Consider the following 56,822-nt stretch of genomic DNA (forward strand, 5'->3'; position numbering starts at 1 on the left):
AGGGTTTGGCGTTTTCGCGGCAGCGTGGCAGAAGGCGTTCTGGAACTGTCCGGTCGCCTTATCGTTCCTCGATGGGTACGTAGCGTCGTTTTGGTGGGCCCATGTAGACCTGACGCGGCCGATGGATCTTCTGGCCGGACCGTGATTCCTCGTACCAGTGGGCGATCCAGCCGGGCATGCGGCCAATGGCGAACATGACCGGGAACATGTTCACGGGAATCCCCAAGGTACGCAGGATGATGCCCGAGTAGAAGTCCACGTTGGGGTAGAGCTTGCGCTCGATGAAGAAATCGTCGGACAGGGCGGCCGCTTCCAATTCCTGGGCGATCTCGATGAGCGGGTCGCCGGTCATGTCCTGGTCGTGCAAAAGCTTGTGCGCCGCCTTCTTGAGGATCTTGGCGCGTGGGTCGAAGCTTTTGTAGACGCGGTGGCCAAAGCCCATGAGCCGCATCTCGCGACGCTTCACCTTTTCCAGGTAGTCTTTCACGGTCATGCGGCCCGCGCTGATGTTCTCCAGCATCTCGATGACCGCTGCGTTGGCCCCGCCGTGCAGGCGGCCCCACAGGGCGCAGATGCCTGCCGCGATGGAGGCGAAGAGGTTGGCCTGCGAGGAGCCGACCATGCGCACCGTGGAGCAGGAGCAGTTCTGCTCGTGGTCGGCGTGCACGATGAGCACCAGCGAGAGAGCCTTGATCTGGGCGCGCGTGGGCTCGAACTCCTTGTAGGGCACGGAGAACATCATGTGCAGAAAGTTGGAGCAGTAGCTGCGGTTGGGGTCGGGATACATGAACGGCCTGCCGAGCGATTTGCGGTAGGCGAAGGCCGAGATGGTGCGCACCTTGGAGATGATCTTGGCCACGGCCAGCCGGAACTCTTCCTCGGTCTGGATGTCGAGCAAGTCCGGGTGGTAGCTGGCGAAGGAGTTGATGACCGCCGAAAGGATGGACATGGGCTGGCCGTATGGCGGGAAGCCCTCGAAATGGTGCAGCAGGTCTTCATGCAGCAGTTCTTGCGAGGAGAGCATTTCGCGGAAGGCCGCTCGCTCGGTCTGGCTCGGCAAGTGACCGAAGATGAGCAGCATGGCCGTTTCGATGAAGGAGCTGTGCTCGGCCAGTTCCTCGATCGGATACCCGCGATAGCGCAGGATGCCGTTCTCGCCGTCCACGAAGGTGATTTCGCTCTTGCAAGAGCCGGTGTTGGCGTAACCGGGGTCGAAGGTGATGAGCCCTGTTTCCTGGCGCAGCTTGCTGATGTCCAGGGCGCGTTCGCCTTCCGAGCCTTCGATGAGGGGCAGTTCGATGGTCTTGCCGTCGATGGTAAGGATGGCCTTTTTCTGCTCCATATGTAAGAAAACCTCGTCGTGTGTCCGGATTGTTCGCCGTGTGCCAGGCCTTGTGGGACAAGGCTTCCCGATCTTGGCCCAGACGGTGCGAATCAATTTCTCTAAACGATATTCGCCTCGAAGTCCATGCAGAGAAGTTCGCTCGCCCTCGCCCCTGCTTGCGCCGCCGCGCTCCTTGGGGTAGCAGGGAAGCGGCGCGGGGCATGGGGGGCGGGCCGTAAAGAGGTTGTTCGTGGCCGAGAAGCCGGATGTCAACGCGGTACGCTGCGGCGACTCCTACCGGGAGATCGTCGAGGGGCAAAGTGAGCCTATCTGTCGTTTCGAGACGCGCGGGCTTTTTTGCTTCGTCAACCAGGCGTTCATACAAACCTTCGCCGAGGGCGAGACGCGGCCCGCCAATTTCTTCGACCTCGCTCCGGAGCAGGAACGCCTGCGCATCCGCGCCTCCCTGGCGAGCCTGAACGAGCGCTCTCCCACCGGGAGTTTCGAACACCGCGTCATCGACCGCGACGGCCGCATCCGCTGGTTCCAGTGGAACATCCGGGCATTCTTCGGCGCTGGTGGAGAGGCGCGCGCCTATCAGGCCGTGGGCCGCGACATCACCACGCGCAAGATCGCCGAAGAGGCGCTCTTGCAGGTCAGTTCGGAAAAAGAGAGCCTGCGCCTCAATCTCGAAGCGGTCTTTCAGAGCATCCCGGACGGCATCCTGACCATCGACCAGAATTTCTCGGTCGTGCGGGCGAACAAGGCGGCCGGAACGATCCTCGGCGTGGGCGCGGCCGAGCCGGGCTGCTCGCTCGCGAGCGGCGACGAGCCCTGGCGCGCGGCGCTACGCGAAGTCGTGGACCAGACCATCCGCACCCGCCAAGGGGTGCGCGAGTTTCGCATCGATTTTCGGCAGGAGGGGCTCGCTCGTGTGCTGGTCGCCAACTCCTCACCACTTTTGGACCATCACGGCGCGTTTTCCGGGACCGTTCTTGTGGTGCGCGACATTACCCGCCTGGTCGATCTGGAACGCAAACTCTCCGAACGCCACCGCCATCAGAACATCATCGGCAAGAGCCCAGGCATGCTCGCGATCTACGAGCTTCTGGAGCAGCTTGCGGCCGTGGACACCACTGTGCTGGTGCTCGGCGAATCCGGCACAGGCAAGGAACTGGTGGTGGACGCCCTGCATTTCGGCGGCCCGCGCGCCAAGGGGCCGCTGGTAAAGGTCAACTGTTCGGCGCTTTCCGAGAACCTTTTAGAGAGCGAGCTGTTCGGCCACGTCAAGGGCGCCTTCACCGGCGCGGTGCAGGATTCGGTGGGGCGTTTCCAGGCGGCCGAGGGGGGAACGATATTCCTCGACGAGATCGGTGACATATCGCCGCGCATCCAGCTCAAGCTCCTGCGCGGCCTGGAGCGCAAGGAGTTCGAGCGCGTTGGCGACAACCGCACCTACCGCGCGGACGTGCGCGTAGTCGCCGCGACCAACGTGGATCTCTTGGAGAAGGTCCGGCAGGGCCTGTTCCGAGAGGATCTGTACTACCGCCTGAAGGTGGTGGCCGTACGGCTGCCCGCGCTGCGCGACCGCAAAGAGGACATTCCGTTGCTCACGGATCACTTCCTGCGCCATTTCTGCCAAGCCTTCGGCAAGAACGTAACGGGCCTTGAAGCCGACGCTCTGGCGGTCTTCATGCGCTACGACTGGCCCGGCAACGTGCGCGAGCTCAAGCACGCCATGGAGCATGCCTGCCTGTTATGCCGGGGGGAACGCATTTCGGTGCGCGACCTGCCCTCCGAACTGATCGACTTCTCTCTCCGTGGCCGTGCCCGTCCCTTGGCCGACGGGGCGCCTGAATCCTCGGCGCAAAGTTTGTCCTCGGTTCCCCGGAACACACGGCCGCGTGATCTGACCAGGGACGAAGTGCTCGACGCGCTCTCGCGCTGCAGCGGTAACAAGGCAAAGGCGGCGCGTCTGCTCGGCATGTCCCGCCGCACGCTCTACCGCAAACTCGACGATCTGGGAATCAGTGCTTCGTAGCGCCCACATGTGCCGCAATGTGTCATGATACATGTGTCATATGTGCCAAATGTGGCTTATGGCACATTCTCCAGCGCAGGTCGGCTATTCGCCGAAATCTTTATAAACATTTGTAATAAAAGGATTTGTATTCGCCGACGGGCGTCCTTCGCGCATTGGTACGGGCCTTGCTCATTGCCTGGATGAGAGGGGGAACGTTTCATGCCCGATGTACTGAGGGGATTGGACATCGGCGCACGCTCCCTCGGACAGGCGACCCCGGTCCTGGTCGCCTGTCTGGGGAGCAAGGCGCAAGCCAAGGCGCAACTCGACGCGGTCGGCGATGTCGCCAGGCGCTTCGGTCCGAGCCTTCAGGTCTACGCCGTGGACGAAGAGGAACTGCCTGGCATGAGGGGAAGGCTGGGACTTCACGGCACGCCGACCTTCCTGCTGTTCTGGGGGGGCAGGGAGCGGGATCGCTTCGTGGGGGAAGCGGAGTCCATGGCGCTTGAGCGCTTCGTGCGCCATGCGCTCGGCAAGGACGCATCATAAGGGATTACGCGTCTGCGGCGGGGTTGTCTGCCACAGGACGCATGCCATACGCCACCAGGACGGCCGCACGTAGCATGAAGCGCCATTCGAACCGGCGCGAGGCGAAGGGATTCGGACAGGACGAACCGTTCGACGCATGATGGCGAGGGGGATGGCCGATCCTGGGGCGTAAAATTTGATCACGAGACGCGGGCCGTCGCCCATGCGCATCGGGGGGAGGCGCATGGGCGACGGCTCTGCCTTTTTGCACAGTCTGGTCTGGCGGGCGTGCCCCGCTTTTCACAGACTTTCCACATTTTTTGCTTGCGAACCTGAAAAAATGCGTTTTCCGCTGGCGTTTTCCATGGACCTGGGGTAGACAGCAAGTACCCCCTCCTGTCATGCGTCATCTGTTGGCGCATCGCAGTTCCTTCGCCCGGCCGCCCGGTCGGCCGGGCGAAGGTTTTTTTGAGGTGTTGACCAGCAAAAGGCCGGGGCCGCGCAACCGCACGGCCCCGGCCTTTTGCTGGCGGAATGGCAGGGCGGCTCTCGCCGAATTATTCGGTGATCGTCACTGTCAGGGAGGCGTAGACCTCGTCCGTGGGGCGCTTGTCCGGGCCCATGCGCCGTATTTCCACCACGGCTTCGCCCGCGTCGAGGCAGACGAAGGAATACACGAACCTGCCGCTTTGGCCCTTGCTTTTCTCGTAGCCTGAGGGGGGCAGAAAGCGGAAGCCGGCGAAGTGCATGAAGCGCGGATTGTATTCGGGCTCATCCGATACCGGGGTGTCGGCCGTGAGGATGACCGTCAGCGAGAGGTAGTCGCCCGCCGGGATGCTGATGGCGGTCGTCTCACCCTGTTCGAGGGTCAGGTTGTGGTCATCGGGCGACCACAATGGTCCGCCGCGCGAGGCGATGCCGCAGGCTGAAAGGCTCAAGGCGAGGCACGCCAGGACGGCGAGCCGCATGGCGATGTTGATGGTGTGCGGGATGCGGGGCATGGCTATTCCTCCTCGTGTGTCGTCCGGGAAGGCGTCAGTCCCGTTTGCGAAGTGTCGGACAGTCGCCGAACAGGACCAGTTCCACCCAGTCCATGGCGAAATCGAGCGCGGCCTCTTCGTCGGCGAAGACCGTTTCCTGACGGGGGGCATCGCATTCGAGTCTCGCAAACAACTTCATGTCGGCTGCGAAGCGCTGGAAATTGTCCACCTGGAAAAGCGCCATCAGAACCATGGTGGCCTTCCGCGCGTCGATGGCGTCGCCGGTTTTTTTCTGCCTGGCGAGCAACCGCACGTAGCGGTCGTTGCGCTCGTTATAGGCGATAAGCCCCTGGTCGGAGAGCCAGGCCGGGGTGTCCCATTCCTTGTCCTCGGCAAAACCCTTGCAATGCGGCTCGCGCACCAGAAAGAACTGCTCCGCTATACCGCCGTCTCCGGTCAGGCGGGAGGCGCGGCCGATGGGATAGGTGCGGCAGGCGCCGGGTCGGTTCTCGTAGACCGAGCAGCCGTTTTGGCGCACGAACGGGCAGGGGCGGCCGGGGGCGTCGAGCATGCGCAGGCGCAGCACCGGAAAGCCGGTGTCCGGCGCGGTGCCGATCTCGGCGTGGGCGGCGATGAAGTCGCGGCTGCTTTGCGACAGGCCGCGCCTGAGCCTGAGCACGTCGTAGGGCGTGAGCATCAGGGTCAGGTCGCCGCAGCAGGCGTTGAAACAGGCCACGTCCGGATGGCAGGCGAAGCGGAAACGCTCGCCCGGGCGCACCTCCGGGAGTGTGTCGAGAAAGGCCTGCGTGGCGTCGCGCTCGGTCATGGATTCTCCTTGGCCATCGGGAAAGAGCCGACATACCCGCTCGGCGGATCGAAGGCAAGGTGGGCTACAGCCGCTCCCGCCCTTCGGCCAGGGCCTGCAATCTGTCCTCGTCGTGGATCGATATCTCGTTGCCCTCCACGTCGATGTAGCCCGCCTCGGTCATCTTCTTGAGCACACGCGAGAGCGTCTCGGGGATGGTGCCCAGAAGGCTCGCCAACTGTCCTTTGGGCAGGTCCAGGCGAAGTCGCGCACGGCCCTGGTCCGCGTGCAGGAGCAGAAGATGCGCGGCTAGTCGTTCGGGCACTTCCTTCAGCGACAGCGCCTCGATGGTACGTGCGAAACCCTTGAGGCGGATGGAAAGGATGGCCAGCATGTTCAGCGCCAGATCCGGATCGCCCGCCACCAGGTCGCGAAAGGCCCTGCGCGGGATGAAAACCAGGCGCGAGTCCTCCATGGCCATGGCGCTGGCTGGGTACGCACCGCCCGCGAAGACCGGCACCTCGGCGAAAAGTTCTCCGGGTCCGAGAATGTGCAGTATCTGCTCCTTGCCCAGGGGCGAGAGTTTGAAGACCTTCACCTTGCCCTCGACGATGCCGTAAAGCCCGGCGGCCTCGTCGCCCTCGCGGATGATCTCCGCGCCGCGCTCGGCTTTTTTGGTATTGGCGATGCGGGCAAGGGACTGGGCCTGGCCATCGGGCAGGCCGTTGAAAAAGGATATGGAGCGGATGATGTCCGGTGTCATTTCGTAGCCTCTGAAATTTTTTTTGAAAGAGCAGGCTGTTTGATCTAAGTCAAGGCTTGAATGGGAGGACTTCGCCACATTGGGCTCACCAGACGGCACAAACCTACCTAACAAGGAGAAAGCCATGTTTTGCTACCAGTGTGAACAGACCGCGGCGGGAACCGGATGCACCAAGGTTGGCGTGTGCGGCAAGCAACCCGACGTCGCCGCTCTTCAGGATCTTCTCGTCTACTTCCAGAAAGGCCTGGCCCAGGTGGCCCTAGCCGCCCGCGAAAAGGGCGTTTACGACGCCTCGCTCGGCCACTTCATGGCCAGGGCCATCTTCTCCACCCTGACCAACGTCGATTTCGACGGCGCGCGCCTGATCGAACTGATCCGCGAGACGGTCTCGCGGCGCGACGCCCTGGCCGCCAAGGTCAAGGCTGCGGGCGGAAGCGTTCCCCGGGGACCGGCCACCCTCGCTCCGGCCGCCGACCAAGCGGGCATGATCGCCCAGGGCGAGGAGCACGGTATCGAGAAAGACCCCGAGCTGAACGCGGACATCAAGTCCCTTAAGCAGACCCTGATCTACGGCCTGAAAGGCGTGAGCGCCTATGCCGACCACGCCGCCATCCTCGGCCAGGAGGACGACGAGGTCTACAAGTTCCTGCAAGAGGCCCTGGCCGCCACCGAGCGCCTGGATCTGCCCCTGGACAAATGGGTCGGAATGGTCCTCGAATGCGGCCGCATCAATCTGCGCGCCATGGAACTGCTCGACGCCGGCAACACCGGCACCTACGGCCATCCCGTGCCCACCTCCGTGCCTCTTGGGGCCAAGGCGGGCAAGGCCATCGTGATCTCGGGCCACGACCTGAAGGATTTGCAGATGCTCCTGGAGCAGACTGTGGGAAAGGGCATCAACATCTACACCCACGGTGAGATGATCCCCACCCACGGCTACCCCGAACTGAAGAAGCACCCCCATTTCTTCGGCCATTTCGGCACGGCCTGGCAGAACCAGCAGAAGGAATTCGGAGAGTTCCCCGGCGCGATCCTGATGACCACCAACTGTCTGCAGCGTCCGCGCAATGAGTACATGGACAACATCTTCACCACCGGCCTGGTGGCCTGGCCGGGCGCGCAGCACATCGCCGAGAAGGCCGACGGCAGCAAGGACTTCTCGCCCGTCATCGAGAAGGCCCTGGCCATGCCCGGCTATCCGGCCGACACGGACAAGGGCTCGGTTTTGGTCGGCTTCGGCCGCAACACGGTCATGTCCGTGGCCGACAAGGTCATCGAAGCGGTCAAGGGGGGCGCGATCAAGCACTTCTTCCTCGTGGGCGGCTGCGACGGCGCCAAGCCGGGCCGAAACTACTACACCGAGTTCGTCGAGAAGGCCCCCAAAGACACCGTGATCCTGACCCTGGCTTGCGGCAAGTTCCGTTTCTTCGACAAGCAGCTCGGCGACATCGGCGGCATTCCGCGCCTGCTCGACGTGGGCCAGTGCAACGACGCCTACTCTGCCATCCAGATTGCCGTGGCCCTGTCCAAGGCTTTTGATTGCGGGGTCAACGACCTGCCTCTGTCGCTCATCCTCTCCTGGTATGAGCAAAAGGCTGTGGCCATCCTGCTGACGCTTCTGTACCTCGGCATCAAGAACATCCGCATCGGACCTTCGCTGCCGGCGTTCCTGACGCCCAACGTGCTGAACGTCCTGGTGCAGAACTACAACATCATGCCGATCACCACTCCCGACCAAGATCTGAAGGCCATCCTCGGCTAAAAGACCCTCTCCAGCCTTCCTTGCACGCGGGCGGGGCTCTCTCTTCCGAAAACGAAGAGAGAGCCCCGCCCAGAGCGTTGAAAGGGCGTCGTCTGCGGCGTTGCTTCGAGAACGCCGGACCCTCGCGTATATCATTATACGCGTCGGCCCCGGCGTTCTCTCGCGCCTTGCATCCGACACCCTTTGAATGCTCTGGGAAGTTGAAAGGGCGCCGTCTACGGCGTTGCTCTGAGAGCGCAGTGTCTTCCCACCTGTGACGCCTCGCCATGAATGAAAAAAACAGGATGAACGTGAAAAAAATCGCCGAATTGACTTGGATCAATGGTCTTTCCCGCTTGCGGGCCTAGAAGAAGGCTGTACGATGAACGAACAAGCAAGGGAGAAACAAATCATGACCATCACCAACATAGTCCGCAAGATCGTGGAAATCGACGAAGAGAAGTGCGACGGCTGCGGAGCCTGCATCCCATCCTGCGCCGAAGGCGCGTTGGCCATCGTGGATGGCAAAGCCCGCATTGTGAAGGATCTTTACTGCGACGGCCTGGGCGCGTGCCTGGGCGCGTGCCCGCGCGACGCCCTGACGATCATCGAGCGCGAGGCCGAGGAGTTCGACGAGGCCGCCGCCCATGCCCACGTCGCCCGCATGAAGGCCGAGGAAGAAGCCGCCAGGGCCAGACCCGTGACGCTTGGCTGCGGTTGTCCCGGCTCGGCCATGATCGAGATGAAGCGCGAGCCCGCGAAAAAGGCCAAACCCACGAGTCCCTGCGCCTGCTTCGGGGATTTCGGCGAGCCCGAAGAGAAGGCCGCGAAGCCTGAATCGACGCTCTCGCACTGGCCGGTCAAGATCAAGCTCGTTCCTCCGCATGCGCCCTTCCTGCGCGGCGCGGACCTGATCGTGGCCGCCGATTGCGCGCCCGTGGCCCTGGCCGGGTTCAACCCCAATGTGCTGGCGGGCAAGGTCGTCATGATCGGCTGCCCCAAATTCGACGACGCGCAGGAATACCTGGCCAAGTTCAAAGCCATCCTCACCCAGTCGGGCGTGGCCAGCGTCACCGTGCTGCGTATGGAGGTTCCCTGCTGCACCGGGCTGTCACATCTCGTGCACCGCGCAGCCGAGGAAACCGGGTCGAGGGTGCCGCTCAAGGATATTGTCATCACCAGAAATGGTGATATGGTGGAGTCCATGCTCTGAAAACGGCTTCGCCTCGGTCAGACCTGCCCGCCGAAGGGCGGGTCGAGGCTTGGCTAGCGTTTGACAGGGAAAGGTGTTTTTGTCTCACCCCTGTTGCAAAAAGGACATGAACGTGCTTTTTGCATCTGGTGGAAGAGAACCAGTGCACAACCCACGTCCGCCTTGCGGCGGCACAAAACGGAGGAAGACCATGGGCAAGAATGTCGTGATTGACGAGGACGCCTGCATTGGCTGCGAAACCTGCGTGGAACTGGCTCCGAACACCTTCGCCTTCAACGAGTCCGTGGGCAAGGCCTATGTGACCAACCCCGACGGCAACTCCGAGGACGAAATCCAGGAGGCCATCGATACCTGTCCCGCCCAGTGCATTTCCTGGGAATAAGGGGCTGACAACAAAAAAATCAGCGGCCGGGAGGGGGAACCTCTCCCGGCCGCTCAAGTTGCTGACGCACGTTGTTCCGCAGAGCGCGCAAAAACACCATCTGCGGCGTTGCCGCGAAAAATCCAGTCCCTCGCGTATTCTCTGATACGCGTCGGGCCTGGATTTTCCTAGCGCCTTGCATCTGGCGCTTTTGCGCGCTCTGCCGTTCAAGATAAATAGCGTAAAGCAAGCGCCTCATAGAAGCGCGCGGCCGTGTCGATCTGGTCCACCGGGCAGGACTCATCGGTCGAGTGACAGGCCTCGGGCTCTCCCGGACCGAAGAGCGTCACCCCCGCGCCGGGATAGGCCCTGGCCAGCACCGAGCCGTCCGTGAAATAGGTGGCCGCCGCAGGGGGATGGTCGCGGCCCGTGATCTCGCGCGCGACCTCGGCTGCCAGCCGCGCGAAGGCATTGTCCGGCTCGGTCCACACGGGCGGGTAGCCGTCTCGAAGCGTAACCTCGCAAAGCCCCTGGCAGCGATTTGAAAGCTGCGACACGACCGCGGCCCTGCCCTGGCCCGGCACGATGCGCACGTCCATCTCGATCTCGGCCAGGTCTGGCACCACGTTGACCTTGTGCCCCGCGTGCATGATGTTGACCGAGATGCTCGGCCTGCCCATGATGACATGACCCGGATGGCCGTCGAACGTCCCGCGCAACTTGAGCGCGGCCTCGCAGGCCTTGTAGAGCGCGTTTTCCCCCTTTTCGGGCATGGAGCCGTGGGCCGCGCGACCTTTCGCTTCCCCTGTCACCCAGAGCACGCCCTTGTGACCGAGCAGCAGGTCGCAACCCGTGGGCTCGCAGACGACCACGGCCTTGGCCCCCCCCAGCACTCCGGGCAAATTCTCTAGATATTTTGCACCTTCCAGGCCGTTTTCTTCTCCGGCGCTCAAAACTACGCGAAGCCCCTTTACGAACGGACCGCGCGTGGCCGCGCGCAAGGCCGCCACGACCAGCGCGGCCACGCCCGACTTCATGTCGGCCGAACCGCGTCCCCACAGCCGCCCGTGCGCCACCTCGCCGCACAGGGGAGGCCTCGCCCAGGTGTCGGGGCCGATGGGCACGGTGTCCAGATGGCCCGAGAGGCACAGGCAGCTTTCCATGTCCGGAGCTGCCAACTCGGCCACCACGCTCACGCGGCCAGGGGCGAAGGCATGGCGGGCGACGGTGAATCCGGCCGATTCGAGAAGATTCGCGCACAGATCGGCCGCCTCCTCCTCGCGCCCGGGCGGATTGCAGGTGTCCAGGCGCACGAGGGCTTGCGCCAGTTCGAGTGGGTCGGGGATTCGGGCCATGTTCCTTCCGGGGTTGGAGTTTCGAACGACCAGAATCCTAAGTCCTCGCGGCGTATTCCTCAACCCTGGGGCGGAGGCTTTTCGTCGTGCACCGCACTATCTGTCCGCCGGGCTCAGGCGCAGGAGCATGTCGCCGCCCGTGCGGCCCGGTCCGTAGGCGTCCGTGGAGGACGTGAGCACGTACAGCGCGCCGTCCGGGCCGCCGGACACGTCGCGCAGCCGTCCGAACTTGCCTTCGAGCAGGAACTCCTGCTCCACGGGCGTCTCGCCGTCGAACTTCACGCGCACGAGTTTTTCGCCGCGCAGGCAGGCGAAGAAGAAGTCGTGCCGCCAGCCGGGAAAGAGGTCGCCCGTGAGGAACGCGGCCCCTGCCGGGGCGATGGCGGGCGTGTATTCGAGCAGCGGCGGGATCATGCCCGGCGAGGTCTGGCGATGGTGGATTACTGGCCAGCCGTAGTTGAGACCGGGCTTGATGATGTTCACCTCGTCGCCGCCACCCGGCGCGTCGTTCCAGGTCGGACCGTGCTCGGTTTGCACGATCATGCCGGTTTCGGGATGCACTGCCATGCCCTGGGAATTGCGGTTGCCGTAGGTGAATATCTCGGGCCGGGCGTTCTCCACGCCGACAAAAGGGTTGTCCTGCGGAATGGAGCCGTCGTCTTTCAATCGCAGGGTCTTGCCATTGAGGTCCATGAGGTCCTGGGCTCGCCGTCCTTCGCCGCGCTCTCCCAGGGTGACGTAGAGCATGCCGTCGCGGCCGAAGGCGATGCGGCTGCCGAAGTGCTTGCTGTTCTTGCCGCCAGGAAACCCGGGGAAGACGATCTCGGCTTGCGAAAGCCCTTTGGGGCCGAGGACGTGGCGCGAGACGCAGGTCATCTCGCCTTCTGGAGTGTCCACGGTGTAGGCGAGGTAGATCAGCGAGTTGCGCGCGAAGCCCGGATGCAGGGCGATGTCCAAAAGGCCTCCCTGGCCTGCGCGTCCACGGTAGCTGACCTCGGGAACGCCGGGCAGGGGATCGGGCAGGAGCACGCCGTTTGCAACGACGCGCAGCCGTCCTGGCCGCTCCGTGACCAGAATTCGGCCGTCGGGTAGGAAGACCATGCCCCAGGGGCTTTCGAGTCCTTCCACCACCACGTCCACACGCAGACCGCCGTTGCTCGCCTCGACGAGGGGCGTGGAGTGGTCGGCGGACAGGGCGCGCAGCCAGCCCCAGACGTCGTAAGCCTGGGCGTCGCGTGTGAACGTTGCAGGGAAGAGGCAGGCAAGGACGAACAGGCAGGAAATGAGTGTTCTTCTGGTCATGGGCGTGCCTCCGGATCGGCCACGAGTCGCACGGCAATGCCGACCTGATCGTGGACGAGATGATAGCCAAGATAACGGTATAATTTTCCCGAGCCGTAGTCCGCGCCCCACAGGGTGCGGTCCAACTCGAAACTGGCCTGGGCCGCAAGCCGGCCATCGTCGAGTCGTTCGACCGTGGCCGGGAAGGCCAAGGGCAGGCGCACGCCCCGCAGATTGAGCGTCCCCTGCACCAGGCGGTTGGCGGTGCCTGGCGTCGCGCCGGGCAGAGACTGGCCCGATGTGATCGTCATCACGGCCGTGGGGAATCTGGCTGTGGCGAAAAAGTCTTCGGAGAGGAGATGGGTCACGAGCGTTTTGTTCAACTCGGGATCGGTCAGGTCCAGGTTACTGATCGAGCCGACGTCGATGTGGATCTCGCCCAGCACGTCCGTATCGTCCAGGCGGATGCGGCCGCCGCGAATCTCAACAAGCCCGTGGTGGCGGTTGTTTTTGTTGGTTCCGGTCCATTCCAGGGTACACTGGGCCGCATCCAGCACGTAGGTCCCTGGCGCGGGCGGCAGCACGGCGATATCCACCAGCGGTTCGTTCGCGGCCTCTCCTTCCAGTGGCAGCCCCGCCGCTTCCCAGGCATCGAGCCCCCCGGCCAGAATGGCGACGTCGGCGTAGCCCAAGGCGGAGAGCCGACCGGCCGCGACCTCTGCCTCGCGCGATGCGCCCGCGCCGTACACGACCACGGGGCGGGACTTGTCCAGCACGGCTTGGCGCATCGTTTGGGGGAAGACGACTTCGTATATGCAGGCGCAGATGCTGCCGGGCAGCCGTTTTCGTGCATGCGTCTCGGGTGTCAGAACGCACACCACCGTCATGGTGGGGGACTTCTCCAGGCGAAAGGCGAGCTCACGAGGAGACAGGGTCGGTATTTTTATGGGCATGCGGGCCTCCAAAAAAGACTTCACCAGTAGCTCAAAATACCAGATGATGGCGACCGCGCAAGGGAAATCGGGCAACCGTCTCCTCGCGCGAGCCCCAGGCGATCGACAGGTGGCGGCCAAGGCCGCATGGATTCACGCAGAGCATGGAGGATGAGGGATGGACGTCATGCGGACCAGGATCGTGGCCACGCTCGGCCCGGCATCCACGGACACGAAGATCATGAAGGCCATGGCCGAGAACGGCGTGCGCATATTTCGGCTCAACTTCTCCCACGCCTCGGCGGACAAGTTCATCCCCGTGGTGCAGATGATCCGTCAGGTCGAGGACGAACTCGGCATTCCCCTGACCATCATGGGCGACCTGTGCGGCCCCAAGATCCGCATCGGCGAGGTCGAGGGATCGCCGCGCACCATCGAGAAGAGTTGCCTGGTTGAACTCGGCCTCACGGGGCGCGTGCCTTCGCCCGAGGGCTGCGTGGCCATTGGTGTGGACCTGCCGCAGGTGCTGCACGGGCTGGACGTGGGCATGCCGGTGACGCTTTCCGACGGCATGCTGCAATTCAGCGTGGAGAAAGTGCTGGAGAAGGATCGCCGCTTCCTCTTGCGGGCGCACAATTCAGGCATCCTGACCTCCAACAAGGGCATCACTTTTCCCGGCAAGTCGCATCCGCTGCCCGCGCTCACGGACAAGGACAAGGTCGACCTGCATGAAGGGCTTGCCATCGGCATCGACGCCTTTGCCATCTCCTTCGTGCAGACCCGTCAGGACGTCGAGGACGCCAAGGAGGAAATCAAGCGCCATGGTCTGTGGGCGCCCGTGGTGGCCAAGATCGAGCGCGAGAACGCCGTGCGCAACATCGAGTCCATTCTTGAAGCGGCCGACGCGGTGATGGTGGCGCGCGGCGATCTGGGGCTCGAATGTCCCCTGGCCGAGGTGCCGGTGATCCAGAAGCGGATCATCCGGGCCTGCCGCCATGCCCAGAAGGCCTGTATCGTGGCCACCCAGATGATGCTCTCCATGGTCAACAACCCCGTGCCCACCCGGGCCGAGGCCACGGACGTGGCTGGGGCGGTGATGGACGGCGCGGATTGCGTCATGCTCTCCGAGGAGACCGCCGTGGGGCGCTATCCCGTGGAGGCCACGGCCTACATCCGCGAGATCGCCAAAAACGCCGAGGAGTACTTTCTTGAGCGGGTGCAAGGGCCTTACGCCCCCAAAAAAGAGAAGAATTTGGTAAAGTACATGGCCTACAGCGCCTGCATCCTGGCCGAGACCGCGGAGAGCGCAGCCCTGGTGGCCCACACCACGAGCGGCGCCACGGCTCGTTTGCTCTCCAGCCGGCGCCCGGCGCATCCCATCTACGCCCTGACCACGAGCAAGCCGGTGCAGCGCTACCTGAACTACTTCTGGGGCGTGCGGCCAAGGCTCGCGGACATGAACGTCGAGAACCACCTGGACCGGGCGCAGTCCTTCGTGCAGAAAAGTTCGCTCTTCAAGCCCGGCGAGAACGTGATCATCACCTCGGGCCAGCCTACCCCGGGTCAGCCTCGTATCCATACCAACGAGCTCAAGGTCTACTATAAGTAGCGCCTTTTCCTGTCGGCCGCCGGGGAATCCCCGGCGGCCGACCGAACTGCCGCCGAACGCGGTTGACAGCCAAGCGCGTTCGCGTCACCTGTTCCCGAACGTATGGCCACACCGCACACCATCTTGCGCGGTCGATTCGCGCCAAGTCCCACGGGCCGCATGCACCTGGGCAACTCCTGGGCTTCACTGCTGGCCTGGCTTGCGGCCAAGAGCCGTGGCGGCTCCATGATTCTGCGCATCGAGGACATCGATCCCCAGCGCTCCCGTCCCGAGTACATCGACGGACTTCGCCGCGACCTCGAATGGCTCGGCCTGACCTGGGACGAGGGCCCGGACAAGGGGGGGCCGCACGCGCCCTATCTGCAAAGCGAGCGCACGCATCTGTACCAGCGGGCCGTGGACGCTCTCGGCGAACGCGGTCTGATCTACCCCTGTTTTTGCACCCGCAAAGAGTTGCGCTCCCTTGCCTCGGCTCCGCATGCGGGCGAGGCGGGGCCAGCCTATCCCGGCTTGTGCGCCAGGCTCTCCAGGGAAGAGTGCGCGGCCCGGCTGGCCAAGGGGCGCTCGCCCGCCTTGCGGCTGCGCTGCGCCAATGACGAAGTGACGTTCGTGGACCTTGTGCGGGGGCGGCTGTGCCTTTCGCCCGCCAGCGCCGGGGACGTGGCCGTGCGCCGCTCCGACGGCGTGTGGGCCTACCAACTCGCCGTGGTCGTGGACGACATCGCCATGGGCGTGACCCAGGTGGTGCGGGGCGAGGATCTGCTCGACTCCACTCCCTCGCAGGCCATGCTCTTTTCCCTGCTCGGCGGGCAGGTTCCCGAGTTCTGGCATGTGCCGCTGCTCGTGGATCACGAAGGCGAGCGCCTGGCCAAGCGCCATCGCTCCCTGGAGATAGCGGCTTTGCGCGAGATGGGCGTCGCACCTGGAGCGGTGATCGGCTGGCTGGCGGCCAGGGCCGGACTGTTGCAGCGCGAGCGGCCCACCATGCCCGATGAGTTGCTGTCCGGCTTTTCCACGGACCGCGTTCCGCACGGGCCGGTGGTCGTCCCCGCCGATCTGCCCGCGCGCCTTTGCGCGCTCTCCTGAGGCGGTTGAGAGGCTGTTGAAAAATCTGGTTTCGCAGACCGTTTGAAACGGCTCCAGATGCACGGCCGCACGGAAAAATTCAAGGCCCCTTGTCGCGCGAATGTGCGGCAAGGGGCCTTGGTTTTATAACCGCCGAACTTCAGGTCCGGCACGGTCCGGAGTTTGTCAGTTCTCTGCTAGTGTCCTTCCTTGGCCTCCGGGGTGCCTTCCACGCGCTTGTTCAGGTTCCAGACCAGATCGGCCTCGGGGAACTTGGGCAGGTAGCTCAGCCACTTGTGCGACTGCAAGTGCTCGGCGCTTTGCTGCAGCTTGCGGCTGTGTTCCAGGATGGGCGGCACGATCTGCTTGATGTCGCCCGCGAGCGTGGGGCCGATGCCGAACATGGTGGCCTGCATGGCGTAGTCCACGGCCTCCTGGCTGTAGCGGCGCGAGTTGGCCAGGGCTTCCAGGGCCTTGGCCGGGTTGTGGAAGCCCACACTGTTCTCAGCCGAGACCATGTCCCACAGCCACTGGCCCTTGCGGCAGCGCTCACGCGCCTGGGCCATCAGAGCGTCGAAGTCGGCGGCCTTCTCGCCCTGCCATTCGCTGGCCTGGCGGATGGCCTCGTGCGCCTTCACGGAAACCTCTTGAGCCAGGATGAGCTGGTCGAAGACCCGGCGCTGCGTGGTCACGACGCGATCCTTCAGGTACTCGGGAGACTTGTCCGTGTGGCAGGTGCGGCAGGCCGCGGCGATGCCCTCGGGCGACTTGAGCGGCGATGTCCAGTGGTGATTGGATATCTTCTTCTTGCCGTCCAGCCGGGTGTAGGACATGTGGCAGTCGGCGCAGGACACGCCGGCCGCGCCATGCGTGCCGTCGATGAACATCTCGTATTCGGGGTGTTGGGCCTTGAGCATGGGCGTCTTGGACACGGCGTGCGTCCAGTCCGCGAACCAGCCCTCCATGCCCGGCGCGGTCACGGAGCCAAAGTCCTTGTAATATTCGTACATTTCTTCGAAGTCGAAACCGCGCGTCCAGGGGAAGACAGGTTTGGCCGCGGGGCCGTGCTTGGGATCGGTGAAGTAGTATTCCACGTGGCACTGGGCGCAGACCAGCGAACGCATCTCGTTGCGCGAGAGGGTCTTGGGATCCTTGCCCTCCTTGGCCAGGTAATCGTTCAGCGGCACCGAGGTGATGCGCAGATCCATGGTCTTGGGGTCGTGGCAGTTGGCGCAGCCGATGCTGTGGTCCTTCAAGTCCAACTCGGTACGGAAGCCGTGGAACTCCATGGCCCAGAAGTCGTCGCCGTACTTCCCGACCCATTCGACCATCTTGGGGGTCTTGCAGTTGTAGCAGGTGGAAGGCAGGCCCGCCTTGTCCGAGTAGCGGTTGATGCGGTCGATCTCCAGGACGTCCGTCAGTGCGTAGGTGTGGCCGCGCGTTTCGTTGTATTCGTAGCTGAAGGGATAGCCCATCCACAGATTTTTCAGGTAGGGCTGGGCGTGCTTGTAGCCCTTGGGAAGCTGATTGACGTCGTCGTTTTTTCGGAAGGGAACCGAGCCCTTGTACTCGGTCATGATCGTGTCTTCGTCGTTGCGCAGGTACGTCTTGTACTGCAACGGGAAGGGCTTCTCGAAAGGTTTGTTGGTGACCGTTGTTTCGGGCAGATCGGTCTTGTAGCTCGGCGCCTTGGGCTCGGGGATCTCCGCGCAGCCGAAGAACAAGGCCGCGAGGGCGCACAAGGCGGCGGTCAGAAGACAGTTTTTCCTACTCATTGGCGGCGCTCCTCTTGGAAATGGGGAGTTTGTTCATATGGGGCACGCTGCGGTGGCAGTCGGTGCAATAAGGCTTCACGTCCATGGCCACGTTGAGGACCGTGATGTCGTGACAACGCTTACAGTTGTCGTTGACCACTTCCTTGGTGTCCAACCCGGCGTGGATGACGTCGGGCACGGTGCCGAATGCGGTCACGTAAGAATCGTGCGCGCCGCTCTTGGCCTTGAAGACGTAGCGTTCGACGCCCGAGGCGGGGATGTGGCATTCGTTGCAGGCCTGCTTGGCATGACCCGACATCTGGTGGGTACGCACGTATTCGTACATGGTGTGGCAGTTGCCGCAGAACTGCGCCTGATCCGTGGACTTCATGGAAAACGCGAACCCGCCGTACAGCACGACGCCGAGGAGCAGCCCGAGCACGACGATCTTGAGGCCGGTCTTCGAACGGTTTTCCGTCATGGCCGCACCTCCGGGGGTGGGGAGACGATAGGGGGAATGCGCATGCCTCTACCTCCTTGTCCAGCTTCCTGATTGCCAAGCCGCGTGATCCGCCTCGAATCACGCGTTTTTCCACACATATGGAACGCTACTGGAATCTTACCGGCCGGGGTAGAAAAAAATCAGTCGATACGTTTTGGCACCAGGGAACACAGCGCCTCGGCCAGAAGCGGATACAGCGGCGTGTCGCGGTGATTGAACCGGAATTCGATCTCCTTGAGGTAAGCGAACGAGTTCTCGGGCGAAAGACAGTGATACTGACTGAACCAGGCCTCGGCGAAGGCCATGAAGTCTGTGGCGTCCAGGCGCAGGGGGTCGCGGGTGAATTTCGCCTGGAAGAGGGTCCGCGCGGTGCGGCAGCAGCAGAAGATCAGGGCGTCGAATTCCTGGAAGGTCTCCGTGTAGACTAGGCTGCGCCAGGTTTTGAGCCTGAGTGGCATGGCGAAGACGCCTTGGGCGTTGAGCTTGTTGAAAAGACTCAGGCGCACGCCCCGCTCGTTTTCGCGGATGCCCATGACGGGCGAGGCGCAAGTCAGGCATAGGGGACGGTCCTCGTCCTCATTTTCGATTTCGGGGCAGAAGCGAACCGGCTCGCCCTTGCCGTCGAGAAGAGCGTGGCCGTCGCCGGAGGTGGCGGCGATGGCCAGCCGGATGGTGGCGTAGGCCTTGAAGACTGTGGCATAGGTCAGGGCGAGGCGGGATGCGGCCTCGTGCGGCGGCAGGCCGCCGATGAAATAGTGCAGGATGGCGTGCCAGTATTCCGGGGGCAGGCTGCCCCGGTTGATGAAGCGGCGCGAGAAGCGATGGAAGGTGTAGCCGCACTGCGGACAGCGCAAACGGCCGCTTTTCAGGACGTAGGCGTCCTCGCGGCCGCAACGCGGACACCCGGTGCCGCGGCACAGGGTGGAGAAATAGTCGCTGGCCGCCTGCGTGGTATGCAGGGGAGGCACGGCGTTTTGGAGCATATCATGTCCGCAGGCCCAGTTTCGCGCGCAGGACTTCGATGCCCTCGCGCTCGACGAAGCGGGCCGTTCGTGTTTTGGCAGGCGCTGATTCAAGATACATATGCAGAATGCGGCGCGAGAGGTCAAGCGAGTCGTCATCCGAAAGGCCGGAAGCAAGCACGTCGGCGGTGCGCGGCGCGATGCCCGCATTGCCTCCGAAAGCCAGCGTCCAGCCGTTCGTGCGGCCGATCAGCCCCAGGTCGCGGACCATGCTCTCGGCGCAGCAGCGGGGGCAGCCCGAGACGCCGATCTTGACCTTGGCGGGAAAGGACAAGTCCGAAAGGTGCGCTTGCAGACGTCGCGCGATGGAGATGGTGTCGCGCAGACCGTTTTTGCAGCCCGCGCTGCCGGGGCAGGCATGCACCGAGAGGGAGCGGGGCGGGGCCACGACGCCAAGCGCCTCGCGCGCGGCCTGGGCCTGCTCCTCGCCAAGGCCCAGGAACAGGAAGCGTTGATCCGCCGTGAGCTTGGCTTCCCCGAGGTCCAGGGTGCGCATGGTCCTCGCCAGGCGCTCGACCTCTTCAAGAGTGATGAAGCCAAGCGTGTCCTTGGGCTTGAAGGCCACGGACCCCATGGCCCGTGGCCTCGCGCCCTGATCGTCGCGATGCGGGTTTTCGTCGCGCATGTCCGGCCTACAGCGTCGGCGCGATGGTCACCACCACGCGCATGCGGGTAGTGGCCCGGATGCCGTGGGGCTCGGCGATGTCCGCGATAAGCACGTCGCCCGTCTTGGCCGGGATGGCCGCGTTGTCCGCGCCCAGGAACTCGCCCTCGCCCTCGACGACCAGGATGGAGAGCTGGCCTTCCACGTCGTGGTTGTGCACGGGCAGTTCCTGGCCCGGCTCGAAGTTGAAGTTCAGGATGCGGAAGTAGGGGGAATCGTGGACCAGGAGCTTGCCGAAGCCCTTGTCCTTGAAAACGCCTTGCTCGAACAGATTGATGGTCTTCATGGTGGTCCTCCGTGTTTTCGTTTCGAGTACACCTAGACGATAGCACCCTGCGGGGAGGTGTCCATTGACCTGGGTCAAATTCTGGCGACTCCGAGAAAAACAGCGTGCAGCGAGACGACCATGACCAGGAACGCGGACCTCGCCGCCTGCCGTGAGAGGCCTGGAAAGAAGTAGCCCGTATGGGAGTGGGGGCAGGCGGGCAGGCAATCGCCGCACAGGGTGCAGGACAGGCCCGGCCGTCCGGCCGCGAGGTCGCGCATTGTCAGCGCGCCGTAGCGGCAGGCGTGCGAGCAGACCCCGCATTGCGTGCAGCCCTTGTCGATGCGCAGCCGCCAGGGCGAGAGGCGGCCGAGCAGATTGCCCACGAGCCCCATGGGACAATACGTGGCGCAGTGGACCATGTAGCCCCGGCGGCGCGAGGCCGCGAGCATGATCCCGACCCCGGCCAGTCCGAAGGCCGCGGCCGCGAGCACTGCCGTGCCGGGAGAGACGCCAAGGGCGCGAAGCGAGAGCGCCGCGCCCACGGTCAGGGCCAGGGCTGCCCCCCGGCCGTACCATAGGAGCTTGCCAGGGGAGCTTTCGGGCGGGCGGCGCGACAGGCGCGAGGCTTGGTCGTCCCAGGCGCCGATGTAGCACAGCCATGAGCACCAGGCCGGGCCCACGAGCAGGACCGAGACCGCGAAGAGGATGGGCATGAAGAAACCCTCGCCCCTAAAAAGCGGCCCGCCCACGATGAGCGCGGGCACGGGCAGGTGAAGGCGGCCGGTCATGAGCATCTCCTGGATTCCGGAGAGTCCCAGGGCGAGTTGGGCGAAGAACACGGCCGAGAAGAAGGCCCAGAGCATGGGGCGCAGGCGGCGGGCGTTCTTTGGGTCGCCGAGCGCGCCTGCGGCCCAGGCCGCGTACAGGGCGAGGAGGAAGATTTCGAGCCAGCCCGAGCCGGGCCAGAAGCGGTTGGCGAGCAGCACGGGCAGCGGCGATTTGGCGCGGGCTATGCCCAGCAGGGCGGCCGTGAGGATGAAGGCGGCCGCCTGGGGCGAGGCGCGCTCGGGGCTTTTGTCGAACCAGTCGCGCAGGCGGCGTGCCGCCAAAAGGAGCGTCAGGCCGAGCGCGGCCAGGGCCATCACGCCGCCCATGATGTACAAAAGCCGTTCCCATGGCATCCCGGCCATGATGCGAAAGGCCAGCAGGTTCTTTGTGGTCTGGGCCCAGAGCACAAGCCCCCAGGCCAGGGCCGCGGCCAGGACCGGCCGCGCGAAGGAGCGGCGCGAAAAGGCCAGGGCGACGAGCAGCACGAAGGCGGCCGTAAGCCCCCATTCGCCCCGGCGCAGGGCATGGGCAGCCAGGAGCAGCAGCGAGAGCAGCACCGGAAGAAGCCGTGCGATCATGAAAAGCCTCCTGGCGGGGACAATTGCACGGCTTGGGAGCACGGTCCTTGATCTAGGTCAAGGACCATGTTTTGTCATGTGACGCGTTTTGGTCGGCGGTTTTTCGTTTCCCTGCCGCCGCCCGGGGGTGTATTACCCGGAGCAGAAAATATGCAATATTTTCGCGCGCCGGGTTATCAGTACGGCCCGCCAAAGGCGGGTCAAAGCGGCGAAGCCGCAGGAGCGCAAAGTAAAAAACTTTGCGCTGAGATTGTTGACAAACCCCTTTTCCCAGGCTGTTCAAAAAGGCCCAGGTGCAAGGCGCAAGAAAAACTCAAGGCCGACGCGTATTTGCAATACGCGAGGATTTGAGATTTTCGCGGCAACGCAGCAAATGGGACTTTTTCAACAGTCTGGCGCTCCGAGTAATGGGAGCGAGGCGGCACGCAAGGAGCGGATCATGGACCTGCACGTCTTTTTCGAACACGAAGTCACGCCCGCGTTGGGCTGCACCGAGCCGGGCGCGGTGGCCTACGCCGCCGCCGTCGCGGCCTCGCGCCTCGAAGGCGCGCCGCGCCACATTCATCTTAGGCTCTCGCAGAACATCTGCAAGAACGGGCAAAGCGTAGGCATTCCGGGGGCTGGCGGACTCACGGGCAACATGCTCGCGGCCGCCCTTGGCGCGCTTGGCGGCAAGCCCGAGCAAGGGCTTTCCGCCCTGACGGGCCTTGATGAGGGCGTGATCCGGGAAGCCGCGTCGATGGTGCGCGAGGAGAAGGTCACCCAGGAAGTGGTGCCCGAGGTGCCCAGCGTCTACGTCGAGGTGGAACTGCTCGGGCGCGGGGAGAGCGTGACCGCGGTGGTGGCCCACCGTCACGACAACCTCGTGGAGATTCGTCAGGGCCGGAAGGTGGTCTTTAGTTCGGGGGAAGGCGAGGTCGGAGCGGCCATTCCCGCTTATCTGCGCGATCTGGGCCGCATGAATTTCGCCGAGATGTGGGAGGCCGCCGAGAGTATCGACGCGGCCTTGCGCAAGAGCATGCTCGACGGCGCGACCATGAACATGGCCGTGGCACGCGAGGGGCTCGCCAAGCCGTGGGGGCTTGGCGTCGGACATCACCTTTCGCGGGTTTACGGCGACGAAAGCTTGGTCCTGAGCGTCAAGGCCCATGCGGCGGCGGCCGCGGACGTGCGTATGGCGGGCGGCGAGATGCCGGTCATGAGCAGCGCGGGCAGCGGCAACCACGGACTCACGGCGATCGTCCCCCCTGTGGTGGCGGCTCGCGCCTGGGGAAAGAGCGACGACGAGTTGGCCGAAGCCCTGGCGCTTTCCCACCTTGTGACCGGGGCAGTGAAGGTCAAGACCGGCAGGCTGACGCCGGTATGCGGCTGCGCCGTGGCCGCTGGATCGGGCGCGGCCGCCGCGCTGACCCGGCTCGCTGGCGGCGATGCCCGGCAGAGCGAGAGTGCTGTGGCGTATGTCCTGGCCGCGCTCATGGGCATGGTCTGCGACGGGGCCAAATTTGCCTGCAGTCTCAAGGTCGCCACGGCCTCGGCCGAGGCCTTCGACGCGGCCATGCTGGCCGTGCACGGCGCGCCGCTTCGCACCCGAGAAGGGCTCGTGGGGCCGGATTTCCTGGACAACGCGCGCGCCGTGGGCGAATTGTGCGGCATGGGGTTTGCGGCCGTGGATGGCGTGATCATGCGCATTCTGGGTGGAACATCTGGCCCTCTGGCCGAAAAATGACTTGAAAGGAGAGGAGCATCATGTCCAAGGCATTGACCTTCGTGCACACGGAAAAGGCCCCGGCCGCGGTCGGACCATACTCCCAGGCCGTTCAGGCGGGCGGTTTCGTCTTCGTCAGCGGCCAGCTCGGCCTCGATCCGGCCTCCATGACCCTGCGTGAGGGCTTCGAGGCCCAGGCGCGTCAGGCCCTGGCCAACATCGGAGCCATTTTGGCCCAGGCCGGGTGCGCGGTCACGGATATCGCCGCCGTGGACGTTTTCTTGCTCGACATGGGCCAGTTCAAGGTTTTCAACGGGATCTACGCGGAGTTCATGGGCGCGCACAAGCCCGCCCGTGCGGCCATTCAGGTGGCGGGGCTGCCGCTCGGCGGCCTGGTGGAGATCAAATGCGTGGCGGTGAAGGCCTGACGTTTTGCCGAGTCGGACGCAAATCGGTCGCATGGTGCGACCGAGACAGGTCGGAAGTGGTAGATTTTGTTGGCCACGAAAAAGGCCGGTGCGGGTTTGATCCGCGCCGGCCATTGATTTCGTGGCTCCCCGGGGGTGACTCGAACACCCAACCTAATGATTAACAGTCATCCGCTCTGCCGATTGAGCTACCGGGGATCGCTCCGCGTACGCGGGAGCAAGCCTTTACCCAAATTATCGCCGCCCCGTCAAGTGCGCGGGGCGGATTTTTTTGAATCGCGCCCAGGTGCGTGCTCCGTATTGACTGCCCGTCCAAATGCGCATACCGATTGCGGGTTCACCGACACCCACTGGAGTTTACGCCTTGAACGACAGCACCGGCACGTCCAAAGCCCCCATCAAGTTGAAGATCAAGTCGCCCACCGTGGAGCGCTTTCAGCCAATGCTCCAGGCTCTGGCCGATAAGGACGAGCTCAACGAAATCCTCAAGAACAGGGTCGAAAAAGCGGTGCTCCTGGCCGACGACGGCGTGGCGCTGTTTCCCAACGACCGCAAGAAAGCCGACGACGTGGCCGACATCTGGGCCGAGCACGGCGATTCGCCGTCCGAGGTGCTGGAAGGACTCTCGCGCGAGTACCTGCTTGCGGGGCGCATCGTCTCCCTGCGCTCGTTCGGCAAGGCGGCCTTCTTCCATTTGCAGGACGCCAGCGGTCGCATCCAGGCCTACGCCCAGCGCGACGACCTGGGGCAGGACGCCTACAACGTCTTTAAAAAGCTGGACGTGGGCGACATCGTCTTCGTGCGCGGCGGACTCTTTCGCACCAAGACCGACGAGTTGACGGTCAAGTCGGCCGAGGTCACGCTGCTTTCCAAGTCCATGCGGCCCCTGCCCGAGAAATACCACGGCCTGACCAACGTGGAGATCAGGTACCGCCAGCGGTACGTCGATCTGATCGTGACCCAGCGCGCCAAGGAAATTTTCCTCGCCCGGACCAAGATCATCTCCGCCATGCGCCGCTTCCTCGACGCCAAGGGCTTCATGGAAGTGGAGACGCCGATCCTGCAGTCAATACCCGGCGGCGCCACGGCCAAGCCCTTCATCACGCACCACAACGCCCTGGACATGCAGCTTTACATGCGCATCGCGCCGGAGCTGTACCTCAAGCGGCTCTTGGTGGGCGGCTTCGAGAAGGTCTACGAGATCGGTCGACAGTTCCGCAACGAGGGCATCTCCACCCAGCACAATCCTGAATTCACCATGTGCGAGTTCTACTGGGCCTACGCCACCTATGAGGATCTCATGGACCTCACGGAGGAGATGTTCTCCCACCTCGCCAGGGAAGTCTGCGGCGACACGAAAGTCACCTACCAGGGGCAGGAGATCGACCTCACCGAAGGAACCTGGCGGCGGCTGTCGTTCCACGAATCGCTCGAGCAGGTGGGCGGGCTTTCTCCGGAATTCTTCAATAATTTCGAGCGTGCCAAGGCCTACGTCAAGGAAAAGGGCGAAAAGGTCTTCGACGGCGACAAGCTCGGCAAAGTTCAGGCCAAGCTCTTCGACATGCACGTGGAGCAAAAGCTCGTGCAGCCGACGTTCATCTACGGCTACCCCACGGACATCTCGCCGCTCTCGCGCCGCAACGAGCAAAATCCCGAGATCACCGACCGCTTCGAACTCTTCATCTGCGGCCGCGAGATATCCAACGCCTTTTCGGAACTGAACGATCCCGTGGACCAGCGCTGCCGGTTCATGGATCAGGTGCGCGAGAAGGAGTCGGGCGACGACGAGGCCCACTACATGGACGACGACTACGTGCGCGCCCTTGAGTACGGCATGCCCCCGGCCGCCGGGCAGGGCATCGGTATCGATCGGCTGGTCATGCTGCTCACGGACTCGGCCTCGATCCGTGAGGTCATCCTCTTTCCGCTGCTCAGGCCGGAGGCGTGAGGCGCCTGCGCGGGGAGGGCCTTTTCCGTGCTGGCCCTTCGCGCTCGACAATGGTAAGGACACGGTCGATGCGCACATCGCACACCACATGCTCCATGCCCTCCGCGTGGCGGGATCAGGCTGCCGAGAAAGCCCCATCCGCCGTGTCGCTGCGAAAATCTCAAACCCGCGTGCATTTGATCTTCGCGTCGATTGTGAACTTTTTGCGCGCCTTGCATCTGGCGCCTTTCGGGCGGCCTGAAAAAAGAGATTTATCGGCAAGCTCGGTTGTTCTTCTCTTCCACGGGGATGCGGCGAGGGGATGAGCACCGAACTCTTCATCGCCCTGCGCTATCTCTTTTCGCTGCGCAGACAGGCCTTCATCTCGCTCATCAGCCTGTTCGCGGTGCTGGGCGTGTGCCTCGGCGTGGCCTCGCTGATCGTGGTCATGGGGGTCATGAACGGCTTTTCGCACGACCTGCGCGAGAAGATTCTCGGCGTCAACGCCCACATCATCGTCAGGAGCTTCGCCAACACCATCCCCGAGTATCGTGAACTGGCCGAGCGTCTGGCCGTGACGCCCGGCGTCAAGACCGTGTCGCCCTTCGTCTATTCCGAGGTCATGCTCTCGTCCGACAGGGGCGTGAAGGGCATTGTGCTGCGCGGGATCGACCCGGCCACGGCGGGCGAGGCGCTAAGCCTCGAACGTGACATGATCGCGGGCTCCCTGGCCGAACTGGATGCCGAGGGGGCCTTGCCCGGCGTGATCGTGGGGCGGCAGTTGGCCGAGAACCTGGGGCTTCACGTGGGCGCGCGGGTGAATCTGCTGTCGCCCATGGGCGAGCGGTCGGCCGCGGGCTTCACGCCCAAGGTCAAGTTTTTCACCGTGGCGGGCATCTTCCGCACGGGCATGTTCGAGTACGACTCCTCGCTCGGCTACGTCTCCATGAATTCGGCTCAGCAGTTGCTGGGCTTCGACGGCGATCTGGCCACCGGCATCGAGGTGCGGCTGCACGATCTGGAGCGCGCCCCGGCCGTCAACGAGGCCATCCGCAAGACGCTCGGCTATCCGTTTTACAGCCACACCTGGATGGAGATGTACGGCAACCTGTTCGCGGCCATGCAGCTCGAGAAGACCGCCATGTTCATCATCCTGGCCCTGATCATCCTCGTGGGCTCCTTCAGTATCGTCACGACCCTGGTCATGCTGGTGATGAAGAAGACCCGGGACATCGCCGTGCTCATGTCCTTGGGCATGGGCGCGGAGAGCATCCGCAAGATATTCCGACTGCAGGGCACGATCATCGGCGCAGCGGGCACGGCGCTCGGTTTCGCGCTGGGCATTCCGGCGGCTCTCTTGCTTCGTCGCTATCAGTTCATCGACCTGCCCAAGAACGTCTATCCCGTGGACACGCTGCCGGTGCGCCTCGAAGCTTTCGATCTCACACTCATCGGCGTGGCTTCGTTCCTCCTGTGTTTCCTCGCGACCATCTATCCGGCCCGAAAGGCGGCCTCCATGAACCCGGTCGAGGCGCTGCGCTATGAATGACGCATACGTCTACGAACTGAGCGGGGTGGCCAAGGAATTCGCCGGCCCGGCGGAAAAGGTCCGTGTTTTGAGGAACGTGGAGCTTCGGATCGCAAGAGGCGAGGCCGTGGCCATTATCGGGGCCTCGGGGTCGGGCAAAACGACACTCTTGCATCTTTTGGGAACTCTCGATACCCCTTCGCAGGGAACGATACGCTTCGAGGGGACGGACCTCGTCTCTCTCGGCGCAACTCAAAGGGCGCGTTTCCGCAACCGGGAATTGGGGTTCGTGTTTCAACAGCATCATCTATTGCCGGAGTTCACGACGCTCGAGAACGTGGCCATGCCCGGCCTGATCGCCGGGATGCCCCGCAAGGAGGCGTACGCCCGGGCGCTCGACGCGCTCGCGCGCGTGTCCTTGGCCGAACGCGCTGGATTCGACGTGACCACGCTTTCCGGCGGCGAACGGCAGCGCGCGGCCATCGCGCGGGCGATCCTGCTCGGTCCCAGGGTGCTGCTGGCCGACGAGCCCACGGGCAGCCTCGACGAAGAGACCGGCCGTCAGGTCGGTGACGTGCTTTTGCAATTGAACCGCGATCTGGAGATGACCCTGGTCGTCGTCACGCACAATCTGGAATTGGCCCGCAAAATGGACAGGCAACTGGAACTGCACTCCGGAGAGCTCTATGCCCACACCATGTGCCACGCTTAGCCGAGCCTGTCGGCTTTTCGCCGTGCTGCTTTTCTTCACGGCCCTCGTCTGCCCCGGGGCTGCCCAGGCGCAGGCTACGAGGATTCTGGTTCTGCCCTTCGAGGTCAACGCCGGGCCGGAACTGGGATACCTCCGTGAGAGCCTGCAGGGGTTGCTGGCTGAAAAGCTTCGCGATCAGGGGCTGGACGTCGTTCCTGCCGAGGAGGCCAAGGCTCTCGTCGAGCAGCGCAAGGTCACGCGTATCGACACGGCCTCAGCCCGTGAACTGACGCTGCTGGCCAAGGCGCAAAACGCGATTTACGGATCGTTCACTCAGGTCGGCGAGGCCATCAGTCTGGACGCCCGTCTCGTGGATGGTTTCGGCCTCAAGCCCGACCGGAACATCTATGTCGCCAAGGATGGGCTCATCAGCATTCTTCCCGCCGTGGAGGAGGTCGCCCGCTCCGTGCGCATGGAACTCATGAGCACGGACGTCGTTTCCCAGGTTTCCGTCGAGGGGCTTCGGTTCCTTGATCCCGATATCGTCCTCATGCGCGTCAGGATGCAAAAGGGCGAAGTCTTCAGCCCGGAAGTCGCCAACCAGGACCTGCGCGAAATCTTCAATCTCGGATACTTCGAGGACGTCCGTGTGGAATCGCGCGACACCCCCGAAGGCAAGCACGTCGTCTTCGTGGTCGAAGAGAAGCCCCGCGTGGCAGCCATTTCCCTGTACGGCGTGGACGAACTCAAAGAGGACGACATCCTCGCGGTCATGAACACCAAGACCGGATCGGTGGTCAACCTGCGGATCCTGTCCGACGACCTGAACAAGATCAGGTCGCTCTATCGCGACAAAGGCTACTATCTGGCCGAGGTCTCCTATCGTTTCGACCAGACAGACAGGGGCACCGCCCGCCTCATCCTGGACATCAAGGAAGGCAACAAGCTCTACATCCGCGACATTTCCATCCGTGGAGCCAACCAGATCAGCGAAAGCTCCCTGAAGAGCGAACTCGCCTTGTCGGAGCGCGGCTTCTTTTCCTTCATCACCGGCTCGGGCATCCTCAAGGAGGACATGCTCGAGCGCGATGCCGCCGTCATCGAAGCCTACTATGCCAACAGGGGCTTCATGGACGCCAAGGTTTCGCCCCCGGAGGTAGACTACCGCGACGACGGCATCCACATCTTGTTCACTGTCGAAGAGGGAGCCCGCTATAGGGTTTCCGGCGTGGATATCCGCGGCGATCTCGTGGAATCCCAGGACGACTTGTTCAAGATCACCAAGCTGGATGACATCGCGGCCGCCAACGACTTCCTCGACAGGTCCATCGTCAGGGACGACGTGCATCGACTCTCTGAGCACTATGCGGAACTCGGCTACGCCTTTGCCAACGTCGACGTCCGGTTCAACGAGGACCGTGAACGCCAGACGGTCAGCATCGTGTACATCATTTCCAAACGCCAGAAGGTGTACATCCGGCGCGTGCTGGTCGAGGGCAACACCTCCACCCGCGACAATGTCATCCGGCGTGAACTTCTGTTGGGCGACGGCGACAGATTCAGCGGCAGGCGCATCTCGCGCTCGTCGGAGCGTCTGAACAAGCTCGGATACTTCAATGCCGTGGACATCGAGACGGTGCCCACCGGCGATCCCACGCAGATGGACCTCAAAGTCAAGGTTGAGGAGCGGCCCACGGGCACGATCAGCGCGGGCGTGGGATATTCGAGCCTCAACAGGTTCTTCGTGGGCGGCCAGATTCAGGAGCGAAACCTGTTCGGTCGGGGCTACATCCTGGCGCTGGCAGGCCAGATCGGTGGCGTGAGCACGGATTCGAGCCTCTTGTTTGTCAATCCGAGCATCTACGACACCAAGTTCAGCTGGTCCACGAGCGTCTACTGGCAGACGTACGACTACACCGACTACGAGAAGAAGACCATCGGCGGCCGGACTGCCCTGGGCTATCCTCTGGGCGAATACACCACGTTTGAGGCGGGATATTCACTCGAACGATTCGACATCCGCGACGTGGATGACAAATCCGCGCGCCTCATCAGGGATTTCAAGGGCGTGAACTGGTCGAGCACCGTCGATGTGGGCGCAACGCGCGACACTACGGACGACAACTTCATGCCCACGCGCGGCACGGTGAACAGGGTGGATGTCTATTACAGCGGAGGACCCTTAGGCGGCACCACGGACTACATCAAGTATACCTACAGCAGCCATTGGTTCCAGTCGCTCATGTGGGACACCGTCTTTCACGTGCACGGCATGGCCGGCTACGTCTCCAAAAACTACGGTAACAACGAGATTCCGCCCTGGGTGCGTTTCTACCTGGGCGGCATCGACGACGTGCGCGGCTACGATGGCTCGCGCATCTCCCCTTCCGATGCCGCCACCGGCGATCGCATCGGCGGCAACAAGATGTTCTTCATGAATCTCGAATATCTTTTCCCCATCTCGCAATCCAACAGCATTTGGGGAGTGACCTTCTTCGATGCGGGTAATGCCTGGGACGACGACCAGCCGTATTTCAAGGATACCCGGCAACGAGACGGAAGCTCGCTGCCGTTCGGTCTCTACAAGAGTGTCGGTCTCGGCATCCGCTGGAATTCCCCATTCGGACCGATCCGTCTGGAGTACGGTTATCCGCTTGACAAGCTGCGCAACAGCTCTGATAGCGGCAAGTTTGAATTCAAGATCGGTGGCGCCTTCTAGGCGTCCCGGCGTACATGCAAGGAGTATCCGATGCGTAAGATGATCATGGGTTTCGCCCTACTTCTGTCTCTGGCTGTCTGTGCACCAGCCTTCGCCGCCGACCTCAAGATCGGCGTCATGAACCTGCAACGGGTGGTTGAGGAATCGCAGGCAGGTTTGGAGGTGCAAAAGAATCTCAGGGCCAAGTTTGAGAAAATGAACACCGACGTGGAAAAGCAGAAGACCGAGATCGAGCGCATGCGCGAGGAGATGGACCGCCAGGGCATGGCGCTTTCACCCGAGGCCATGCAGGACAAGGAACTGGCATTCAAGCGCCGGGTTCGCGACTATCAGGACATGGTCATGGCCTACCAGCGCAAGCTCAAGTCCGAGGAGGAACAAGCCACCGGCCCGGTTCTCGATCTGCTCGCCAAGGTGGTCGAGGACTACGCGAAGCGCAACAGCTACAGCCTTATCCTGGACACCGCCGGGCAGTTCAATAACGTTCTCTACAACGATGCTTCCGTGGACGTGAGTCAGGACATCATCAACGAGTTGAACAAGGCCTGGGCCGCCAAGAAGTAGCCGTTCGATGCGTATCCTGCTGTCCGAACTGGCTAGGCGTTTTTCGCTCGAACTCGTCGGGGACGACCGCGAGGTCTTCGGGGTCAACACCCTGGAGGCCGCGGGCCCCGGCGAGTTGAGCTTTCTGGCCAACCCGAAGTACGCCGACCGTCTTGCCACCACCAAGGCCGAGGCGGTCATCGTGTCGAAACGCCATGCGGGGGTCGTTCCCAGGGCGCTCGTTTCGGACAACCCTTATCTGAGTCTGGCCCGTATCGCCACGCTCTTCGCTCCGGAACAGGGGTTCATTCCGCCGGGCGTTCACCCACTCGCTTTCGTGCACGACGACGCCATCGTCGCGGGCGACGCCTCGATCCATCCCTTCGCCGTGGTCGGGCCGCGCTCGGTGATCGGCGCCAAGGCGCGGCTTTTCCCGCACGTGTATGTGGGCGAGGACTGCGTGGTGGGCGAAGGCTGCACGCTGTACCCAGGTGTTACGCTCATGTCTGGGGTGCGCCTTGGCAAGGGCGTGACCTGCCATCCGGGTGCCGTGCTCGGCTCCGACGGCTTCGGTTTCGCCCAAGGGCCGGAGGGACTGGTCAAGGTGCCGCAGATCGGCCCCGTGGTCGTCGGCGACGGCGTGGAGATCGGGGCCAACACCACCATCGACAGGGGGTCGCTTGGCACCACCGAGATCAGGTCTGGAGCCAAGGTGGACAATCTTTGCCAGGTGGCGCACAACGTACGCGTCGGAGAGCATTCGATCCTCGTGGCCCAGGTGGGCGTCTCCGGCAGCACGAGCATCGGCCGTGGAGTCATTTTGGCCGGGCAGGCAGGCGTTGTGGGCCATTTGACGATAGGTGACGGAGCCATGGTGGGCGCTCAGGCCGGGGTTGGGCAGGATTTGCCGCCTGGAGCCAGGGTCAGCGGCAGCCCTGCGTATGAGCACGGACTGTTCCTGCGCAACGCGGCGCTCATGCCCAAGCTCCCCGAGATGGCCAAGCGACTCAAGGCGCTCGAAAAGGAAATTTCCGCATTGAAGGAAGGATTGAAGAACGATGACGCATGACGCTTCACGCCGTGTGGATGTCCGGCAGATCATGGAGTACATCCCCCACCGTTATCCCTTTCTGCTCGTGGACAGGGTCGTCGAGTACACGCCGGGCGAATCCCTGGTAGCCATCAAAAACGTGACCATCAACGAGCCTTTCTTCCAGGGGCATTTCCCCGGCCTGCCCGTGATGCCTGGCGTGCTGATGATCGAGGCGATGGCCCAGGCGGGCGGCGTCCTGGTCTTCAAGAGCTTCGACCTCGACCTGAACGGCAAGCTGTTCATGTTCACGGGAATCGACAAGGTCAAGTTCCGCCGTCCGGTCACCCCGGGCGACCAACTGGTGCTTCGCCTGAGCGACCTCAAACGCAAGTTCACGCTCTTCAAGATGCACGGCCAGGCCCTTGTCGATGGCGAGGTCGCGGCCGAGGCCGATCTGTCCGCCGCGCTCGTCGAGTCGGGGGATATCTAGTGGCGAACTCCATCGACAAAACCGCCATGGTGCATCCCGGTGCGCGCCTGGGCAAGGACGTGCGCATCGGCCCCTGCTGCGTGGTCGAGGACAACGTCACGCTGGGCGACGGCACGGTTCTCGACGCCTTTGCCCAAGTCAAGTCATTTTCGCGACTGGGCGCGAACAACCACGTCCATTCCTACGCCATTATCGGCGGCACGCCGCAGCATCTCGGTTTCAAGGGCGAGGAGACGTGGGTGGAGATGGGCGACCGCAACGTGGTGCGCGAGTTCGCCACCGTCCATCGCGGCACGGTCCAGGGGATCGGCAAGACCGTCGTGGGCTCCGGCTGCATGCTCATGGCCTACGTTCATGTGGCGCACGACTGCGTGCTCGGCGACGGCGTGATCATGGCCAACGCCTCCAGTCTGGCAGGCCACGTGGAGATAGGAAGCCACGCCATCGTCAGCGGCATGAGCGGCGTGCATCAGTTCGTGCGCATCGGCGAGTTCGCCTTCCTGGGCGCCATGGGCGGCTTCGGTCAGGACGTGCCGCCCTTCACCATCGCCACGGGCGTGCGCGCCAAACTGCACGGCCTGAACACCATCGGCCTCAGGCGTGGCGGCATGGACCGTGAGACGATCATGGCCCTCAAGCGCGCCTACCAGATGATCTTCCGCTCGGAGATGATCCGCGAGGAGGCGCTGGCCGAAGTCAAGACGCACCTCGGTCATTTTCCGCAGGTCGCCCGCCTCGTGGAATTCATCGCCTCCAGCACGCGCGGCGTGACTCCCGCCTCCACCACCAACGGCAACGGCGGTGTGAACCTGGTCGGCGGAGCGGGCGGCGAGGAATAGGCAGGAAGTTTCGGGTGCGCATGGCGGATACAGTCGGCATCATTGCGGGCGGGGGACAGTTCCCCATCCTGGTCGCCCGGGGGGTGCGCTCCTCGGGCGGTCGCGTCGTGGCCGTCGGGTTTCCGCGCAACACCAACCCAGGCGTCGCCGCCGAGGTGGACGCCTTTTGCGAGCTCAAGCTCGGCCAGCTCGGCAAGCTCATCGACTTCTTCCGCACCCAGGGCGTATCCCGCGTGGTCATGGCCGGGACGATCAACAAGGCCCGTGCCTTGGACATCCGGCCCGACTGGCGCGCGGCCAAGGTGCTCGTGCGGCTTGTGGGCAAGGGCGACGACGCTTTACTCAGGGCCGTGGCCTCGGAACTGGAGAGCGAGGGCTTTCCCGTGGTCGGGCCGCACGAGGTGGCCCCGGAGCTTTTGACGCCTGCGGGCGTGCTCACCCGTCGCGCCCCCAGCGACGAGCAATGGGCCGACATCCGCTACGGCTGGCCACTGGCCAAGCGCATCGGCGAACTCGACATCGGGCAGACCATCGTGGTCAAGAAACAGGTGGTGGCGGCGGTCGAGGCCCTTGAGGGCACCGACGAGGCGGTCGCGCGCGGGCTTTCCCTTGCCGGTCCCGGCGCCGTCGTCGTCAAGATCTTCAAACCCGGCCAGGAAGAGCGCGTGGACATGCCTTCGGTGGGGCTTCGGACCATCGAACTGATGGCTCGCCATGGTGCGGGTTGCCTGGCAGTGGAGGCGGGCAGGAGCCTCTTCTTCGATCGCGAGGGGGCTCTCGCCCTGGCTGATCGCGAAGGCGTGGCCGTGGTTGGCGTGGATTGCTCCGTGCTCGACGCCGGATTAGGTTGAGAAAGCGTCATTTGCCGTGTTGTTGCGAGAAGCTCGATTCCTCGCGCCGCATGGCAGCGTGGTGCGGGTGACGCCCATTACAGCTGCAGTAGGTCCTTGGCGATGTGCAGGACCTTGTCCGGATCGAACGGCTTGGTCAGATACATGTGCGCCCCCGCCTCCAGCCCGTGCTTTCTGTCCGCCTCCTGCCCCTTGGCGGTGAGCAGCACGATTTTCACGCCGGCAAGATCGGGGTCGTCCTTGACGCGGCGGCAAACCTCGTAACCGTTCATCTTTGGCATCATGATATCCAGAAAGACGACCTGGGGCCGCTCGCGCGCCAGGATGTTCATCCCTTCGAGTCCGTCTCCGGCGGTAAGTATCTCGACTCCGTACTCGCCCTCAAGTTCCTCAAGGGTTTGTTCGAGCAGCATTCGTATATGTATCTCGTCGTCCACGACGAGAATCTTCCTGGTCATGGAGCCCTCTCCGGTTGTACGCCGGGCTGGCGGACGGCATGGTTCCGGCAAGTCCAGCCTCGTGTGTTCAAATCAATAATTATCTTACCTGTTTCCAGCCCGACGGTAAAGCGCCTGAACCTGGGTGTCTCATACGCAATGTCCCGGTTCAGGCCGTTGGAGCGGGCAGGGTGACGGTCATCGTCGTTCCTTGTCCCGGCATGGACTCCGCACGGATGCTCCCGCCGTAGTGGGCCAGTATCTGACGGCAGATAGCCAGGCCAAGGCCCGTTCCCGGCGGTTTGTCGCGTAGGGTGTCGCGTCTCGTGGTCTGATGGAACTTGTCGAAGATCAGGGAGAGTTCCTCGGGCGGAATGCCTGTGCCCGTGTCGCGCACAGCTATTTCCACCAGTCCGGCTCTGGCCGAAGCGGTTATCCGCACCTCGCCCGTGGCGGTGAACTTGAAGGCATTGTCTAAAAGGTTCAGCAGCACCTGGGTCAAGCGGTCCTTGTCCGCGAGCACATGGGGTAGGTCGGGAGGGATGGCCAGGGCCAGGGCCACGCCCTGTTCTGTCGCGCGTGTTCTGAAGGTCGCGGCGGCCGCAGTGATCAATTCGTCCAGGGCGATCTGCTCGTTGTGCCAAGTCATGCGACCGGATTCGATTTTGGCGAGGTCCAGCACATCGTTGATGAGTCTGGTCAGGCGTTCGCCTTCGCTGATGATGATATCGCAGTTGCGTGCGATGCGGGCCGCAAGCTCCGTTTGGCGAGGATTCTCGCCGGATGCGGGAGTGAAGGAGCGGGAGAAGTCCCGGCGAATGAGCTTGGCGAAGCCGAGCACGGCCGTCAGCGGAGTGCGCAGTTCGTGCGAGACGCTGGAAAGGAACGCCGTCTTCAGGCGGTCCATTTCCGTGAGACGCTGGTTGGCCTCCTCCAGTTCGCGCGCTTTGGCCGCCAGAGCGGCCGTGCGCGTCCGCACCTGTTGTTCGAGGGTGCGGTAGGCCTCGTCCATCTCCACCTGCCTGAGCTGCTCGGTCTGCATGAGCTCTTGCAGCGAGCGGACCATGGCGTTGAACTGGCGGCACAGGTCGCCTATTTCCCCGGACATGTGTTCGTCGGCCCGGACGGTGAAGTCGCCTGCCTGGAGGCGGTCATAGGCGTTAGCCAGGCACGAAACCGGTCGCAGAAGGGCGGTCAGGAGCACGGCCAGGGCGAATCCGAGCGCGATTACAGCCAAGATGCCTGTGATCAGGATGGTGTTGACGAAACCCGACATGGAGTCGTCGAGAACCGCCGCAGGCAGAAGAAAGACGATGAATTGCCCCGGAATCGGGCCATCTGCGACCCAGAACAGGCTGTCGCCGGAGTGCAGGCGCCTTTCGAGGCGGCCAGGCACCGGCGATGCGTCAGATTCGGCGCGGAACCTGGCTTCCTTGATTCGGGCACAGTCCTCGGGCCAACGCGAGTGGTCGAGCGTGACGGACGAGGCGAGGGGGAGGCAGGCGGCGTCGAAGACCACTAGTGAACCTTCGGAGCCTCGCGCGAGGTCCTCCACGTGGCGCATGAAATCCGGCGTGAATCCGTGCTGGGCGAGATCCGACCCCGCGCTGGCGATGAGCGACGCGGCGGTGACGCCGTGGGCATTGGTGAAGGTTTTCTGCCCCCTGAAGTAAACGACCGTGGTCATTATCAGGAAGGCACACGCCGTGGCGCACAGGATGGGGAGGAAGAATCTCCAGAAGGTTCGTGGCAGGGCGGCGTGGCCGTTTCGGCGGGACATGGAACCTCTGTTGGAATGCGGGTAGCCTCTACGATCACCGGAATATTTTGCCACGCAAGAACTTAGCCGTTGCATGCCCGAAAGGCAAGGATCGTCGGCCAAACAGCGGTTTCGGACTGAATGGTTTTGGCTTCAGCCCGTGGCGAGCGCGGCTCGTGCATTGAAGTTTGGCCAGGATTTGGCTAGCATGACCGCCTCGCGTGCGCACGGTACGCTGCAATTGTCTTGCCCAAGGATTGGCGGATGTCATCAATGAGTCGAGTGGTCGGAGTCAAGTTCAAGGATTACGGCCAGATATATTATTTCGAGGCAGACGGTCACGAACTCTCCGTCAAGGATTGGGTCATCGTGGAGACCGACCAGGGGAGAGGTATGGCCCAGGTGGCGACGCTTGGCGACGCTCCCATGCACCCCGACGGGGAGCAGGAACTGAAACCCATTCTTGGGGTTGCCGGGGCGGACGACTTCGCCATCAAGGCGGAGAACGAGACCCTGGCGGCCAAGGCTCATCGCTTCTGTCGTGAGCGCATTTCAGAGCGCAGCCTGGACATGAAGCTCGTCGAGGTCGAAGTTTTTCACGACAAAAGCAAGGTAATCTTCTACTTCACCGCCCCAGGAAGGGTTGATTTCCGCGAGCTGGTCAAGGATTTGGTGCGGGAGTTTCGTACCCGCATCGAGTTGCGGCAGATCGGCGTGCGTCACGAGACGCAGATGATCGGGGCCGTGGGCAATTGCGGCCAGTTGTGCTGTTGCCGCCGCTTTCTACGCAAGTTCGATCCCGTGACCATCAAGATGGCCAAGGAACAGAATCTGTTCCTCAATCCGTCGAAAATTTCCGGCATGTGCGGCCGTCTGCTTTGCTGCCTGGGCTATGAGCAGCACAATTACGAGAATTTTCAGCGTCGCTGTCCCAAGCTTGGCCGACGATTCCGCACTTCGCAGGGCGTGTTCAAGGTCTTGCGCTCCAATTTTTTCCGCGAGACCGTGACGGTCCTCTCGGAGGAGGGCGAAGAGCGGGATTTCACTCTCGACGAATGGACCGAGATCGTCCAGTCGCGCGCGGACACACCCTCCGACCAAGTCCAACAGGCCGCGCCCAGGCCGCCGCGCCAAGCCCCCAGGCCCCAGGCCGTCGCGGCGGCGGAGCGCGCGCCCGAGGCCGAAGCGCCGCTGGAGGCGCCTTCCGGGGGCGGTGCGGACGAGGCGGGGCAGGGCTTAGTTCAAGCCGTCTCGTCCGAGGCGACGTCCGAGGCGGCGTCCGAAGGGACGCAGGAGAAGCCGGGGCCGCAGCGTCCCAGGCAGTCGCCCGCCGCCAAGACGGGGCAGGGCGAGCGGAAATCCCAGGGGCGTGGGCGTCGTCCCCGCCGCCGGGGCGGCCGCAAGGGCGGCGGTTCCGGTTCCTAGAAAATTCGTCGCCATGGACAGAGCAGCGCCGCCGCCATGGGCACCGGGCTGAGGAATTCATACGCAATCACGTGTCTTCCGGGGGAGCGGACGGGTCGAGTGGCGCGTCCGCCTTCAAGGCGAGACATGTTTCAAGGAGCTATTGTGGAGCGGTTCTACATCACCACCCCGATCTATTACGTCAACGCCCTACCGCACCTGGGCCACGCCTATACGACCATCGTGGCGGACAGCATGGCGCGTTTTCACCGGGCTATGGGGCACGACACCTATTTCTTGACCGGCACCGACGAGCACGGCGACAAGATCGTGCAGGCCGCCGAGAAGAACGGTCAGGCCCCCAAGGCTTACGCCGACGAGATCAGCGGGCATTTCCGCGCGCTCCTGCCCGATCTTTCGATCACCAACGACGACTTCATTCGCACCACCGAGCCGCGCCATGCCGCGGCCGTGCAATCCATCTTGCAGCGCATCTACGACGCGGGCGACATCTATTTCGGCGAGTACGGCGGGCACTACTGCACGGGCTGCGAGCGCTTCCTGACCGACAAGGAATTGCAGGAGGGGCTTTGCCCCGACCACAAGACCAAGCCCGAGTACATCGCGGAGAAGAACTATTTCTTCCGCATGTCCAAGTACCAGGGCTGGCTTTTGGACCACATCAAGGCCAATTCCGACTTCATCCGGCCCGAGCGCTACCGGTCCGAGGTCGTGAGCATGCTGGAGATGGGCGTGCTTGAGGATCTGTGCATCTCGCGGCCCAAGTCGCGCCTCTCCTGGGGCATCGAACTGCCCTTTGATTCCGATTTCGTCTGCTACGTCTGGTTCGACGCCCTGACCAACTACCTGACGGCCCTGGACTGGCCCGAAGGGGAGAAATACCGCCGCTACTGGCCCGCCTGCCAGCACTTGGTGGCCAAGGACATCCTGAAGCCCCACGCGGTGTTCTGGCCGACCATGCTCAAGGCCGCCGGGATCGAGCCCTACCGCCACCTGAACGTGCACGGCTACTGGCTGATCAAGGACACCAAGATGTCCAAGTCGCTGGGCAACGTGGTGCGCCCCTTGGAGCTCACGGCCAAATACGGGCTGGATACTTTCCGCTACTTCCTGTTGCGCGAGATGCGCTTCGGCAACGACGCCTCTTTTTCGGAGGAGGCGCTGGTGGCCAGGCGCAACGCCGATTTGGCCAACGACCTGGGCAATCTCTTCAACCGCTCCCTGAACATGACCCACAAGTTTTGCGACGGGAAGACGCCTTCGCCCGCGGGCGAGCCGGACGCCGAACTGCGCGAGACGGCTCTGAACGCGGCCTCGAACTTCATCTCCCTGTTCAACTCCTGCAACTTTTCGCAGGCACTTGAATCTCTGTGGGAACTGGTGCGCGGCCTGAACAAGTACATCGACACCCAGGCGCCGTGGGCTCTGAACAAGGAAGGCCGCGTCGAACGTCTGGCCGAAGTGATGTACGGGCTTTTGGAAGGCATGCGCAAGGTGGCGGTCTGCCTCACGCCGGTCATGCCCCAGGCCGCGGCGGCGATGCTCGAACAGCTTGGCTACCGCGAAAAGCCCGACCTTGCGGCCGAGGCGACGTCCTTCGGCCTGCTGCCCAGGGGCGTGCCCGTTGCGCTTTCCTCCACGCTCTTTCCGCGTCTGGACATGCCCATGGCCGACGAAGCGCCGAGGGAACAAGCCGCCAAGGCCGACGCGAAAAAGGTGGCAAAGCCGCAGGCCGCCAAGGCTCCCGCTTCGGATGCTGCGCAAGCGCCCGGGGTGGCCGAGTTCGCCGACTTCCAAAAACTCGATCTGCGCGTGGGCAAGGTGGTCGAGGCCGTGCGCCATCCCGACGCCGACCGCCTGCTGCTCGTGCGCGTGGATTTGGGAGAAGAGAAGCCGCGTCAGGTTGTGGCCGGACTGGCCGAGTTCTTCGCCCCGGAAGCGCTTGTGGGTCGCCGGGTGGTCGTTGTGGCCAATCTTGCGCCGCGCAAGCTGCGCGGGCAGGATTCGCAGGGCATGATTCTGGCCGTGCGCACCGAAGAGGGCATGGAACTGCTCACGTCCTCGGGCGACGTACCGTCCGGCTCCAAGGTTTCGTAGGGGATTTGCGGTGCCCGGCTACAGGGCGCATGTCTTCGGTGGGACGCTCATCGCGGGCGGGGCGCTCGGCCTGCTCGCCTGGGCCGGGCTGTATGCCGCCTCCCTGGAATACGCCCTGGTGCTCGTCTGCATCGCGGCCCTGGCCGCGCTCTTCCCCGACGTGGACACCGATTCCAAGGGGCAGCATCTTTTCTATGGCGTGCTTTTCGTCATCGACCTTGGGCTCATCGTCACGGAGCGCTACTTCTGGGCCGCTCTGCTCGGACTGTTCGCCATGCTCCCGGCCATCGGACGGCACAGGGGCTGGACCCATACCTGGTGGGCCATGCTCCTCGTGCCGTTGCCGCTTCTTCTGTTGCCTGCCTACGTCTTTGGAGCGCAATGGCAGGCTTTCGCTCCCTATTATCTCGCGGCCGTGACCGGCTACGGATCACACCTGCTTCTGGATGGCTTTTTCAAGGGGTAGTGGAGCGGAACAAGCAGATCGCCCGAACGCCCTTTGCCGATTTGAGGACCAGCCGACCGCCGAGACGCCCAGCCAGGGTCTTGACGAGCTCAAGGCCCAGGGAATCGCAGGAACTACGCGTCGCGTCGAGCCCCACCCCATTGTCCGAGACCATGAGCACGCCGTGACGCGCTCTGCCGTGCAGGCGGACCCTGATCGTTCCTTGGCCGTTGTTTGGAAAGGCATGCTTGGCGGCGTTGAGAAGCAATTCGGCGGTGATCATGCCCAAAAGCGTTCCCTGGTGCCAGTCCAGGTGAAGCGGGCAGCCCAGGCTGCGGAAACTTGCTTCCACACCGCAAGGCAGTCCGGGAGCAATCGAATTCACGAGTTTCTGGAGATAGGCCGACGCGTCCACGGAGCCGTTCGTTCCCATGGAATGCACCGCCTCATGGGCGTGGCAAGCAGCAAGGAGCGCGCCTTGCGCCTTGGCGATGTTCTCCTTGCAGCAGGGGCAGTCCGGGTTGAGCCGTGCCGTGGCGAGAGCGCAGGTGACAAGGTGCAGGTGGTTCTTGATACGGTGGTGCATCTCGCGCAGGAACGTCTGCTCCATGCCGATGGCCGCTCCCGCGTCGTCCTGCCAAGAACGTCTGGCCATGTGCGCGGTATCCAATTGATGGTGCGAAGAGGCCGGGGCGAAGCTGGGGTCGAAGAGATCCGCTGGTGAAACGCCGAGAACCCGCGCCAGCCTGCTGATGACCGTGAACGAAGGGGAGCACTGGCCGCGTTCGAGCTTGCTGACATATTCCTCCGAAATGGTGCACAACTCCGCAAGCTTTGCCTGCGTTATTCCGTTCAGCCTGCGAAACGCCTGTAGGCTTTGTCCGAACACGACCTTGATTTCCCCATCGTCCATGCGCCGAATATAGCCGATCTCCACGGCTGGAGAACGGAATCACAATACGGCTTGTGCAATTCGGCCGAATGCTTGTTCAGTCATATGTGCGGGCGTGGCGCAATTCGTCGCGGAAGTGGGGAAAAAAGGATGGTCTATTTCGGCAGGAGTTTCAGAAAGAGATCTCCTTTGAACGGGCCGATGCGGCGGCCGAGGCCCTTGAGGCGGATGGGCTTTCCGGGCACGAAATCGGCGGGCAGCGTAACCTCGACCTGTTTCTCCTCACCGGAAAGCCCCAGGTGGATTTTCAGGCGCACGGTGCGACCGGGTAAGAGACTTGCAGCGTTCATGTGGGCGGTGTGTTCGTCGTCGAGTTGGCTGCGCAGCCACGATTTGACGCTGCCCAAAACTCCTTGCGACAGGTCGAGCCGCAGTTTCTTGCCGCTGAGGTCGAGTTCCAGGGCGCGTCGCTTGAGGGTGGCGGAGCCGTGCGCCGCGCCCTTGCGTACCTGGGCGTAAATGTCCTCGAAGACCTTGCGCGCGAAGGGGTCGCGAAGAATGTCGCGCAGCACCTCTTCCTGCCGGAATTCGAATGTGGCGCCCCCGGCCGAGAAGCTGCCCTGCCTGGGGGCCTGCTCCTCGGTTTCCCCCCGCTTGCGAAAGACCTCTCGCGCCGCTTCGCGGGCATAGGCCTCGTCCGCCCTCTTGGTTTCGCCCGGGGTGGTTTTTCTTCTGGCCCTGCCCTTCGTGCGCCCTTTGGGAGGGCTCTCGCCCGCGCCGGGCTTTTTGGAGAGCACGACGTAGGCCTCGTTCAGCCGCTGGAACTTGCGCGAGGCCTCGGGATCGTCCGGATTGAGGTCCGGGTGCAGGCTGAAGGCGAGCTTGCGGTAGCTCGATTTGATGATCTCCAGGGATGCCCCTTCCTCCACCTGGAGGATGCGGTAGCATTCGGCGAGGGTCATGCCTCGTCTCCGAGGATTTCGATTTTCAGCGCCCCGGGCATGTCCTCGCCGTCTTCCGGCGTGACCAAGTCGTGGTCGCGCAGGTAGGCTATGCCAACGCGCCTGAACGCCTCATGGCCGGGGTCAGGGTCGATGCCCCGGCAGTCCTCGGCGGCCATGACGAAGCTTTCGGCGTCGTAGAGATTGCCCGCGAAGAACGGCCAGGCGCGGCAGACGTCGGGGCGGGCGGGGTGCACGCCGCAGCCGGGCAGGGTGGAGTCGAAGAAGATGCAGTAGCCGTCGTCACGCACACGCAGCCTGTTGCGTCCGGATTTGGTCTCGGCGTAGCGGACCAGGAAGGCGTCCGCCTCGACGGCGAAGTGCGCGGCCAGACGGCGCGTGTCGCGCGGCCTGAGGACGATCCCGCCGCTGCCGTGGCAGCAGTGCCCGCAGCGTCTGCAGTCGAAGATATCGGAAGGCGTGGCCATGATCCCTTATCCGAACAACCGGTTGTGTTCGATCTTGGTGCACAGGTTCTCGACCACCAGTATGTCTGCCGGTTCAAGCAGGGCCCGTGCCTCGAGGCTGAACACCCCAACCTGCATCCAGAAGCAGCGCGGCTTGACGGGCAGGGCGAGGACCTCGCGCGCATGGGCCGCACAATGTTCCGAGGCCCTGAAGAGGTTCACGAGATCGGCAGGCACGGGCAGATCGGCCAGGCTCTGATAGGCCTGAATGCCCCAGACCTCCTGCCGTTTGGGGTGCACAGGCAGGATCGTGAATCCGGCGTTTATGAGGTAGCGCCCCACCATGTCCACGGGGCGTCCCGGACGGTCGTTGGCCCCGACCACGGCTATCGTCTTGACGGATGTGAAGAGGGCGGTTAGCTCGGTATCCTTTGGCGCAAACATGATGTCTTCCTTGTTTTCCTTCTCGCCCGGAGCACTACACCATGTTCGAAACGTTGGAAAGAATGCCGCTTGAGGAAGTCCTGGGCCGCCACGAGCGCTGCCGCGCCCTGCTGGCCGTCCATGCCCCTCGCGCTGGCGGACTCATGGCCTTCACCAAGACCAACATCTACTGGCTCTCGGGCACACTCGTGCCCGGCGTGTTCTGGTTGCCTCTCGCAGGCGAGCCCATACTCTTCCTGCGGCGCGGGGCCGAGCGCGCGGCGCTGGAGTCGCCCTTGGCGAACATCGTCCAGTTCCGTTCCTACCGCGACATCCCCGGGCTTGCGGCCGAAATCGGCAGCCCGCTCTCGAAGATAGTTGCGGCCGAAAAGGGCGGACTGCCCTGGAACCTGGCCGAGTCGTTGCAGAAGAACCTGACGCAGACGGATTTTCTGCCCGGCGACGGCGTGCTGGCCCGCGCGCGTGGCGTGAAGAGCCATCGCGAGCTTGCCATCATGCGTTTAGCCGGGGCACGCCACGACCAGGCGCTTCGGGTCCGCGTGCCCGAGTTGGTGCGGCCCGGCATGAACGAGCGCGAGATCTCGCACCTCGTCTGGCAGGCCTTTTTCGAGCTCGGCCACATGGGCCACATGCGCATGAACTCCTTCGGCGAGGAGATTTTCCTTGGCCACGTGGCGGCCGGGGATTCGGGCAACTACCCGAGCGTCTTCGACGGTCCGCTGGGGCTTCGCGGCGAGCACCCGGCCCTGCCCTTCATGGGCTATCGCGGCAAGATATGGCAAAGGGGCGAGCCGCTGGCGCTGGATTGCGGCTTCTCGCTGGAAGGCTACGCCACGGACAAGACCCAGGTACTGTGGGCCGGGGAGGCCGCCACGATTCCCGAGAAGGCGAAGCGCGGCCACGACTTCTGCATGCGGATACAGGCTTGGCTGGCCGAGAACCTGAAGCCCGGCGCGATCCCGTCCGAACTGTACCGCCACTGCATGGCTAGCGCCGAAAGCGAGGGGCTTTTGGAAGGGTTCATGGCCCTTGCGCCCAATACCGTGAAGTTCGTGGGCCATGGCATCGGCCTGGCCATCGACGGCTGGCCGGTCATCGCCGAGGGCTTCGAGGAGCCCCTGGAAGAGAATCAGGTGGTGGCCATCGAGCCCAAGTTCGGCATTCCCGGACTCGGCATGGTGGGCGTGGAGAATACCTTCGTGGTCACGCCAAGCGGCGGCGAGTGCATCACCGGCTGCGACTACGACATCATCTGCGTTCCGTAAGCTCGCGCTCCATCACCCGCTCCAGGGTGGGGGTGGTGAAGAGGTCGCGCAGGACCACGGGCGAGAACGCCTTCTCCCCCACGGGAAAGACCGCCACCACGGGGATGCTGCGGCTGCCCATGGCCGCGAGCAGGGCCTGGGCCTCGGGATGCTCGCGCGTCAGGTCCACCTTCACGAAGCGCAGACCGTAGCGCCTGTGCCAGCGTGCCAGATTGCCCTCCGTGAGCACCGTCATCTCCAGGAACTTGCAGTTGGGGCACCAGTCGGCCGTGAAATCGGCCAGGATCGGCTCCTTGCCGAGCATCTCCTCGAAGGCGGGGGCGTCGAATGCCTCCCAGCGGACGTTGGGCATGGGCGGGTTCGCGGCCCAGGGAAAGAGCGCCACGATGATGGCCAAGGCCGCGCCGCGCGTGGCGAGCCTGTGCCACAAGGGGCGCGAGAGCGAGGTCCAGCCGCCCCACATCCAGGCCGCGAAGGCCGTGGCCAGGAGCAGGATCAGGGTCCGGTTCATGGCCCAGTCGGGCAGGATGGTCAGCAGATAGACGGCCGTGCCCGCCAGGAAGAATCCGGCCACGCGCTCCACGAACAGGGTCCAGCGGCCCGGCAGGTTGAAGATGAAGAAGATGCCGGGCTTGATGCACATCACCAGATAGGGCGAGGCCATGCCCAGGCCGATGCAGACGAAGACCGTGGCGATGACCAGCGGCGGCTGGGCCAGGGTCCAGGCCAGCACGCCACCCAGGAACGGCCCTGAGCACGGAGTGGCCAGGAGCGTGGCCAGGCAGCCCGCGAAAAAGGCCGAGGCGCGCGTCTGCGTGCCTTCCACCGGGGCCTTCAGGTCCACCACGGGCAGTGTGAAGACGCCGAACAGGCTCAGGGAGAGGGCGAAGACGAGCACGGCCATGGCCAGCACCGCCGTGGTGCTCTGGAATATCTGGCCCCAGGCCAGGTCCAGCGAGGCCAGCAGGATGGCCAGGAAGAGGAAGAAGCTCAGGATTCCCAGCGCGAAGAAGAAGTTGAAGGTGCGAAAGCAACGCACCGGGTCGTCCTCGCCGCCGGGAATGGCGCAGCCCGAGAGCAGGCCCTTGAGCTTCAGGCTCGCCACGGGCAGCACGCACGGCATGAGGTTCAGGAGGAATCCGGCCAGGACGGCCAGCAGGGCGGCCTTGAACAGTCCCTGCACCTCAAGCCCTGGCTCGTGGTAGCGGGGGGCCATGTTTTCACGGGAGAATGCCGCCTGCATCCCTCCGGAGGGCGCGAGCGAAGCGGGAGCGGGCTCGGTTCGTGTCGCATCGGGGCGCGCCACGGCCATGTCGGGCCACCATGCCTGGGCTGCGGCCTGGGGCAGGGACGAGACGTCGTCTGTAAGGGTGATCCGCCTGCTCACTTCCGCGGGCAGGCAGCTTACGTCCGAGCAGAGCAGAAGTCTGGCCCGTAGCGATACATCTCCGGTGAGGCCCTCGGGCATGAGGACGAAGAGCCGCGTCGCGCCTTCGTACATGCGCACCATCTCGCCCGAGCCGAAGGGGTCGAGTTTTTCCCGGCCAGGGGGATAGAGCACTGTAAGCACGGTCTGGCCGGTTTCGGCCGCAAGGCGCGTGGGTTGACCCATGGCGCCGGGATCGTTGGCGTAGAAATACCAGCCGCTTTCAGGCGTTATGAGCACTTCGAGGATCTGGGCCGTGCCGGAAGGCAGGCCGGGCGCATGGGCGGACATGTCGGGGGGCGCGGCCAAGGCCCGCGCGGCCATCTCCACGGGATAGGCGGGCTCGGATACGTCTTCGGCTTGCGCCGTCGTGGGTGCAAGAGTTGCGAGGCAGGCCAGGATGGAGAGCGAGACAAGGCGGAAAAGGACGAAAAACGGCATGGCTGCGACCTCGTATCGAAAAAGCGCCGCGACGGCGCGGATTCTCGCTTCCTAGCACAGCCCGGTGCGCTGGTAAATCGGCGGAGAAATCGATTCGGCAGGGTTTGGCCCCTGGGGGCCTGAAATCGCCTGCGACGGCAGGAGTCGGTCGTGGTTCGCGCCCGACTGGCCGGGGCGGCGGAGCGGCGACCGGGGAGGGCTTTCAAGCCCGTTATTGGCGGGCCGGGCTGCTGATCCGGCGCACCAGGCGATTGCATCCGTTCTGCTTCGGACAATATTTTCAATGGCGCGGCAAAAAAACTGTTGACGGCTGGCGAACGGCTCTATACAAGGCACTTCCACGTCACGGGCTACTAGCTCAATTGGTAGAGCAGCTGACTCTTAATCAGTTGGTTCGGTGTTCGAGTCACCGGTAGCCCACCAGGAAATTCAACGGGTTGTCGCCTGCAAGTCAGCGGCAACCCGTTTTTCTTTGCCCTGCTTCCTGGGCTTTCGCTTATTTCATGCAACGCGTTCGTGGTCCGCATGGCCGTTTTTTCGCTCCCGTTTTCATGCCCGATCCGTTTCCCATGACGCCGGGCGCTGTGCCGCATCCACGGACGGCCGCCAGATATGTTGCGAAGTCCTGTCCGGTTTGCCTGGATTATTGTGGTCGCCAAATAGCGTGCGACTCTCATTTGCCTGAAATCAAAGATTATTTTTGATTGGCAAAGTTCTTGATAAGTATGTCGCGGATATCAGCCGGAGCAGAACGCTTCAGTATTTTTGTGTTTCCGGCAACAAGATGCGAGGGGGTATCTCATGTGCGGCATTATCGGCTATTGCGGCCATCGTCCGGCCGTTCCCGTGTGCATGGAAGGCCTGAAGCGCCTCGAATACCGTGGCTACGACTCGGCTGGCGTGGCCTTTGTGCGTCAGGGCGAGATCGCCGTGATCAAGGCGCCGGGCAAGCTCTCGGCCCTGGAAGAGGCGCTTGAGCACGCGGGCAACGTGATGAACGCCACCACGGCCCTGGCCCACACCCGCTGGGCCACGCACGGCGCGCCCACGACCGGCAACGCCCACCCGCACCTGGACGCCGGGCGCTCCATCGCCATGGTCCACAACGGGATCATCGAGAACTTCGCCGAGCTCAAGCAGGAGCTTCTGGCCGAGGGGCTGACGTTCGAGTCGGACACCGACACCGAGGTTCTGACCAAGCTCGTGGGCTGGTGCCGCGCCCGGACAGGCTCCATGCGCGAGGCCCTGTCCATGGCCCTTTCGCGCGCCGAAGGAGCCTACGCCGTGGTGCTGCTCTGCAAGGACCGGCCCGGCAGGCTCTGGGCCGCGCGCAAGCAAAGCCCGCTCGTGCTCGGGCTTGGCGTGGGCGAGAACTTCCTGGCCTCGGACGTGCCCGCGTTTTTGCCCTACACGCGCGAGGTGGTCTTCATCGACGACGGCGAGATGGTGATCATCGACGCCGACCGCCACGAGATCCTGGACGCCGCGACCCTCGCGCCCAGGGAGAAGACGCCCCAGACCATCACCTGGGACGTGCAGGCCGCGCAAAAGGGCGGCTACAAGCACTTCATGCTCAAGGAAATCTTCGAGCAGCCAAAGGTCATCCGCGACTGCCTGGCGGGCCGCATCGACCATGCCTCCGGCGCGGTGCGCCTGCCCGAGATCGAGGCCCTGCCCGTGCCCGGCAGGCTGGTCATCGTGGCCTGCGGCACCTCGTCCTATGCGGGGCTTTGGGGCAAGCAGATCATCGAGAAGCTGGCCCGCGTGCCCGTGGACGTGTGCATCGCCTCGGAGTTCCGCTACGCCGATCCGATCCTTGCGCCCGGCGACCAGGTGCTGGTCGTCTCGCAATCGGGCGAGACGGCCGACACCCTGGCCGGGCTGCGGCTGGCCAGGGAGCGCGGCGTGCCCGTGATCGGCCTGTGCAACGTGGTGGGCTCGTCCGTGGACCGCGAGGCGGACTTCGTGCTGCACACCCAGGCGGGCCCGGAGATCAGCGTGGCCTCGACCAAAGCCATGTGTTCGCAGATGGTCATGCTGCTCCTGCTGGCCCTGCGCTACGCCGACGCCAAGGGCCTGCTCTCCAGGGAGGACCGCGCGGCCTGCATCGAGGGCGTCCAGGCCATGCCAAAGCTCCTGGACGACCACCTGCCCTTCATGCGCGACACGGCGCAGCGGCTGGCGCGGACCTATTCCGAGGCCACGAGCTTTCTGTACCTTGGCCGCGGCCCGGCCTGGCCGCTGGCCCTGGAAGGCGCGCTCAAACTGAAGGAAATCAGCTATATCCACGCCGAGGGCTATCCGGCAGGCGAGATGAAGCACGGTCCCATCGCGCTCATCGACCCCAAGTTCCCGACCTTCGCCATCGCCCTGGCCGACGAATTGTTCGGCAAGGTCAAAAGCAACCTCATCGAGGTGCAGGCGCGCGGCGGCCGGATCATCGCCCTGACCAACCCCGGCCTGGACCTGGAGGTGGACCACCCGTGGGTGCTGCCGCAGGTCTTCTGGCCGCTCGCGGGCTTCACGGCGCTGCCCGCGCTGCAGCTCTTCGCCTACGAGATCGCCGACTACCTGGGCAAGGACGTGGACCAGCCCAGAAACCTCGCCAAGAGCGTGACCGTGGAGTAGGGGCGGCGTTTTACCGCGTTCTTTTTATGTCGAGACGATCCTGGATTCATTTGTTTCAGGCAGAACGAATGAAAGGCGCGGGTCAATCCTCCCAGATGCAATCTTTTCCGAAACATTGTCGGCAAACTTGACAATGTGATGACTTCTTTTTTGCATAATATGCCGAAATTATTTTTTTATTCCTTGGACACGTTTTTTGCAACACCATGTCGGAAGACGGAGGTCCGGGGATATGCGCAATAAAAGAATGTTCATTTCATTGTTGCTGGCGGCTGTTTTGGCCTTGGCGATTCAGGGTGCGGCTTTTGCGGCATCCATTCTCTACATCGAGTACAATGACGTCTATACCGAGGATAGCGTGGCGCCAGGCGGGGCCACGCCTTGGCTCACGGCGCTCTTTGCCGATCAGCCCGCGGGTGGGGTGCTTCTGACCTTGGCCGCACCCAATCTGCTTTCCGGCGAATTCGTGGCCAACTGGTATTTCAACTTCAATCCCGAGAAGGATCTGGAGGCTTTGGTCTTCACGCATGTGGACGGCGTCATGCCGATCACGTCCAAGGATTTCACCAGTGAAGACGCCTTGATAGCGGGCATGGGGCTGCGCATGGACGTCAATGTCCCCTATCCCAATCCGCCCTCCAAACGCTTCGCGGACGACATGCTCTCGAAAATCCTCATCACCGGTCTGAGCGACCTGACTGCCGATGATTTTAACTTCAGAATCGAGAAGCATGATGCCTTGTTCATATCAGTGGCTCATATTCGCGGCACCGGAGAAGGAAACGAATTCAGCGCCTGGGTCAAGGGGTATGACCCACCCCCGCCTCCGGCGGTTCCCGAACCCGCGACCTTGTTCCTGGCTCTCTCCGGCCTGGGGGCGGCCGCGCTGGCCCGCAAGCGGGGCGCTCGTCGGAACTAAGTGCAGCAAAGGCGTCGGCCAACCAGGCCGAGAACGCGAGCAAAGGGCGTCCGGGTTTGTCGGACGCCCTTTGCTCGTGGGGCACGAGATTTATCCGGGAGAGACGGGGCGACGTATCCGGGATGGCCGTGCGTCAGGTCCCGGTCATCCAGCTTTTCCTGCCCGCAGCAGGCTATCGATGCGCTCGGCAAGACTCGCGGCGTGAATGGGTTTTCGGGCGCACGCCCGCACCCCGAGGGCCATGGCCTCGGGAATGCGGGAGGCGCTTTGCGCATCGACGAGGGCCACGACCGCCATTTGCGGGAATGTTTTCAAGGCGGTCGCCAAAAGTGGAACCTCCGCGATGCTCAGGTCGATGTTCATGACGGCTAGGCGGTATTCGAACTGGGAGAGAAAATCCAACGCCTCGGCTGCGTCGGCAACGGCGTCCACTTGGTGACCGGCCTGCTCCAGGGCTAGGGCGAGGGAATCGCGCATCGCTGGGTCGGATTCGGCGACAAGAACGTCGCAGACCATGGCCATGGGGGGGCGGTGTTGCATAAAAGCCGACACGTCTGAATTCGAGGCCCGATGCATCTGGTCCCTGGTCGGCAGAGCCAACGTGAATTCGGTCCATTCTCCCTCCCGGCTGCTTACGTCCAGGCTGCCATGATGGTTGCTGGCGATGCCGTGGCAGACGGAAAGTCCAAGGCCGAGGGGCGATCTGCCGCCGGTGGTGAAGAAAGGATCGAAGACTCTCGGCAGCATCTCTCTGGGGATGCCACTGCCCGTGTCGCGCAGGCCGAGAACGATGCGGGAGCCGTTCAGGCCGAGGCGCGTCGTAATGGTTATGTGCCCGTCCCCGCGGTCCTCCACTGCGTTCAGGGCGTTTAGCAACAGGTTGACGATCAGGCGTTTCATTTGGGCCTGATCCACCATGACGTCCGGCAGATCCTCCGCGAGATGCAAGACTATGGACACGCCCGTCCTGGCGTGGCCGCCCACCAGCGGAAGGCATTCCTCGACGAGGCTGTTCAGGGATGTCCGTTCGAACACGGGCTGCGGCGGTCTGGCGAAATCCATGAGATTTTGCATCGTATCCGTAATTCTTTCGACCTGCGTGAGCATCTGGCGCAGACTGCGCTTCTTCTGCGGATCGCTTTCCTGCCGTTCCAGAAGCTGGGTTCGGGCCGAGATGATGGACAAGGGATTATTGATCTCCTGGGCCGTTCCCGCAGCCGCATGGCCGATGGCCGAGAGCCGTTCCGCGCGCAGTTCCCTGTCCCGAGCCTTTTCGAGGCGGCTGAGCGCGGAGGAAAGCTCTTCGGATTTCGTCGTCAGCGTCTCCAGGACCTTCAGCCTGCCGAGATGCGCGCAAGCCAAGTCCGCTATCTGGCGTAGACACCACAACACCTGTTCGTGTTCGAAAAAAGGCTGTTCATCGATACCGATGGCGAAAATGCATCTCGATTGTTCATCGACGTTGAACAGGGCGGCGTAACCCTGCTTCGAGAAACGTTCCCGCCTGCCTTCCTGGCTGCGATGCGCCGCTGCCGCATGCTCCGCCAGCGTGTTCTCAATCAGGTCGCCGAGAAGAGGGGCCGTGTCGGGCGGAATTTCCGGGCGGCCTTCGGCGATGCGCAAGCCGCAGTTTGTTTGGCCGTTCCAGGCCACGCCCTCGAAGGCGCTTCCCGCATTTTCGGAAAACGCCAAGCAACCTTGATACTCGGGGAGCATTTCGGAAATGCAGGAATGGATCAGGTTGAAGATTTCCGCTTGAGCCACAGCCAAGGCGAGACGAGGGCCAAAACGTCCGACGATGGAAAGGAAACGCTGGGGCAGGTTCGGTTCGCCGCGCCTGACGGTCCGCTCGTTGGCGTGCCGGGAAATGGATTGGTGCGCCCGCGCAAGCGACGTCCGGTAAAAGGAGACAATGTTCGGGTCGAGGCCAATCAATTCGGCCAACGCGCAGTATTTCTCCGGAATCCCATGTCTGACTAAGAGCACGATTTCTTCCGCAATGCCCAGTTTGTTCGCCAATCGCTTTGTACGGTCGTGGTCTTCGGGGCGTAGAGCTTCCGACATGACGTTTCGCGCGAGGATGTCCCCCAAGGCGACCAATCCGAGGACCGCCGACCGCGCGAGCGAGTCGCGGACGGCGGCCGGTTTGTGGTGGTGAAGCCAGGCCGCGTTGATGATCGAGGACGGTGCTTTCCAGTGTTCGAGCATCCATTTGCCGACCACGGCATGGTCGAGACCGAAATTGATCACTTCAAGAGCTCTGGTATCTTTTCGCTGGATGTCCGGCGATTGCGTGATCAAGGTGTAGCGCTCGGGATGGAGGCGAAAGAGCAGCGCCTTGCCGCAGTCATGCACAAGGCCACACGCGAACGCCTGGCCCGCCAGCGTCGGGTCGATTTGCTCGGCGAGCGACCTGGCGGCCACGGCGCAGGCTAGGGAGTGGCTTCTGAGGCCGACGATCACTGGATCGTCTGGAGTGAAGTTTCCGAGCAAAACACGGTGGACATGATGTTCGAGGGTGAAGCCGACGAGGTCGGCCTCGCCGAACCGGGCCATGGCCTTCTCGATGATTTCGTCTTCCAACATCCCGCCCCGCGCGTTCTTCTCCCAGGCGATGAAACGTTGTGTGAGGAAGCCATCCTGGGCGATGATTCGCGAGATGGAGTTGTGAGAGACTTTCGAGGACGCCTGGGCAAGCAGGACAGGCGGCGGAGGCAGACGTTTGATCGCCTGCACCAGGGATCGTACGCGCTGACGGGCGTCGCTGGCCGGTTCGGGGAGGGTCATGTGCCTCTCTGTCGTTGTTCACAAATGCCGGTGGATTCAAAATCATACAAAGATTGCAAAAAATGTTCTGGCTGGTCGCTGGCGGCGCGTTAAATCGGCAATGGGATCGTTTGTCGTGAAAGCTCCGTCCCCCGCGATATTGAGCGATATTTGCGCCCCGGCCGCGGAATCGGGCTGAACGGCGGGCGTAAATTCTGGGTGGGGCGCCGACAACGCTCGAAAAATGGAAAGTTCTCCGACATTTTTATACGAAGAACTTTACACATTTCCGTTTTCATGGCGTCCAGCATCCGGCTCGTCCAAACGGCAAGGCCCGCTGTCCCGAAAAAGGACAACGGGCCTCGTTGTTTTTTGGTTCGAGCGGTTTCAGCTCATTTTGCGCAGCCGTCTGGCGAACATGGCCCCTGCGCCGCCCAAAAGCAGAAGCATGGTGCCGGGTTCGGGCGTGGGCACCGGTCCTGTCCCGTAGAGGACGTCGTTGGCGCAGGTGAGCGCGAAGCCGTAGATGAACTCACCGCCGTTGCCGCCGAAGAATATCGGCGAATTGGAGAGATCCCAGAGGGCAGTGTAGGTGGTGGAAGTGTTGGGTTTGGAGTTGCGCCAGCCGGAGAACTCGGCGTAACCGAGAAGCTCGGAATCACCGAGATCGGCCTTGACCGGATGGTCGTAGCGAGGAAGGAAGCCGCTCGGCGCAACGGAGAAGTAGTAGGAGCCCGGATCGGCGAAGTCGAGGCTTACCCCGTACACGGCCCAGTCTCCCGGCTGCCGCGCGGTGGCGTAGTCAGTGAGCCGCTCTTGGCTCGTGATGACGTAGTCCCAGGTCCCGTCGGCGTTGACGTCGAAAAACCAGTCAGCCGGAGCGAAGGCGTCCCAGCCGCTCTGGGTGGGGTACTTGTAGTCTATCTGGATGCCGGTCAGGTAATGGCCGTCGAAGGTAAACACCCCGCCGAGAATGTCGGGGGTTCCCCACACGTCCTTGCTGTTTTGCTCGGCGCCGTATTTGGCGTTCTGACTCGGGAAGCCGGGCCAATGGATCGTGCCGTCTCCAAACACGAAGTCCGCACGGGCATTCGGGGCGAAAAGCATGCAGGACAGAAGCGCAAAGAGGAAAACGGCTTTTTTCATGACACGGCTCCTTGATGTTCTGCATGGCGTGATAGCAAGGGATATGCCATATCGGGCGTCGCGAATTCCGCAGTCCATGAAAGATGGACCGGCGATTGCAGCGAGAGTTCGATCGCATTCTCGAAATGATCGGCGCTACCTCGGAGGCTCGCTTGGTATACGTGCTTGCGCTTATCGCCGCGATTCTCGTCAGCCAAGCCATTCAGGCGGCGGACGACCTCTTGAGCAAGCTCGGAGCGATATCCCTGGCCCACGGCGTGCTGGTCGGATACGTGGAGATTTACGTCTGTAAACATCTGATGGAATGGATCGGGTTATCCCTCGACTGGTTGGTGGTTCTGCTCGTGGCTTTGAGCGCACTGGCCGTTTCCCTCATCAAGATTCACAGGACGGGAACACGTTGGATATTGGCTTTTAATTTCGGCGTGTTGGCTGGTGTCGTCGCGGGCGGATTCCTACTTGTCTGACTCTTTTTTTCATGAGGCATGTCCGCGTTGGCCGGACTGAAGACAAATTACAGTCGATTCGCCAATTTCTGGCACATTTCTCGCTGTGCAATGAAAAGCCGGACTTTCCCCATCAGGGCAAACCGGCTGCCTCGCCGTGCGTATTCCAGGATGGGCGACCTGGGCTCGCGCGCATTCTCGTGCATTTCGCCTCTACGACAAGGGGAAGGACATGGAGCGTTCAATTGAGCGCAGGCGGACCATTCGGATCCGCCGCTCGGCCCTCACTGCGGCCAAGTTGGGAGACCTGGACAGACCAAGCATCAAGATCGCCGAGACACTCGACGAGCTTTCTCAAGCCTTTAAGCTCATCTACGCGGAATACAACAGCCAGGGGTACATCAGTGCTCAGCATCCCAAGCAGATGCTGTACAGTGTTTATAACTTTCTGCCAAAAACGTGTGTCTTTATTTTTCAATCCTTCAAAGACGTTATTTCAACGATCTCATACACTCCTGATACGAAACTGTTCGGAGTGCCGATGGACTCGCTATACAAGAGTGAGCTCGATGGGCTGCGGGTGCAGGGGAGGAAGATCGTAGAGATAGGGTCTCTTGCGACAGAAAGAAGCGTTCGTGGGAAGAACGTTGTCATGTATTTGTACAAAGCTGTCATAAATTATGCGTTTCTGACAAGGGTCAATGATCTTTGCCTCATGGTCAATCCGAAGCATGTCAGGTTTTACTCGGACATCATGCTGTGCGAGCAGCTTGGTGAAGAGAAATTCTACGAGGCCGTGAACGCCCCCGCAGTCGCCATGCGCGTGAACTTCGACACCTATCAGGAAAAACTGCGAGAAGTTTACGGTGACAGTGATTTCGAGACTGATCTGGCCTCGTTCTTTCTGAAAATGAACTACAGTTCGGTCGATCCCGACATCGAGGCCATCGACGTTGAACGCAACCAACTTCTCGATTATGACGCGGCCCGCGATCTGCTGATGCACAAGCCGACGATACTCGAAGGGCTCACCCAGAAGCAGTATGAGTACATTGAGCGGATGTACCATAAGGCCATTTACGTCCCATCCATGGTCGCCTGAGTCCGAACCCTTTCTTGTCGGGGGAATCGATGCTGTCCCAGGATTCCAAGATGCCTCTCCACGAAAAATGGTCAAGGGGCCGTGTTGATTACCAGGATATCGCCTTTGCGAGAAATCACGGCCTGTTTTCCATAGACGAGCAGGATGCCCTGGCCGAGGCCGTGGTGGCGATACCTGGGCTTGGCGGAGTCGGGGGACAGCATCTCATATCACTCGTGCGGTGCGGGTTCAGAAGGTTTCGTCTGGCGGAACCAGACAGGTTCGAGTTGGTCAACGTCAACCGACAGGCCGGTGCATCGATCGATACGCTCGGGCGCAAGAAACTCGATGTCATGTGCGAAATGGCCAGGGCCATCAATCCCTTTATCGAAACCGAGCTGTTTGCGGACGGCGTGACCGAGGGCAACCTCGACGCGTTTCTCGGCGGCGCGACCATGGTGGTGGATGGGCTTGACTTCTTCGTGTTCGACATGCGGCGGCGCATGTTCATGCGCGCGAAGGAAATGGGCGTGCCCGTGATAACGGCAGGGCCGCTTGGCTTCAGCACGGCTATGCTGGTGTTCTCGCCCAGAGGGATGTCCTTTGACGAATATTTCGACATCCATGACGGTTTGAGCCAGGAGGAATGCTTCCTGCGATTCGCCATGGGACTTGCTCCACGCGCCGTCCATTTCAGGTATGTGGACCGGACGCGGATCAGTTTGCAGCGCCGCAAGGGGCCGTCGTCGTTCATAGCTTGCCAGGCATGCGCCGCTATGGCCTCCATGGAGGCCGTGCGCATCGTTCTCGGGCGGCCGGGACTTCGTTCCGCGCCATCCTACCTGCAGTTTGATCCCTACTTCGGAAAACTGTGCGTCGGGCGCCTGGCCTGGGGCAATCGCAACCCCGTGCAACGGGCCAAGCTCACCGTGGCCAGGACCTTTCTTCTGGCGCGCCAAGGACGGATCGGTCATCAGGAGCCCGCGCAGCGTCCCAGGCTGCCCGCACCCCAGGGAGAGCAAGGCGGCGGCGTAGTCTCAGGCGAGGTGTTCAGGTATCTCGTTGCCGCCGCAGTGGCCGCCCCTTCCGGCGACAATGTCCAGCCCTGGCGTTTTTCCAGGAACGGAGACACGCTGCGCGTGCATATGGTCGCCGAAGCGGACACATCATTCTTCAATATCCGTCAGATAGCCACGCAGATATCCTGCGGCGCGGCGGTCGAAAATATTGTCGTCGCGGCGAGCGAACTCGGCTTGTCGGCCGATGTGCGCCTGCCGGGAGCGATTGGAGGCGACGGCCTCATCGCCGAGGTCGGGCTGGACCGGGGCGCGTCCGAGGCCGATCCCCTCTGCGAGGTCATCTGGGAGCGTTGCACGAACCGGCGGCTCTTCAAGCGAAAAGAGATCTCCACGGGCCTTGTCGGCCGCTTCGCCGCCGAGGCAGAACG

The 56,822-nt window shown here is 63.0% G+C and carries 49 protein-coding genes and 2 tRNA genes (1 of these 51 running past the window's edge); 28 read left to right on the plus strand and 23 right to left on the minus strand.

What is annotated here, in order from left to right:
- Positions 1–58 precede the first annotated feature (58 nt).
- Positions 59–1,342 carry a citrate synthase gene (locus DSAT_RS12610; RefSeq protein WP_020887914.1) on the minus strand — a complete coding sequence of 428 codons (1,284 nt, stop codon included), beginning with the start codon at positions 1,340–1,342 and terminating at the stop codon, positions 59–61.
- A 232-nt stretch (positions 1,343–1,574) separates the two neighbouring features.
- Here DSAT_RS12610 and DSAT_RS12615 point away from each other — a divergent pair, with 232 nt between their 5' ends.
- Both DSAT_RS12615 and DSAT_RS12620 read left to right on the plus strand, forming a co-directional pair.
- Complete coding sequence (locus DSAT_RS12615; protein WP_020887915.1) at positions 1,575–3,365, plus strand: sigma-54-dependent Fis family transcriptional regulator; 1,791 nt, start codon at positions 1,575–1,577, stop codon at positions 3,363–3,365.
- A gap of 201 nt (positions 3,366–3,566) precedes the next feature.
- Positions 3,567–3,896 (plus strand): thioredoxin family protein, encoded by a 330-nt coding sequence (locus tag DSAT_RS12620; protein WP_020887916.1) that lies wholly within the window; start codon positions 3,567–3,569, stop codon positions 3,894–3,896.
- 536 nt (positions 3,897–4,432) lie between these two features.
- Here DSAT_RS12620 and DSAT_RS12625 read toward each other — a convergent pair.
- From DSAT_RS12625 to DSAT_RS12635, 3 genes are all read right to left on the minus strand, one after another.
- Positions 4,433–4,876 (minus strand): hypothetical protein, encoded by a 444-nt coding sequence (locus tag DSAT_RS12625; RefSeq protein WP_020887917.1) that lies wholly within the window; start codon positions 4,874–4,876, stop codon positions 4,433–4,435.
- A 34-nt stretch (positions 4,877–4,910) separates the two neighbouring features.
- Positions 4,911–5,681 carry a YkgJ family cysteine cluster protein gene (locus tag DSAT_RS12630; protein WP_020887918.1) on the minus strand — a complete coding sequence of 257 codons (771 nt, stop codon included), beginning with the start codon at positions 5,679–5,681 and terminating at the stop codon, positions 4,911–4,913.
- A 64-nt stretch (positions 5,682–5,745) separates the two neighbouring features.
- Positions 5,746–6,423 carry a Crp/Fnr family transcriptional regulator gene (locus tag DSAT_RS12635; RefSeq protein WP_020887919.1) on the minus strand — a complete coding sequence of 226 codons (678 nt, stop codon included), beginning with the start codon at positions 6,421–6,423 and terminating at the stop codon, positions 5,746–5,748.
- Positions 6,424–6,547: 124 nt separating this feature from the next.
- On the opposite strand from DSAT_RS12635, the gene hcp reads away from it, so the two are divergent.
- The 3 genes from hcp to DSAT_RS12650 all read left to right on the plus strand — a co-directional run bounded on the left by hcp (position 6,548) and on the right by DSAT_RS12650 (position 9,759).
- On the plus strand, positions 6,548–8,185 hold the full coding sequence (gene hcp / locus DSAT_RS12640; protein ID WP_020887920.1) for a hydroxylamine reductase: 1,638 nt from the start codon (positions 6,548–6,550) through the stop codon (positions 8,183–8,185).
- Positions 8,186–8,576: 391 nt separating this feature from the next.
- Complete coding sequence (locus DSAT_RS12645; protein ID WP_020887921.1) at positions 8,577–9,377, plus strand: ATP-binding protein; 801 nt, start codon at positions 8,577–8,579, stop codon at positions 9,375–9,377.
- A 190-nt stretch (positions 9,378–9,567) separates the two neighbouring features.
- Entirely contained in the window at positions 9,568–9,759 is a 192-nt protein-coding gene (locus DSAT_RS12650; protein ID WP_020887922.1) for a ferredoxin, read from the plus strand.
- A 206-nt stretch (positions 9,760–9,965) separates the two neighbouring features.
- On the opposite strand, the gene DSAT_RS12655 is transcribed toward DSAT_RS12650, so the two are convergent.
- From DSAT_RS12655 to DSAT_RS12665, 3 genes are all read right to left on the minus strand, one after another.
- Positions 9,966–11,093: a M20 family metallopeptidase gene (locus tag DSAT_RS12655; RefSeq protein WP_020887923.1), complete on the minus strand. Its 1,128-nt coding sequence runs from the start codon at positions 11,091–11,093 to the stop codon at positions 9,966–9,968.
- Positions 11,094–11,189: 96 nt separating this feature from the next.
- The gene (locus DSAT_RS12660) at positions 11,190–12,395 is read right to left on the minus strand and encodes a PQQ-dependent sugar dehydrogenase (protein ID WP_020887924.1); all 1,206 of its coding nucleotides are present in this window, start codon (positions 12,393–12,395) and stop codon (positions 11,190–11,192) included.
- Positions 12,392–13,327, minus strand: coding sequence for a YceI family protein (locus tag DSAT_RS12665; protein ID WP_020887925.1), 936 nt, complete (start codon positions 13,325–13,327; stop codon positions 12,392–12,394). Before DSAT_RS12665 ends, DSAT_RS12660 begins: the two co-directional genes overlap by 4 nt.
- 166 nt (positions 13,328–13,493) lie before the next feature.
- Between DSAT_RS12665 and pyk the strand changes: the two genes are divergently transcribed.
- Together pyk and gluQRS are read left to right on the plus strand one after the other, a co-directional pair.
- Complete coding sequence (pyk, locus tag DSAT_RS12670; RefSeq protein ID WP_040371295.1) at positions 13,494–14,915, plus strand: pyruvate kinase; 1,422 nt, start codon at positions 13,494–13,496, stop codon at positions 14,913–14,915.
- A gap of 102 nt (positions 14,916–15,017) precedes the next feature.
- Entirely contained in the window at positions 15,018–16,001 is a 984-nt protein-coding gene (gene gluQRS, locus DSAT_RS12675; protein WP_040371259.1) for a tRNA glutamyl-Q(34) synthetase GluQRS, read from the plus strand.
- A gap of 176 nt (positions 16,002–16,177) precedes the next feature.
- On the opposite strand, the gene DSAT_RS12680 is transcribed toward gluQRS, so the two are convergent.
- The 6 genes from DSAT_RS12680 to DSAT_RS12705 all read right to left on the minus strand — a co-directional run bounded on the left by DSAT_RS12680 (position 16,178) and on the right by DSAT_RS12705 (position 21,596).
- Positions 16,178–17,755, minus strand: a complete 1,578-nt coding sequence (locus DSAT_RS12680) for an ammonia-forming cytochrome c nitrite reductase subunit c552 (RefSeq protein ID WP_020887928.1) — start codon at positions 17,753–17,755, stop codon at positions 16,178–16,180.
- Positions 17,748–18,215 carry a NapC/NirT family cytochrome c gene (locus DSAT_RS12685; protein ID WP_020887929.1) on the minus strand — a complete coding sequence of 156 codons (468 nt, stop codon included), beginning with the start codon at positions 18,213–18,215 and terminating at the stop codon, positions 17,748–17,750. The genes DSAT_RS12680 and DSAT_RS12685 overlap by 8 nt, the downstream gene beginning before the upstream one ends.
- A gap of 161 nt (positions 18,216–18,376) precedes the next feature.
- On the minus strand, positions 18,377–19,219 hold the full coding sequence (locus tag DSAT_RS12690) for a transposase (RefSeq protein ID WP_020887930.1): 843 nt from the start codon (positions 19,217–19,219) through the stop codon (positions 18,377–18,379).
- Position 19,220: 1 nt separating this feature from the next.
- On the minus strand, positions 19,221–19,883 hold the full coding sequence (locus DSAT_RS12695; RefSeq protein ID WP_040371261.1) for a nitrite/sulfite reductase domain-containing protein: 663 nt from the start codon (positions 19,881–19,883) through the stop codon (positions 19,221–19,223).
- 7 nt (positions 19,884–19,890) lie between these two features.
- Positions 19,891–20,208, minus strand: a complete 318-nt coding sequence (locus tag DSAT_RS12700) for a cupin domain-containing protein (RefSeq protein WP_020887932.1) — start codon at positions 20,206–20,208, stop codon at positions 19,891–19,893.
- 74 nt (positions 20,209–20,282) lie between these two features.
- Entirely contained in the window at positions 20,283–21,596 is a 1,314-nt protein-coding gene (locus DSAT_RS12705) for a 4Fe-4S binding protein (RefSeq protein WP_020887933.1), read from the minus strand.
- Between the two features lie 439 nt (positions 21,597–22,035).
- Here DSAT_RS12705 and DSAT_RS12710 point away from each other — a divergent pair, with 439 nt between their 5' ends.
- Both DSAT_RS12710 and DSAT_RS12715 read left to right on the plus strand, forming a co-directional pair.
- Positions 22,036–23,322, plus strand: coding sequence for an L-serine ammonia-lyase, iron-sulfur-dependent, subunit alpha (locus DSAT_RS12710; RefSeq protein ID WP_020887934.1), 1,287 nt, complete (start codon positions 22,036–22,038; stop codon positions 23,320–23,322).
- A 20-nt stretch (positions 23,323–23,342) separates the two neighbouring features.
- Entirely contained in the window at positions 23,343–23,729 is a 387-nt protein-coding gene (locus tag DSAT_RS12715; RefSeq protein ID WP_020887935.1) for a Rid family detoxifying hydrolase, read from the plus strand.
- A 122-nt stretch (positions 23,730–23,851) separates the two neighbouring features.
- On the opposite strand, the gene DSAT_RS12720 is transcribed toward DSAT_RS12715, so the two are convergent.
- Positions 23,852–23,927 (minus strand) — tRNA-Asn (locus DSAT_RS12720).
- 166 nt (positions 23,928–24,093) lie between these two features.
- Here DSAT_RS12720 and lysS point away from each other — a divergent pair.
- The 9 genes from lysS (at position 24,094) to DSAT_RS12765 (ending at position 34,350) form a co-directional block, all read left to right on the plus strand.
- The gene (gene lysS / locus DSAT_RS12725; RefSeq protein WP_020887936.1) at positions 24,094–25,677 is read left to right on the plus strand and encodes a lysine--tRNA ligase; all 1,584 of its coding nucleotides are present in this window, start codon (positions 24,094–24,096) and stop codon (positions 25,675–25,677) included.
- Positions 25,678–25,978: 301 nt separating this feature from the next.
- A complete protein-coding gene (locus DSAT_RS12730; protein WP_020887937.1) occupies positions 25,979–27,205 on the plus strand; it encodes a lipoprotein-releasing ABC transporter permease subunit in 1,227 nt (408 codons plus the stop codon).
- On the plus strand, positions 27,198–27,896 hold the full coding sequence (locus DSAT_RS12735; RefSeq protein ID WP_020887938.1) for an ABC transporter ATP-binding protein: 699 nt from the start codon (positions 27,198–27,200) through the stop codon (positions 27,894–27,896). The genes DSAT_RS12730 and DSAT_RS12735 overlap by 8 nt, the downstream gene beginning before the upstream one ends.
- Positions 27,871–30,594: an outer membrane protein assembly factor BamA gene (gene bamA, locus DSAT_RS12740; RefSeq protein WP_020887939.1), complete on the plus strand. Its 2,724-nt coding sequence runs from the start codon at positions 27,871–27,873 to the stop codon at positions 30,592–30,594. The genes DSAT_RS12735 and bamA overlap by 26 nt, the downstream gene beginning before the upstream one ends.
- A gap of 30 nt (positions 30,595–30,624) precedes the next feature.
- Positions 30,625–31,158, plus strand: a complete 534-nt coding sequence (locus DSAT_RS12745; RefSeq protein WP_020887940.1) for an OmpH/Skp family outer membrane protein — start codon at positions 30,625–30,627, stop codon at positions 31,156–31,158.
- Positions 31,159–31,165: 7 nt separating this feature from the next.
- Positions 31,166–32,206, plus strand: a complete 1,041-nt coding sequence (gene lpxD, locus DSAT_RS12750) for a UDP-3-O-(3-hydroxymyristoyl)glucosamine N-acyltransferase (protein WP_020887941.1) — start codon at positions 31,166–31,168, stop codon at positions 32,204–32,206.
- Positions 32,196–32,660 (plus strand): 3-hydroxyacyl-ACP dehydratase FabZ, encoded by a 465-nt coding sequence (gene fabZ, locus DSAT_RS12755; RefSeq protein WP_020887942.1) that lies wholly within the window; start codon positions 32,196–32,198, stop codon positions 32,658–32,660. The genes lpxD and fabZ overlap by 11 nt, the downstream gene beginning before the upstream one ends.
- Positions 32,660–33,499, plus strand: coding sequence for an acyl-ACP--UDP-N-acetylglucosamine O-acyltransferase (gene lpxA, locus DSAT_RS12760; protein WP_020887943.1), 840 nt, complete (start codon positions 32,660–32,662; stop codon positions 33,497–33,499). Before fabZ ends, lpxA begins: the two co-directional genes overlap by 1 nt.
- 20 nt (positions 33,500–33,519) lie before the next feature.
- Positions 33,520–34,350, plus strand: a complete 831-nt coding sequence (locus tag DSAT_RS12765; protein ID WP_020887944.1) for an LpxI family protein — start codon at positions 33,520–33,522, stop codon at positions 34,348–34,350.
- A 77-nt stretch (positions 34,351–34,427) separates the two neighbouring features.
- Here the strand turns inward: DSAT_RS12765 and DSAT_RS12770 are convergent, their stop codons facing one another.
- Complete coding sequence (locus DSAT_RS12770; protein WP_020887945.1) at positions 34,428–34,808, minus strand: response regulator; 381 nt, start codon at positions 34,806–34,808, stop codon at positions 34,428–34,430.
- 148 nt (positions 34,809–34,956) lie between these two features.
- On the minus strand, positions 34,957–36,567 hold the full coding sequence (locus tag DSAT_RS12775) for a HAMP domain-containing sensor histidine kinase (protein WP_020887946.1): 1,611 nt from the start codon (positions 36,565–36,567) through the stop codon (positions 34,957–34,959).
- 252 nt (positions 36,568–36,819) lie between these two features.
- Between DSAT_RS12775 and DSAT_RS12780 the strand changes: the two genes are divergently transcribed.
- From DSAT_RS12780 to DSAT_RS12790, 3 genes are all read left to right on the plus strand, one after another.
- The gene (locus DSAT_RS12780) at positions 36,820–37,971 is read left to right on the plus strand and encodes a PSP1 domain-containing protein (protein WP_040371263.1); all 1,152 of its coding nucleotides are present in this window, start codon (positions 36,820–36,822) and stop codon (positions 37,969–37,971) included.
- A gap of 144 nt (positions 37,972–38,115) precedes the next feature.
- On the plus strand, positions 38,116–40,068 hold the full coding sequence (gene metG, locus DSAT_RS12785) for a methionine--tRNA ligase (protein ID WP_020887948.1): 1,953 nt from the start codon (positions 38,116–38,118) through the stop codon (positions 40,066–40,068).
- A gap of 10 nt (positions 40,069–40,078) precedes the next feature.
- On the plus strand, positions 40,079–40,534 hold the full coding sequence (locus DSAT_RS12790; RefSeq protein WP_020887949.1) for a metal-dependent hydrolase: 456 nt from the start codon (positions 40,079–40,081) through the stop codon (positions 40,532–40,534).
- Here DSAT_RS12790 and DSAT_RS12795 read toward each other — a convergent pair.
- From DSAT_RS12795 to DSAT_RS12810, 4 genes are all read right to left on the minus strand, one after another.
- Complete coding sequence (locus tag DSAT_RS12795; protein ID WP_040371264.1) at positions 40,524–41,426, minus strand: helix-turn-helix domain-containing protein; 903 nt, start codon at positions 41,424–41,426, stop codon at positions 40,524–40,526. The two genes, DSAT_RS12790 and DSAT_RS12795, sit on opposite strands and share 11 nt — an antisense overlap.
- Positions 41,427–41,560: 134 nt before the next feature.
- A complete protein-coding gene (locus DSAT_RS12800) occupies positions 41,561–42,367 on the minus strand; it encodes a J domain-containing protein (RefSeq protein WP_020887951.1) in 807 nt (268 codons plus the stop codon).
- Positions 42,364–42,834, minus strand: coding sequence for a YkgJ family cysteine cluster protein (locus DSAT_RS12805; protein ID WP_020887952.1), 471 nt, complete (start codon positions 42,832–42,834; stop codon positions 42,364–42,366). Before DSAT_RS12805 ends, DSAT_RS12800 begins: the two co-directional genes overlap by 4 nt.
- Positions 42,835–42,840: 6 nt before the next feature.
- Positions 42,841–43,257, minus strand: coding sequence for a CoA-binding protein (locus tag DSAT_RS12810; protein WP_020887953.1), 417 nt, complete (start codon positions 43,255–43,257; stop codon positions 42,841–42,843).
- A gap of 41 nt (positions 43,258–43,298) precedes the next feature.
- Here DSAT_RS12810 and DSAT_RS12815 point away from each other — a divergent pair, with 41 nt between their 5' ends.
- Positions 43,299–44,522, plus strand: a complete 1,224-nt coding sequence (locus DSAT_RS12815) for a M24 family metallopeptidase (RefSeq protein WP_020887954.1) — start codon at positions 43,299–43,301, stop codon at positions 44,520–44,522.
- Here the strand turns inward: DSAT_RS12815 and DSAT_RS12820 are convergent.
- A complete protein-coding gene (locus DSAT_RS12820; protein WP_020887955.1) occupies positions 44,506–46,389 on the minus strand; it encodes a protein-disulfide reductase DsbD family protein in 1,884 nt (627 codons plus the stop codon). The two genes, DSAT_RS12815 and DSAT_RS12820, sit on opposite strands and share 17 nt — an antisense overlap.
- A gap of 347 nt (positions 46,390–46,736) precedes the next feature.
- On the opposite strand from DSAT_RS12820, the gene DSAT_RS12825 reads away from it, so the two are divergent.
- The 3 genes from DSAT_RS12825 to DSAT_RS12835 all read left to right on the plus strand — a co-directional run bounded on the left by DSAT_RS12825 (position 46,737) and on the right by DSAT_RS12835 (position 49,936).
- Positions 46,737–46,812: transfer RNA gene (locus DSAT_RS12825), tRNA-Lys, on the plus strand.
- Between the two features lie 378 nt (positions 46,813–47,190).
- The gene (glmS, locus tag DSAT_RS12830) at positions 47,191–49,017 is read left to right on the plus strand and encodes a glutamine--fructose-6-phosphate transaminase (isomerizing) (protein WP_020887956.1); all 1,827 of its coding nucleotides are present in this window, start codon (positions 47,191–47,193) and stop codon (positions 49,015–49,017) included.
- 232 nt (positions 49,018–49,249) lie between these two features.
- The gene (locus DSAT_RS12835; RefSeq protein WP_020887957.1) at positions 49,250–49,936 is read left to right on the plus strand and encodes a PEP-CTERM sorting domain-containing protein; all 687 of its coding nucleotides are present in this window, start codon (positions 49,250–49,252) and stop codon (positions 49,934–49,936) included.
- A gap of 144 nt (positions 49,937–50,080) precedes the next feature.
- Here DSAT_RS12835 and DSAT_RS14980 read toward each other — a convergent pair whose 3' ends face one another.
- Positions 50,081–52,723: an HDOD domain-containing protein gene (locus DSAT_RS14980; RefSeq protein ID WP_020887958.1), complete on the minus strand. Its 2,643-nt coding sequence runs from the start codon at positions 52,721–52,723 to the stop codon at positions 50,081–50,083.
- 366 nt (positions 52,724–53,089) lie between these two features.
- Complete coding sequence (locus tag DSAT_RS12845; RefSeq protein WP_020887959.1) at positions 53,090–53,848, minus strand: PEP-CTERM sorting domain-containing protein; 759 nt, start codon at positions 53,846–53,848, stop codon at positions 53,090–53,092.
- Positions 53,849–54,009: 161 nt separating this feature from the next.
- Here DSAT_RS12845 and DSAT_RS12850 point away from each other — a divergent pair, with 161 nt between their 5' ends.
- The 3 genes from DSAT_RS12850 to DSAT_RS12860 all read left to right on the plus strand — a co-directional run.
- Positions 54,010–54,315, plus strand: coding sequence for a hypothetical protein (locus DSAT_RS12850; RefSeq protein WP_235695973.1), 306 nt, complete (start codon positions 54,010–54,012; stop codon positions 54,313–54,315).
- A 211-nt stretch (positions 54,316–54,526) separates the two neighbouring features.
- Positions 54,527–55,396: an N-acyl amino acid synthase FeeM domain-containing protein gene (locus DSAT_RS12855; protein ID WP_020887961.1), complete on the plus strand. Its 870-nt coding sequence runs from the start codon at positions 54,527–54,529 to the stop codon at positions 55,394–55,396.
- A 50-nt stretch (positions 55,397–55,446) separates the two neighbouring features.
- Positions 55,447–56,822, plus strand: partial view of a ThiF family adenylyltransferase gene (locus DSAT_RS12860; protein WP_235695963.1) — the 5' portion only. It continues 652 nt past the right edge of the window; the window shows 1,376 of its 2,028 coding nt (coding positions 1–1,376); its start codon is at positions 55,447–55,449; its stop codon lies beyond the right edge, outside the window.

Source organism: Alkalidesulfovibrio alkalitolerans DSM 16529, assembly GCF_000422245.1.
GTDB classification, from domain to species: Bacteria; Desulfobacterota; Desulfovibrionia; order Desulfovibrionales; family Desulfovibrionaceae; genus Alkalidesulfovibrio; species Alkalidesulfovibrio alkalitolerans.

Bases quoted from the DNA above. Each gene is read 5' to 3' on its own strand.
- DSAT_RS12715 (WP_020887935.1), top strand. From the start codon at position 23,343: ATGTCCAAGGCATTGACCTTCGTGCACACGGAAAAGGCCCCGGCCGCG.
- DSAT_RS12665 (WP_020887925.1), bottom strand. From the start codon at position 13,327: ATGCCCATAAAAATACCGACCCTGTCTCCTCGTGAGCTCGCCTTTCGC.
- fabZ (WP_020887942.1), top strand. From the start codon at position 32,196: ATGACGCATGACGCTTCACGCCGTGTGGATGTCCGGCAGATCATGGAG.
- glmS (WP_020887956.1), top strand. From the start codon at position 47,191: ATGTGCGGCATTATCGGCTATTGCGGCCATCGTCCGGCCGTTCCCGTG.
- bamA (WP_020887939.1), top strand. From the start codon at position 27,871: ATGCCCACACCATGTGCCACGCTTAGCCGAGCCTGTCGGCTTTTCGCC.
- pyk (WP_040371295.1), top strand. From the start codon at position 13,494: ATGCGGACCAGGATCGTGGCCACGCTCGGCCCGGCATCCACGGACACG.
- DSAT_RS12815 (WP_020887954.1), top strand. From the start codon at position 43,299: ATGTTCGAAACGTTGGAAAGAATGCCGCTTGAGGAAGTCCTGGGCCGC.
- DSAT_RS12820 (WP_020887955.1), bottom strand. From the start codon at position 46,389: ATGCCGTTTTTCGTCCTTTTCCGCCTTGTCTCGCTCTCCATCCTGGCC.
- DSAT_RS12710 (WP_020887934.1), top strand. From the start codon at position 22,036: ATGGACCTGCACGTCTTTTTCGAACACGAAGTCACGCCCGCGTTGGGC.
- DSAT_RS12800 (WP_020887951.1), bottom strand. From the start codon at position 42,367: ATGACCCTCGCCGAATGCTACCGCATCCTCCAGGTGGAGGAAGGGGCA.
- DSAT_RS12650 (WP_020887922.1), top strand. From the start codon at position 9,568: ATGGGCAAGAATGTCGTGATTGACGAGGACGCCTGCATTGGCTGCGAA.
- DSAT_RS12660 (WP_020887924.1), bottom strand. From the start codon at position 12,395: ATGACCAGAAGAACACTCATTTCCTGCCTGTTCGTCCTTGCCTGCCTC.
- DSAT_RS12645 (WP_020887921.1), top strand. From the start codon at position 8,577: ATGACCATCACCAACATAGTCCGCAAGATCGTGGAAATCGACGAAGAG.
- DSAT_RS12855 (WP_020887961.1), top strand. From the start codon at position 54,527: ATGGAGCGTTCAATTGAGCGCAGGCGGACCATTCGGATCCGCCGCTCG.
- DSAT_RS14980 (WP_020887958.1), bottom strand. From the start codon at position 52,723: ATGACCCTCCCCGAACCGGCCAGCGACGCCCGTCAGCGCGTACGATCC.
- DSAT_RS12695 (WP_040371261.1), bottom strand. From the start codon at position 19,883: ATGCGCGACGAAAACCCGCATCGCGACGATCAGGGCGCGAGGCCACGG.
- DSAT_RS12810 (WP_020887953.1), bottom strand. From the start codon at position 43,257: ATGTTTGCGCCAAAGGATACCGAGCTAACCGCCCTCTTCACATCCGTC.
- DSAT_RS12700 (WP_020887932.1), bottom strand. From the start codon at position 20,208: ATGAAGACCATCAATCTGTTCGAGCAAGGCGTTTTCAAGGACAAGGGC.
- DSAT_RS12625 (WP_020887917.1), bottom strand. From the start codon at position 4,876: ATGCCCCGCATCCCGCACACCATCAACATCGCCATGCGGCTCGCCGTC.
- DSAT_RS12805 (WP_020887952.1), bottom strand. From the start codon at position 42,834: ATGGCCACGCCTTCCGATATCTTCGACTGCAGACGCTGCGGGCACTGC.
- DSAT_RS12745 (WP_020887940.1), top strand. From the start codon at position 30,625: ATGCGTAAGATGATCATGGGTTTCGCCCTACTTCTGTCTCTGGCTGTC.
- DSAT_RS12845 (WP_020887959.1), bottom strand. From the start codon at position 53,848: ATGAAAAAAGCCGTTTTCCTCTTTGCGCTTCTGTCCTGCATGCTTTTC.
- DSAT_RS12630 (WP_020887918.1), bottom strand. From the start codon at position 5,681: ATGACCGAGCGCGACGCCACGCAGGCCTTTCTCGACACACTCCCGGAG.
- DSAT_RS12765 (WP_020887944.1), top strand. From the start codon at position 33,520: ATGGCGGATACAGTCGGCATCATTGCGGGCGGGGGACAGTTCCCCATC.
- DSAT_RS12780 (WP_040371263.1), top strand. From the start codon at position 36,820: ATGAGTCGAGTGGTCGGAGTCAAGTTCAAGGATTACGGCCAGATATAT.
- DSAT_RS12690 (WP_020887930.1), bottom strand. From the start codon at position 19,219: ATGCTCCAAAACGCCGTGCCTCCCCTGCATACCACGCAGGCGGCCAGC.
- DSAT_RS12655 (WP_020887923.1), bottom strand. From the start codon at position 11,093: ATGGCCCGAATCCCCGACCCACTCGAACTGGCGCAAGCCCTCGTGCGC.
- gluQRS (WP_040371259.1), top strand. From the start codon at position 15,018: ATGGCCACACCGCACACCATCTTGCGCGGTCGATTCGCGCCAAGTCCC.
- DSAT_RS12635 (WP_020887919.1), bottom strand. From the start codon at position 6,423: ATGACACCGGACATCATCCGCTCCATATCCTTTTTCAACGGCCTGCCC.
- DSAT_RS12835 (WP_020887957.1), top strand. From the start codon at position 49,250: ATGCGCAATAAAAGAATGTTCATTTCATTGTTGCTGGCGGCTGTTTTG.
- DSAT_RS12620 (WP_020887916.1), top strand. From the start codon at position 3,567: ATGCCCGATGTACTGAGGGGATTGGACATCGGCGCACGCTCCCTCGGA.
- DSAT_RS12735 (WP_020887938.1), top strand. From the start codon at position 27,198: ATGAATGACGCATACGTCTACGAACTGAGCGGGGTGGCCAAGGAATTC.
- DSAT_RS12705 (WP_020887933.1), bottom strand. From the start codon at position 21,596: ATGATCGCACGGCTTCTTCCGGTGCTGCTCTCGCTGCTGCTCCTGGCT.
- lpxD (WP_020887941.1), top strand. From the start codon at position 31,166: ATGCGTATCCTGCTGTCCGAACTGGCTAGGCGTTTTTCGCTCGAACTC.
- DSAT_RS12775 (WP_020887946.1), bottom strand. From the start codon at position 36,567: ATGTCCCGCCGAAACGGCCACGCCGCCCTGCCACGAACCTTCTGGAGA.
- DSAT_RS12730 (WP_020887937.1), top strand. From the start codon at position 25,979: ATGAGCACCGAACTCTTCATCGCCCTGCGCTATCTCTTTTCGCTGCGC.
- DSAT_RS12685 (WP_020887929.1), bottom strand. From the start codon at position 18,215: ATGACGGAAAACCGTTCGAAGACCGGCCTCAAGATCGTCGTGCTCGGG.
- DSAT_RS12795 (WP_040371264.1), bottom strand. From the start codon at position 41,426: ATGGACGATGGGGAAATCAAGGTCGTGTTCGGACAAAGCCTACAGGCG.
- DSAT_RS12770 (WP_020887945.1), bottom strand. From the start codon at position 34,808: ATGACCAGGAAGATTCTCGTCGTGGACGACGAGATACATATACGAATG.
- hcp (WP_020887920.1), top strand. From the start codon at position 6,548: ATGTTTTGCTACCAGTGTGAACAGACCGCGGCGGGAACCGGATGCACC.
- DSAT_RS12610 (WP_020887914.1), bottom strand. From the start codon at position 1,342: ATGGAGCAGAAAAAGGCCATCCTTACCATCGACGGCAAGACCATCGAA.
- DSAT_RS12680 (WP_020887928.1), bottom strand. From the start codon at position 17,755: ATGAGTAGGAAAAACTGTCTTCTGACCGCCGCCTTGTGCGCCCTCGCG.